We start from the raw sequence: 57,671 nt of genomic DNA on the forward strand, positions 1-57,671 counted from the left end.
TCCCATCGCATCCTCCGGACAAAGTACAAATATTATCTAAAGTGAAATGTTTTGGTGCCCCGGGTGAGTTGTTGCAAGGGGCACTCTTTTTAGTCTACTCCTGAAGCCGGCACCCCCAACCACGTTGCGGCGTTCATCCCACCTGGCGTATGCTCGGATTGCACAAGGCGAGAATTGGCGGGATTTTCCCGGCTTCCTCGTGAGCTTCGCCCCTCCCGGTCTCATCGATAATGGCAACATCACCCTCCAAGCCAAGCGAGTTCTTCATGCAAGCACAATTGCCGCCAAATACCGACACCGTCGCCAACGACCGTGCTGCGCATGAGAAGGCCGAGATGAAGGCGATCACCGAAGCCATCGCTCGCGTCGAAGCCGAGGCCAAGGCCCAGTGCGCGGCTGAATCGCGCGCCGTGGCCGAAGCGCGCGCCCGCGCCCTGGCGGAGGACCGCGCCGCGCTGGAATCGGCTGCCGCCGCGGCCGCGGTGCAGAACGCCGAAGCCGCCGAAGAAGCCATCAAAGTCAACAAGGAGCGCCTGGAAACCCTGCGCGCCGCCGCCTCCGCCAGCGTGGCCCGCCTGGAAGCCGTGAAGCAGGAGACCGCCGAACTGCGCGCGCGCGTCGATGCCGACATCCAGGTGCGCCTGGCCGCCGAGCAGCGCGCGAAAGCCGAAGAAGAAGGCCGCCGCCGCGCCGCCGAACAGGTGGTGGAAGAAGCCAAGTTGACCGAGATGGCGAGCAAGGCCGCCGAAGAACTGGCCGCCCAGGCTGAACAAGCCCGCCTGCAAGCCGTCGAGCGCGCTGCCGCCGTGCAGGCAGCCCACGATGAAGTGGTGGGCGTTGCCTCCGCCGACGCCCGCATGACCACGATTGCGCGCGAACGCGAACGCCAGGCCCATGCCGCGCGCCTGACCGCCGAACAACTGGCCAACACCGAAGCCGAAGCGCTGGAGGCGACCCGCCAGCGCGAGCGCGCCGACCAGGTAGCGCTGGAAGCGGCCTTCAAGCGTGCCGCCGCCGAAGTGCGCGCGCTGGAAGAAGCCCGCGCCCTGGCCCACCTGGAGCAGGAACGCGAACAGATCGCCCTGGCCAAGGCCGAATCCGACCGCAGCGCCGCGCAGTCGCTGCACCTGCGCCTGCAGACCGAAAAAGAAATCCGCGACGCCGCCCTGCATCGCGAGCGGGTCGAAGCCATGGCCGCCAACGCCGCCCAGGCGCGCCGCGATGCCGACCTGCAGATCATCGCCGCCACCGAGCGCCGCGTGGAAACCGACCGTCAATTGCACGCCATCGCCATGGCGCGCGTGGAAGCCGAGCAGCAGGCCGATTTCGAAACCCGTGCCCGCCTGGAGGTGGAAGCCGTGGCCCTGGAGCATGCCAAGCTGCGCGAACAGGCCGAGCAGGCCGCCGCCGAGCAGGCCCGCATCGAGGCCGAAGAACACCAGCGCGCTGCCGCCATCGCCGCCGAGCGCCAGCAACTGTCAGCGCGCTCCGTCACCGTGGCCGCGGAACAGGCGTCGGCCGAAAAGATCGAACGCGATGCCGTGGCGCTGCAACTGGCCGCCGCCGAAGAAGCCAATGCCCTGGCCCAGGAAAAAGCCGCCGCCGCCGTGCGCCTGGCCGATGCCGAGCGTGCCCGTGCAGAAGCGGAGCAGGCGGCGCTGGATGCCATCCATGCCCGCCTGGCGGAAGCCGAGCGTGGCCGCGCCGAGGCCGAACAGGCCGCGCAGGCCGCCATGAGCGAGCGCATCGCCGCCGAAGAGGTGGCGACTGCCGCTGCCAAGGCGCGTGTCGATGCCGAGCGCGCCGGCGCTGTCGAAGCCCGCCGCAAGGCTGCCGCCGATGCCCGCCTGCAGGTGGCGGCGGAACAGGAAGTCGCTGCCGTGCGCGCAATGGCCGAGCAGGTTGAATATGATGCGGCCAACAAGGCTGCCGCCGCCGAAGCTGCTGCCGCTCAGGCGCGCCTGGCCGGTGAACTGGTCAAGGCACAGGCCGAGCGTACCAAGGCCGAGCAGGCTCGCGTGGCGGCCGAAGAGTCGCTGCTCAAGTCCGAACTTGAATTTGTGGCCAAGGAGCGTGAAACCCTGGCGCTGATCGACCAGAAACTGGTGCAGCAGCGTGCGGCCAATGCGGCCGAGGCGCGTGCGGCAAAGGCGATCGAGGTGCGCGTGGAGCTGGAGAAGAAAGCTGCCGCTGCAGCCAAGGCGCGTGCGGACGTCGGGGAGCAGCTGGCGGAAGTTGCGCGCCAGCGCGAGGCGGCGGAGGTGGCCGCCAACGAGGCGGAGTGGGCCAAGCTGGCGGAGCAGAAGACCCTGGTCGATACCGTGCATGCCCATGCCGAGCTGCAGCGCCGTGTAACCGCGACCACTGCGGCGATGGTGGAATCGAAGAAGAAGCTGCTGGAACAGGAGTCCCGCCGCCAGCACGCGGCGCAGAATATGCTGAATGCGATGGAGGATAAGGCGGCGCATCCGGCCGACGAGCATTCGGAAACGATGGCCCGCGACGTGATCGGGCGCCTGAAGGAAACCGCCGGCGCCGTCTGGCGCGGCCGTTAAGCCAGCATCCGCCGCGTCATCGGTATCTGACCCTGCGGGTCAGATACTGGCTTACCGGTTCAAGGCTGAACGCTCACCGACTCAACAAAATACTGCGTATCGCCAAAGCAGGAAGTCGGAATTCCCTTATGCTGCGCATAATGCAGCACCACCCGCTTGCCGGCTGCCGCCGCGATCTGCGACGCGATCACATCATCCTGCACAGTAAATTCAAACTTCTCCGGAATCGCCCCCGGCATCGAGGTCAACAGAATCTCGCCCTCCCAGGTCTTGCAGATCCAGCCGCGCTTGGAAAACTTCTGCAAATACCCGGCGCGTTCCCCTTCCGAATACGAATAGCTCAACGCCAGCCACACATACGCCGCAAACAGCAGCGCCACGGCGGCCAGCAGGCCGCCAACAATCACCAACACACGGCTCATTCAGACTCCTGGGGATGCAGTTTTTTATATTTGAGGGAAGACCACAGCGACACGCCGATAAACGCCACCCCGGACAGGCCGGTGAACCACTCCGGAATGTGATACTTCACGCTGGCGAACATGATCAGGGCCAGGATGCCGATCGCGTAGTGCGCGCCGTGTTCGAGGTAAATGAACTCGTCCAGCGTGCCCTTGTGCACCAGGTAAACCGTCAGCGAACGGACGTACATGGCGCCAATGGCCAGGCCCAGCATGATGATCACGACGTCGCTGGTGATGGCAAAGGCACCGATCACGCCGTCGAAGGAGAACGAGGCATCCAGCACTTCCAGGTAAAGGAAGCCGCCCAGGCTGCCGCCAGCGACAACCTTGCCGGTTTCGTCGTGACCTTCTTTTTCCAGGATGCTGCTGAGCCAACCTACGCCGACGTAGATGGCCGTGCCGATCACGCCGGCATACAGCACGGAAAAACGCTTCGCTTCAGGCACCAGCTGCACGCACAGCACCACGGCCACCAGCGTCAACAGCACGGCCAGGCTTTCGGTGCCGTACTTGCCGACTTTTTCCTCAAACCAGTGGATCCAGTGCACATCCTTTTCTTCATCGAACAGGAAGTTCAGGAACACCAGCAGCAGGAAGGCGCCGCCAAAGGCAGCCACTTCTTCGTGCACGCTCATCAGGTGGCGCGAGTACTCCTGCGGCGTCGTGGTCGCCATATTCCACACCGCGAACATGTCGAGCCCGGTCGCCACCGCCACGATAGCCAGCGGGAACACCAGGCGCATGCCGAACACGGCCACCAGGATGCCGACCGTCAGGAACAGTTTCTGCCAGAAGTCGTTCCAATCCTTCAGTACGGAGGCGTTGACCACCGCATTATCGAAGGAAAGCGAGACTTCCATCACGCCCAGCACGCCGGTGATCCACAGGGCAGTCAGCGCCGCCCCCCAGCCGCCATGGTTGTAGCCCCACCAGCCGGCCAGCCCCATCAGGACGATGGTGACAATAATCGATATTCTGAAATGCTTCATTTTTGCTTGCTATTAATATTGTTAGTGCGCCGATTATAATGGGGGATTGCCCCTTAGGACGCTATAAATGGATCTCGCTTACCTGCTGACGCCTGTTTTGACCTGGATTACTGTCGGTCCGATCAAATTCCTGATTAACAGTATCAAAGCCCGCAAATGGGCCTTCAACCTGGTCGGGAACGGCGGTTTCCCATCCAACCACAGCGCCGTGGTCTCCAGCATGGCCACCCTGATCGCCTTGCGCGAAGGCTTCGGCCACCCGGCCTTCGGCGTCGCGGTGGCGCTGTGCTTCATCGTGATCATCGACGCCAACAGCCTGCGCCAGCACGTCGGCCGCCAGGCAGCGGCCATCAACCAACTGGCCAAGGATGCCACGGACCATAAATGGCTGCGCGAACGGATGGGCCATACCGTGATCGAAATCACCGGCGGCCTGGCCACCGGCATCGCCATGGGCCACCTTGTGTTCGCCCTGTTCCCGCGCGTCTAACAGCCCTCGAATACCACTGGATTGCTACATTAGTGTAGCAATCCAGCTCTGCCGTTCAGTCACCTTTTTTGCGGTTCATCCGCGAATCCTGCAGTCCAGCCCTAAAAACCCGCAGTCTGGCCCCCGGTGAATTGACACTCTCCCCCGGTAAAAGGATACTTTTGCACGCTGCAGAAGTATGCATTCAATATTCAAATAAGCCGTCCACCAAACTGGAGATTCACATGTTGCGTAAAACCCTATTAGCTCTCGCCGTTGCATCCGCGCTGGTCGCTTGCGGCAAGTCCGACAAAGCGCCTGAAGCCGGCAAGGCCAGCGCGTCGGCGACTGCCGACGCGAAAGGCAAGGGCGATGACAAGAAGCTGGCAACGCTGCAGGTTGCATCTGAAGATCTGGTGACGGTGGAAAGCAATGCCCTGTCGTCCGGCCCGGTGGTTACCGGCTCGATCCAGCCTGAGCGCAAGGCCGACCTGCGCGCCGAAGTGGGCGCCGTCGTCATGCAAGTGCTGAAAGAGAATGGCGAAGTGGTCAAGAAAGGCGACTTGCTGGTGCGCCTGGACGATACCTCGCTGCGCGACGCGCTGAACTCGGCCCAGGAAGCGGTGCGCGCCTCGACCCAGTCGATGGACCAGGCCGAACGGGTGCTGGTGCGCCAGAAAACCCTGAAAGCGTCCGGCATGGTGTCTTCGCAGGTGCTGGAAGACGCCGAAGTGCGCCGCAACAATGCCCAGTCCGACCTGTCGGCCGCCAAAGCCCGCCTGGTTGCCGCCAACCAGCAGCTGACCCGCACCCTGGTGCGCGCGCCGTTCGACGGCATCGTCTCCGAGCGTAAAGTCTCGGCCGGCGACACCGCCCAGATCGGCAAGGAACTGGTGAAAGTGGTCGACCCGGCTTCGATGCGCTTCGAAGGCCGCGTTTCCGCCGACTCGGTGGGCGTGGTCAAGGCAGGGCAGGGCGTGGTGTTCGCCATCAACGGCTACCCGGGCCAGAACTTCCTGGGCAAGGTCAAGCGCGTCGACCCGGCCGCCAACCCGGTGACCCGTCAAGTGGAAGTGCTGGTCGATTTCGCCGACAAGAACCTGCCGCGCGTTGCCGGACTGTTCGCCGAAGGCCGCATCGAAGCGGAAACCAGCTCGGCCCTGATGGTGCCGGAATCGGCCCTGGTCAAGCAAGGCGACACCACCTACGTCTGGAAGATCAAGGACAAGGCCCTGGCCAAAGCGCAGCTGCAGATGGGCGCACGCGACGCGCGCAGCGGCAACTGGCAGGTGCAGACCGGCCTGTCGAAAGGCGACATCGTGATGCGCACCCCGGCCTCCGGCTTCCGCGACGGCCAGAAGGTCGACCTGCAGATGAACAAGGCGGTTGCATCCGCCTCGGTGCCGGCCGATGCCGTCAAGGGTAACTAAGGTAATGCTGGGAAACCGGGGAAACTAAACCATGTTCCTTTCCAATTTCAGTATCAAGCGCCCCGTCGCCATGATCGTGCTGATCGTGGCGATGATGGCGATGGGCCTGCTGGCCCTGTCCAAGCTGCGCGTCAACCAGAATCCGGACGTCGAGATTCCGCTGTTGATCGTCAACATCCCGTATCCGGGTGCTTCGCCGGAAACGGTGGAACGCGAGGTGGTCAACCGCCTTGAAAAATCGCTGCAGTCGATCGCCGGCGTGACCGACCTGTACTCGACCTCGCGCGAGGGCAGCGCCACCATCGAAATGCGCTTCACGTTCCAGAAGAACCTGATCGAAGCGTCGGACGAGGTGCGCAACGCCATTGCCGCGGTGCGCTACAAGCTGCCGACCGAGATGCGCGAGCCGATGATCCAGCGTATCGACACCTCGGCCGACCCGATCATGCAGATGTCGCTGTCGTCCAAGACCCAGTCGCACGCCGTGCTGTCGCGTCTTGCGGAAGACAAGCTGGCTGACCGCTACCGCGCGCTCGATGGCGTGGCCGTGGTGAACGTCAACGGCTCGCTGCGGCGCGAACTGTCGGTGCTGCTGCGTGCCGACAAGCTGCGCGAGTTCAACGTCTCGGTGGCCGAGGTGGCCAACGCGGTGCGCATGCAGAACACCAATGCCCCGGTGGGCAAGGTGCGCGGCGACCTGGAAGAGAAGGCGATCCGCCTGGTGGGCCGTATCGAGCGTCCGGAAGAATTCAAGGACATCGTGGTCAAGCGCAATGGCGACCAGCTGATCCGCCTGGGCCAGGTGGCGACCATCGAAGACGGCTTTGCCGAGATCAATAACGTCAGCCTGCGCTCCGGCAAGCCGAACGTCGGCCTGGCCGTGATCCGCGCCCGCGACGCTTCCACCGTGTCGGTGGCCAAGGCGGTGCGCCAGCTGACCGACGATATCAACAAGGAATTCAAGGATGAAGGCCAGGGCACCTCGCTGGAAGTGACCCGCGACGGCGGCGAAGACGCGCAGGATTCCCTGAACAACGTGATCGAGGCGCTGGTGTTTGGCGCCGTGCTGACCATCTTCGTGGTGTACGCCTTCCTGAACTCCTGGCGCTCCACCCTGATCACCGCGCTGTCGCTGCCGACCTCCGTGATCGCGGCCTTCATCGCGGTGTGGCTGTGCGGCTTCACGCTGAACTTCATGACCCTGCTCGGCCTGTCGCTGGCGATCGGCGTGCTGATCGACGATGCGATCGTGGTGCGCGAAAACATCGTGCGCCATATGCAGAACGGCTCCGACCGCCGCAAGGCAGCGCTGGAAGGCACGGCCGAAATCGGCCTGGCCGTGGCAGCGACCACCTTCTCCATCATGGCGGTGTTCATCCCGGTCGCCTTCATGGGCGGCATGCCGGGTGAATGGTTCCGTCCATTCGCGCTGACCGTGACCTGCTCGGTGGCCGTGTCGCTGTTCATCTCCTTCACGCTGGACCCGATGCTGTCGGCCTACTGGGGCGACCCGCCGGACCACCACAACGCGCCGAAGAAGGGTATCGGCAAGGTGCTGGACAAGTTCAACCACTGGTTCGACCACCAGGCCGACCGTTACGGCAAGGTGATCGCCTGGGCGCTGCACCACCGCCGCTGGATGGCCGTGATTGCCGTGGCAACCTTCGTTGGCGCGTTGGCCCTGCAGGGCACGCTGGGCGGCTCAAGCTTCCTGCCGAAGGTGGACTTCGGCACCATCGCGATCGAAGTGCGTACGCCTTCCTCGTCCAGCCTGGAATACACCAGGACCAAGATGGACAAGGCAGCCCAGATCGCCCACACCATCAAGGAAGTCAAGGCCACCAGCACCTACGTCAACCTGTCGGGCGGGCGTATCTGGGTCGACATCGGCAAGCGCAGCGAGCGTAAGCGCGACGCGACCGAAATCGCCATCGAGCTGCGCCAGAAGCTGGCCGGCCTGGTAGGCGGTGAGTTCGTGGTACTGGAAGACATCAACAACGGCGCCCGCAAGCCGGTGCAGATCGACTTCGTCGGCCCGGACTCGCGCAAGCTGATGGAGATCACCAACCAGTACATGGAAAAGCTGCGCCAGGTGAAGGGCGCGGTCGACGTTGGCCTGTCCGAGCAGGATCCGAAGGACGAGCTGCAGATTGAACTGAACCGCGGCCTGGCCAACTCGATGGGCATTTCCGCCGGCGACGCGGCGCAGTCGCTGCGCGTGGCCTTTGCCGGTATCGAAGTGGGCGACTGGGTCGACCCGACCGGCGAAACCCGCGACGTGGCCGTGCGCCTGCATCCGGAAGACCGGGTCAGCCCCGACAATATCGAGCGCCTGCCGATCGCCGTCACCGGCACCAACCAGATGGTGCCGCTCGACCAGATCGCCAAGATCACCATGGGCAAGGGCCCGGCCACCATCCGCCACAAAAACGGCAAGCGCATGGTGTCGGTCTCGGCCAACGTGGAAGGCCGCTCGAACGGTGAAGTGATCGAGGAAGCCCGCAAGCTGGCGGCGCAGATGGACTATCCGCCAGGCTTCGGCATGGACGTGGGCGGCTCCGGCAAGGACCAGGCGGAAGTGTTCGGCGCGATGGGCATTGCCCTGGTGTCGGGCATCGGCCTGATGTACCTGGTGCTGGTGATGCAGTTCGGCTCCTTCACGGCGCCGGGCGCGGTGATGCTGTCCCTGCCGCTGTCGCTGATCGGCGTGGTGGTGGGCCTGCTGCTGACCGGCGGCACGCTGAACCTGATGAGCTTCATCGGGGTCATCATGCTGATGGGCCTGGTCGCCAAGAACGCCATCCTGCTGCTCGACGCCGCGCGCAAGCGTGAGGAAGAGGGCTACGGCCGCGAAGACGCGCTGATGTATGCCGGCCGCATGCGTTTGCGTCCGATCCTGATGACGACCTTCGCGCTGATCGCGGGCATGATGCCGGTGGCGATCGGCATGGGCGAGGGTGGTGAGTTCTACCGTCCGATGGCCGTGGCCATCATCGGCGGCACCATCACCTCGACCCTGCTGACCCTGCTGGTGGTGCCGACTTTCTACGACAGCATCGAGATCACCCGCGACAGCATGGTGGCCAAGTTCAAGCTGCGCGAAGCACGCTGGAACACCGCGGTGGCCTTTGCGCTGACCTTTGTGGAAGCGGTCCTGGCGCTGGTCTTCGTGCGCCTGGTGTACCGCGTGCTCAAAAAACTGTTCGGCCTGGCCACCGGCCGCGGCCGCCAGCCAAACATTGCCTGATGCCTGTTTGGCAGGTGCAAGGAAGGGCCTGCGGGCCCTTTTTTGATACTTCACAAATTAACAAAAAGTTAATCAATGTTTTTATCTAACTTTAGTGTCAAGCGCCCGGTCGCGATGATCGTGCTGATCGTCGCGATGATGGCGATGGGCTTGCTGGCCCTGTCCAAATTGCGCGTGAACCAGAATCCGGATGTCGAAATCCCGATGCTGTTCATTAACATCCCGTATCCCGGCGCGTCGCCGGAAACGGTGGAGCGCGAAGTGGTCAATCGCCTGGAAAAATCGCTACAGTCGATTGCCGGCGTGACCCAGATCGAGTCCGATTCCCGTGAGGGCGTTGCCACCTTCGAGATCGAGTTCTCGTTCGACAAGAACCTGATCGAAGCCTCGGACGAGGTGCGCAATGCCATCGCCTCGGTGCGCTACAAGCTGCCTACCGAGATGCGCGAACCGATGATCCAGCGTATCGACACCAGCCAGGAACCGGTGATGCAGCTGTCGCTGTCTTCCAAGACCCAGTCGCACGCCATGATTTCGCGCGTGGCCGAAGACAAGCTGGCCGACCGCTATCGCGGACTGGATGGCGTGGCGGTGGTCAACGTCAACGGCGCGCTGCGGCGCGAGCTGTCGGTGCTGCTGCGCGCCGACAAGCTGCGCGAATTCAATGTCTCGGTGGCCGAAGTGGCCCAGGCGCTGCGCATGCAGAACACCAATGCGCCGGTCGGCAAGGTGCGCGGCGACCTGGAAGAGAAGGCGATCCGCCTGGTGGGCCGCATCGAGCGTCCGGAAGAATTCAAGGACGTGGTGGTCAAGCGCAGCGGCGACCAACTGGTGCGCCTGGGCCAGTTGGCCACCATTGAAGACGGTTTTGCCGAAATCAATAACGTGAGCCTGCGCTCCAACAAGGATAACGTCGGCCTGAGCATCGTCCGCGCGCGCGACGCTTCGGCCGTTTCGGTGGCCAAGAAGATCCGCGAGCTGACCGAAGAAATCAACAAGGAGCTGGATGCCGAAGGGCTGGGCACCAAGCTGGAGGTGACGCGCGACGGCGGCGAACAGGCGCAGCGCTCCCTGAACAATGTGATCGAAGCGCTGGTGTTCGGCGCCGTGCTGACCATCTTCGTGGTGTACGCCTTCCTGAACTCCTGGCGCTCCACCCTGATCACCGCGCTGTCGCTGCCGACCTCCGTGATCGCGGCCTTCATCGCGGTCTGGCTGTGCGGCTTCACGCTGAACTTCATGACCCTGCTCGGCCTGTCGCTGGCGATCGGCGTGCTGATCGACGATGCGATCGTGGTGCGTGAAAACATCGTGCGCCATATGCAGAACGGCTCCGATCGTCGCAGCGCGGCCTTGAACGGCACGGCGGAAATCGGCCTGGCCGTGGCGGCCACCACCTTCTCGATCATGGCGGTGTTCATCCCGGTCGCCTTCATGTCGGGCATGGCCGGCCAGTGGTTCCGCCCATTTGCGCTGACCGTGACCTGCTCGGTGGCTGTGTCGCTGTTCATTTCCTTCACGCTGGACCCGATGCTGTCGGCCTTCTGGGGCGACCCGCCGGACCACCACAACGCGCCGAAGCAGGGCATCGGCAAGGTGCTGGACAGGTTCAACCACTGGTTCGACCACCAGGCCGACCGTTACGGCAAGGTGATCGCCTGGGCGTTGCACCACCGCCGCTGGATGGGCGTCATCGCCTTTGCCTCCCTGGTCGGCGCCATCGCGCTGCAGGCGACGATGGGCGGCACCAGCTTCCTGCCGAAGCAGGACATCGGCATGATCAAGGTCGAAGTGCGCACCCCGTCTTCATCGAGCCTGGCTTACACCCGCAGCAAGATGTCCAAGGTGTCCGAGCTCGCACTGGGCGTGAAAGACGTGAAGGCCACCAATGTATACGTCAACCTGTCCGGCGGCTCGGTCTATGTCGACATCGGCAAGCGCAGCGAGCGTAAGCGCAATGCGCAGGATATCGGCAGCGAGTTGCGCCAGAAGCTGGCCGGCATGGTGGGCGGTGAATTCACCGTGATCGACGACTTCTCCAACAACGGCCGCAAGCCGGTGCAGATCGACTTCATCGGTCCGGACTCGCGCAAGCTGATGGAGATCACCAACCAGTTCATGGAAAAGCTGCGCCAGGTGCCGGGTGCGGTGGACGTGGGCCTGTCGGAACAGGATCCGAAAGCGGAGTTGCAGATTGAGCTGAACCGCGGCCTGGCCAACTCGATGGGCATTTCCGCCGGTGACGCGGCGCAATCGCTGCGCGTGGCGTTCGCCGGTATCGAGGTGGGCGACTGGGTCGACCCGACCGGCGAAACCCGCGACGTGGCCGTGCGCCTGCATCCGCTGGACCGTCTCAGCCTGGAAAACATCGAGCGCCTGCCGATCAGCGTGCCGGGCACCGGCCAGATGGTGCCGCTGGACCAGATCGCCCGCATTACCATGGGCAAGGGCCCGGCCGCCATCCGCCACCTGAACGGCATGCGCACCATCTCGGTGAGCGCCAACGTGGAAGGCCGCTCGGCCGGCGAAGTGAATAAGGATGCCCAGAAGATCGCCAAGGAAATGAGTTATCCGCCAGGCTTCGGCATGGACGTCGGCGGCGCCGGCAAAGACCAGAACGAAGTGTTCGGCGCGATGGGCATTGCCCTGTTGTCGGGCATCGGCCTGATGTACCTGGTGCTGGTGATGCAGTTCGGCTCGTTTACCGCGCCGGGCGCGGTGATGCTGTCCTTGCCGCTGTCCCTGATCGGCGTGGTGGTCGGCTTGCTGGTCACCGGCAGCACCTTGAACCTGATGTCGCTGATCGGGGTGATCATGCTGATGGGCCTGGTCGCCAAGAATGCCATCCTGCTGCTCGATGCGGCCCGCAAACAGGAAGAAGAGGGCGTCGGCCGCGAGGAAGCGCTGATGAACGCCGGCCGCATGCGCCTGCGCCCGATCCTGATGACGACCTTCGCCCTGATCGCCGGCATGATGCCGGTGGCCATTGGCTGGGGCGACGGCGGCCAGTTCTATGCACCGATGGCGGTGGCGATTATTGGCGGCACCATCACGTCGACCTTGCTGACCTTGCTGGTCGTGCCGACCTTCTACGACAGTATCGAGATCGCCAAGGACCGCATGATCGCCAAGTTCCACCGCCGCGATGAACGCTGGGGCGCCGCACTGGCCTTCATCTTGACGTTCCTCGAGGCAATCCTGGCCCTGGTCTTCGTCCGCTTGGCATTCCGCCTGGTCATGAAGCTGGTCTGGCTTGTAACCGGAAAGCGACAATCGGTCGCTGCCTGATTCAAGCTTTTCCCTGGGAAAAGGGCCTTCGGGCCCTACTTTATTACACTATTTTCAATTAAAAAGCACCGTCGTACGGTTTTGGTGTAGACTGCGGTGCCCTTGCACGTTTCTAGCGACGCAAGGTTAAACATATATCAATAACGAACAGCCGAGACCTACCTTGAACCCAAAATACCTCTCCCTGATGGTTGCTGCAGCCCTGTCGGCTGCTGCAATGAACGCTAACGCATCCGGTTACCGCTTCGGTTCCCAGTCCGTGTCCGGCCAGGGCACTGCGGACTCCAACACCGCTGAAGCCGCCGACGCTTCCACCATTTTCGCCAATCCAGCCGGCCTGTCCCGTCTGGAAGGCACCCAGATTTCCGGCGGCGTCACCGCCGTGGTACCGCACTCGACCTACGACGACCAAGGCTCCCGCCGTTACGCCAACATCGGCGCTACCGGTGGTGCAGCGCACCAGGACGACTATGCCCCAAGCGCGGTGGCCGCTCCTTCCCTGTACGTTTCCCATAAGTTGAACGACCAGTGGGCCGTCGGTTTCGGCACCTTCGTGCCTTACGGCGCGAAGCTGGACTATGACAACAACTGGGCCGGCCGCTACGCGCTGACCAGCATCGACCTGAAGTCGGTCACCCTGAACCCATCCATGTCCTTCAAGCTGAACGAGCAACACTCCTTCGGCTTCGGTATCGATGCCGAGTTCATGAAAGCCAAGCTGGGCCAGGGCGTTGACGTGCCGGGCTCCATCATGTTCCTGAGCGCCAATGCCGCCAACCCAGCAATCGCTGCGCGCCGTGCCGCACTGCTGCAAGCGATCGTTGCCAACGGTGGCAACCCAGCTGCCCTGGCAGCCGCCAAAGACGGCCATGCCACCATGGACGGCAAGGATTGGGGCGTAGGCTTCAACCTGGGCTACATGTTCAACCTGAGCAAGGACACCCGCTTCGGCCTGTCCTACCGTTCGTCGATCCACCACAAGCTGAAAGGCGACGCGGTATGGGACTTCTCCACCGTCACCACCGATGCAAAGGTGAACGCCGTACTGCAAGCTTCCTCGCGCAAGTCCAACTCGCCAGCGCTGGTTGACATCAAGACCCCGGAAACCCTGTCGGCCAGCATCTTCTCCCAAGTTGACGACAAGCTGGCTGTGATGGCTGACCTGACCTGGTCCCGTCATTCCCGCATGGAAGACCTGCACATCCAGTTCGTCGGCACCGGCGAAGGCGACGAAGTGATCCGCCAGCAGTGGAAAAACACCATGCGCGCATCGCTGGGTATGAACTACAAGCTGAACGACGCATGGCTGCTGCGCGCCGGCGTGGCGATTGACGAGTCCCCAGTGGACAAGGCATCCCTGCGCCACCCGGCGCTGCCTGATTCGGACCGCAAGCAGATCTCCTTCGGTGCAAACTGGAAGGTAACCGCCAACTCGTCGATCGACTTGGCATACAGCTACCTGAAGTTCGACGACGCGTCGTCCACCTACCAAAACCAGTGCAGCACCCTGGCTGGTCCAGGCACCTGCACCGGCAACGGCGAAACCACCATCGGCACCTGGCGTACCCACATGTCGCTGATCGGCGTGGCGTACAACTACAAGTTCTAATCCTCCCAGGATGAACCGAGAAGCCGGCGCTAGCGCCGGCTTTTTTATTCCGACCAGGTATCACCGCCGCGAGATCGCGCCTTTGCCGGCGACGACGCATTAGCTGTAATAGCTCGAGCTTGATCTGACACGGAGTGCCAGATGGGGGGGGGCAGTGTTTTGGCCGCATTCGGCCACGAACGGACGTTGGCAAAGCCAGGAAAAATACAAGAATAAGCTGGGAGCGTAGAGGATAAGATGGTGATTAATGTGCAGGTTTGGAATGAACAAACACTGGGCAAGCTCGATATAGAAACAGTGCGAGCACTGTACCAGCCTTACTATCGCTTCCGTGTGCAGCAGGCTAAGTACAATCCACACACGCCATACCCAGAAAGCGGTGTAGCCAGAACTTACTACGTTGTCGCTGGTCGAATGACGGTTCAGGATGGCCCAACGACCTATGTTCTAGAATCTGGGCAGTTCGTTAGCCTGCCAAGGGGAACCTACACGCTGCACCATCCCGATGGCGTCGAGTTTATTAAAGTACTCATGCTGTCAGAGCAGGTTTGGGAACATGAGAAAAATCTATACGAAACGGAATTTCGTCCAAATCTTCAAACGATTGATTATCGGTTGGTCTAGCATGTGTTGGCCTGATCGAGTCAGGTTGCGACAGTGACATCATACCTATCGGACGTGTCCGTGCTACTTGGGGAGTGCCAATATCGATATTGCTCCGTAATGTGGTATCAAGACCAATTAGTTCCTGACATATCAGGAATCTTTTCTGAATGGGCTGCTGGCATCGACTGGACTAGCGCAGTTGACTCTTTGCCGTCCGTTAGGGAACCTACAGCCCAGACCTGATGTCCGCAATGGGGCGACTGCTGCCGGTCATCGGGCACGATCTGCCTGGTCGAGGCTGAGCCAGTGCACATTAGCGCTGCGTTGCATCGCTATCGAAATGGAGCATGTGCTCGACATGCACCTTGATCTCACCATTCAGGCTGGCGAGCTCTGAACGCAACTCGCGCGCTGATTCGTCACCGATGCCTTTGACGGTAATACAGTGCTCGTAGCAGCCAGCGCGACGCGAGATCACCCATTTTTCGATTTGGGCGTTGGAGTTTTTCAGGGTTGATTCCAGTTGGCCGGCAACGGGTTCATTCGTCCCAAGCGAGAGATGGAACGTATGGGTCATGCGGAATTGGTTGCGCCATGCGCTGATGTCGAGGGACGGGGCGTGGGAGGTATGAGTTGTCATGGTTTCTCCTGAGAGCTTGGCCCGATTCGGAGCAAACCATGTCGCGCCCGCTTCGTTGCCGTTAATAGGCCGCATCGCCGTGATGGCTTCCACCTTGCCCGGGAGAGGCAGGTTGGCGTCGGTTAAACCGACTCTTGATGCTGAATAGTTGATAACAAACTCGTTAAACGAATTTCGTTATACAGAACATGTGTTCAATATAGCGGAATTTTTTGAGCTCGGCAACAGGTCATTTGAATGACCGGCCAAGCGTCGACATTTTGTGCGGGTGGCACATGTTTCTCAGATAAGGATGATGCCAGCCACGAATGCCAGCGGCGTGGCACACGCGATCGCGGCGATTTCCAGTAGTCGTTTTCCAGGCCGTGGCTTTGCCATCCTGCGATACCCAATGAGCCCAAGCAGTACGGCGGTGCCCGAAAATGCAGCGGTAACGGCGGCGCAAAAAGAGAGCAGCAAGACTATTCCAGTCCCGCAAACAAAGCCGCCGTTACCGGCTTGCTCTTGCGCCCACTGTGAAAACAGCCAATTCTGGTAAAAAAAGTAGGCAAATGGCATTACGGACGTGGCGGCGAATGCCAGCGACCAGAATCTGAACGACTTTATTTTTACGAGCACGGTGATTTAGGGGGAAACAGGAAGTACCGCGGTCGACCACGGCGAGATGACGCTCCAGCCGAGGCGGGTATAGAGCGCACGTCCATCCTCGGTTGCCACGAGGAGGCGCTCATTGATGCCGGCACTGACGGCGAGGGAGTCCAGGGACTGCATGACGACGCTGCCAAGGCCGCGGCGCCGATGGGATTCTGCTGTTTCGATCTGGTCGAATATGGCGGTCTGGCCGTGCAGCACAATGCGCCCGGAAGCGGCGAGTTCTCCGTTTTCGTGAATCACTTTAACGACGTGCGCGCCGTGCTGGTTTTCGAAAGAGGTCTGATAGCCTTGGGGCATAGGCAGATTGCCCGGTGCTGCTGCAGGTCCCATCATGAGGTAGCCGGGACTTTCAACGTTCCAGCGCGCTGGCAGCGCTTGCCGCAAGACTTCAGGCTCAACGGCTGCTTTGAGGAAAATGAAGGGATCGCGTATGCCGTCGGCGCAGGCTTGTAGCGCGTGTCCTGCATCGAGAAATACGTGGCGCCGCAACTGTTCCGGCTTTCCTACTTCAACCACCAGGCCGCCATCCAGGGGGTGCGGCAAGGGAGCTCCCCGCGACAAACTCCAGCCAGTGAGCCAGCGCTCGATCAATGCATTATCTACAGTCTTCAATCCGCGCTCTCTGTCCTCGCTCAATGTTGCACTCGAGTGTAACAGGGGTAGAAAGGTCTTGCATTTGTAGTGTAGTTACATCGTTGATTGCGCAATGTAGTTGAGTTAACCATAGCTAAGGCGCAGAATCGACTCGCTACCAAGTAGCAAAAATACATAAATCAAGAATAGGGAGACATTCATGAACCTTCGCCGTGCCCTTCGGGTGGCGATGCTGGGCTGCGCTTTGTCGGGTAGTCCGGTCGTCGACGCCGCCATCAATGCCAGCAACCTTGGCGCCGCCTACGACGCCACCAAGTCCAGCATCAACTTCAAGATTTACTCCAGCCGTGCCACTCGTATCGACCTGTATCTGTACAGCGCCGCCACAGGCCAGCAGGAAAAAGTCAGCTTGCCGTTGACCCTCGGCACCGGCGGCATCTGGAGCCGGAACGTCACGAGCAGCCAATTGGCCAGCTACGGCATCACCGGCACGGTCTACTACGGCTATCGTGCCTGGGGGGCAAACTGGCCGTACAACGCTACCTGGACCAAGGGCTCGTCGACGGGCTTCATTACCGACGTCGACGCCAGCGGCAACCGCTTCAACCCCAATAAATTGCTGACCGACCCGTATGCGCTGGAAATCAGCCACGATCCGACCACCGCCACCATGAGCAATGGCACGATCTACGCCAGCGGCGCCCTGTACCGCAGTATCGATAGCGGAAGCAGTGCACCGAAAGGCATCGTGCTACAGGGCGATACCCAGTCGGTCGGCACCAGGCCGACCCGCGCCTTCAAGGACGACATCGTGTACGAAGCCCATGTGCGCGGACTGACCAGGAATGACAGCAGCATCACGGCCGCCTACCGCGGTACCTACAAAGGCGCCGGCCTGAAAGCACCATACCTGGCCAGCCTAGGCGTGACCGCTGTCGAATTCCTGCCGGTGCAGGAGACCCAGAACGACACCAACGATGCCGATCCGAACTCCAACACAGGCGACAACTACTGGGGCTACATGACCCTGAACTACTTCGCGCCCGATCGCCGCTACAGCTACGACAAAACGGCCGGCGGTCCGACGCGCGAGTTCAAGGAAATGGTGAAAGCCTTCCACGACAACGGCATCAAGGTGTATATCGACGTGGTCTACAACCACACGGGCGAGGGCGGTCAGTGGACCGCCAGCGACAAGACCACCTACAACATTTATGGCATGCGCGGGTTGGATAACCCGACCTACTACTCGCTGACCAGCGATCTCCAGAATTCCTGGGACAACACCGGCGTGGGCGGCAACTACAACACCCGCAACACGGTGGCGCAGAACCTGATCGTCGATTCGCTGGCGTATTGGCGCGACAAGCTGGGCGTGGACGGTTTCCGCTACGACCTGGCCTCGGTGCTGGGCAACAGCTGCCAGCATGGCTGCTTCAACTTCGACAAGACGGACAGCGGCAATGCGCTGAACCGCATTGTGGCGGAATTGGCGCCACGCGCGGCGACCGGCGGCAGCGGCGTTGACCATATCGCCGAACCGTGGGCGATCGGCGGCAACTCCTACCAGGTCGGCGGCTTCCCGGCCGGCTGGATGGAGTGGAACGGCATCTACCGCGACGCGATCCGCCAGGACCAGAACAAGATGGGGCAGGTGGCGGTCACGCCGGGCACCCTGGCTACGCGCTTCTCGGGCTCCAGCGATCTGTATGGCGACGATGGGCGCAAGCCATGGCATTCGGTGAACTTCGTCACCGCGCACGATGGCTTCACACTCAAGGACCTGTATAGCTGCAATGCGAAGAACAACAGCCAAGCCTGGCCCTACGGTCCAAGCGACGGCGGCGAAGACAACAACAATAGCTGGGACCAGGGCGGCGTAGCGAGCGACCAGCGCAAGGCAGCGCGCAACGGCATTGCCCTGATGCTGTTGTCGGGCGGCGTGCCGATGATGGTTGGAGGCGACGAATCGCTGCGCAGCATCAACTGCAACAACAATCCCTATAACCTGGACTCCATCGCCACCTGGCAGAACTGGAGCTGGACTTCCGACCAGTCCAACTTCCAGTCCTTCACCAAAGGCCTGACCGCTTTCCGCAAGGCCCATCCTGCGCTACGGCCGGCCAACTTCTATTCATCGACGGACGGCAACGGCAACGTGATGGAGCAACTGCGCTGGTTCAAGCCGGATGGTGCGGTAGCCGATGCGGCCTACTTCAACGACAGCAATAACCACGCGATCGCGTGGCGCATCGACGGTAGCGAATTTGGCGACAGTGCCGCCGCCATCTACGTCGCCTACAACGGCTGGAGTGGCAACGTGAACTTCACGCTGCCGTGGCCGGGTGCAGGCAAGAGCTGGTACCGCGTGACCGACACCTGCACCTGGGCCGAAGGCGCCGGCCAGGTTCGCACGCCGGGCGCGGAAGACTTCATCGGCGGCGAGAACTACGCCTACGGAGTCTGCGGCCGCGGCTTGCTGCTGCTGATTGCGAAATAGAATCAAATGTCCACCTCGGGGTCAGGAACCAGGTGGACATTTTCTTAGCGGCCGGGCTGCTGGCCGGTGGGCGGGGTGGAGGTGCCGGGGACGTTGGCCGGGCTATCGGCGGGAGTCGCGCCGCTGGTCGGGGCTGTCGGCTGGGAGCCCTGCGTGGCGGCGCTGCCGCCACTGGCGCCACTGGTGGAATTGCCGGCACCGGTGGCAGGCGGGCTTGGAAGCGCAGACTCCGGTGCTGGCGCCGTGCCGGTGCCGCCGGTATCCGGCGTGGTCTTGGTTCCGAGGCCCGTCGGCGGATTGGCAGGGCTTTCGGCGTTATGTTTGCTGCAGGCCGGCAGTGCGGCTGCAAGCAGGGCGCCCAGCATCAGGGCGCCCGCGCGGTGAAGGATCGGCATGGCTTGGCCTCCGCGTCAATAAGTTGGGCGGCGGTCGCGCTGCATATCCTTCTGGTCGGTCTTGTCAGGCACGTTGGCGGGCAGCTGGCCGGCGCCGGTAGTGCCTTGCGTACCGCTGTTGCCGCTGGTGCCTGGCGTGGTGCCGGTGGCTGGCGGTGTCGTGGTGTCTGGCGGCGGCATCACCGTGTCGGAGGGCGGCGTGGTTGGCGCGACAGGTGCGGGTTCGGGAGTGGCCGGTGGCGGCGTAGGGGCCGTGGTTTCCGGTGCTGTTACCGGCGCCGGCACAGTGTCCTCCGCGCGGTTTTTACAGCCGGCGATGCCGGCGGCAAGGGCTGCGCCCAGCAACAGGGCGCCTGCTTTGCTCATGGTGTTCATTTTGAAATCCTTTCATTGGGCAGCCAGCACTCGCAACAATGCCGGTACTTCAGCTGCAATTTCACGCGCCAGATAGCCCAGCGGGCCGCAACGCAGCGCAAGTTGTTCGCCGGCCGCCGCATGCAGCACTACGCCCCAGGCCGCAGCCTGTTCCAGCGAAGCGCCGCGCGCCAACAGTCCGGCGATGATGCCGGCCAGGGTGTCCCCTGATCCGGAGATGGCCAGGCCGGCATTGCCGCCCTGGTGTTGCCACAGCTTGCCGTCCGGCGTCGCCAGCACCGTAGTCGCGCCTTTCAGTGCAACCACCGCATTCCAGCGCTCGGCGGCGGCTTGTGCCGCGCCCTGCGGTTCCTGTTCGATATTGCTGCGCACGCCGCCTGTCAGGCGCGCCAGTTCGCCGGCATGGGGTGTCAGCAGCACAGGCGTGGAAAAACGGAAGTGCTCCCAATCGACTGCTTCGTCCAGCAAATGCGGTTCGCCACGCGGGTGGACCGTACACATGGCGGTGGCATCGAGCACGATGGGGATCTCGCTGAAGCGCTGCAGCAGCTGTTGTACCAGTTCCACGCAACTGCTTTCATCCTCCATGCCGGGGCCGACCAGCAAGGCATCGGCCTTGCCTGCCAGCTCGGCGAGGCGGCGCGTGCTGTCGGCCTGGAATCCGTGGCCCGGCGTTTCGCCGAGGCTGATGACCCGTGCTTCGGGGATGGCTGCGCCGACATGCGGCGCTACGCTGGCCGCGGTGGCGATAGTCAGTTTGCCAGCGCCGGCGCGCAAGGCTGCTTCGGCGGCCAGGATGGCGGCGCCCGGCATTTCCGCCGACCCGGCCACCACCAGCACGTGGCCGCGCGCTTCCTTGTCGCCGTCGAAGCCGGGTTGCGGCAATGGCCAGTCGCGTAGCAGGGCGGGATTCAGTTCGATCGGGGCGTGGCTCATGGTTTTGGCGCGGCCGGGATGTCCGGCTTGTCGGTGACGGGAGTACCGCTTTCTTTCAGCGGCGCGACGAAGTTTTCCAGTTCCAGGACCAGCTTGCCGCGTTTGCCCGCTTGCGGGTCGAACTGGTAGGAGGTGACGCCGCAGTTGGGCACATCGGCGGCGCGGTCGATGGCGAGGATGGTTTCTTCGTCCATCCGCTCGACCAGGTAGCGGAAGCAGTTCACGATGACCTGGTGGCCGATGATCAGCACGCGCTCTCGGCGGTACTCGCGGGTGATGGTGTCGAGTACGCTGCGCAGGCGCAGGATCACGTCGCACCAGCTTTCGCCGCCCGGTGGGCGGAAGTAGAACTTGCCGACGTGTTTGCGCTGCGCCGCCAGGTCGGGGTATTTATCCGCGATGCCCAGCGGCGTGAGGCGGTCGGTGATGCCGAATTCTTTTTCGCGCAGGCGTTCGTCGGAGACCACCGCCAGCATGTCTTCAGGGCCGAGGCACTGCAGCACGGCTTGCGCTGTGGCCTGCGCGCGCAGGTAAGGCGAGTACAGCACGACATTGGGCTGCTGTCCGGCTGGCAGGGCCGCGAACCACTGTGCCAGCGCGTCGGCCTGGCGCAAGCCAAGTTCGGAAAGGGGGACATCGACATCGCGCTCGGCAATGTCGATTAGCAACTCATTGGCAGCCGTGGCGGCGTCGCGCGCCACGTTGCCGGCGCTCTGGCCGTGCCGCACGAGCCAGATCTTTTGCGGCCATTTTTGCTCCATCGCATACCTTTCGGTGGATAGCCAAAAGCTTATGGTAAGCGAAAGCGATGGCGGGGCGGCACACAATCCCCTCCAGCAAGTTCAATGGCCGAGCCCGTGTCCCACCGTGGGGTCAGACCCCACGGTGGGACACGGGCTCGGCTGGTGCGGCTTGCTATGGGTTCCAGCCGGCGCCGTTGTTGTAGGCGGCGAAGACCAGGGTGCGGTTGGCGAATCCGGCGGCGACGTCGGCGGCACTGAGCTGGTAGCCGCCGACGCGCGTGCCCAGGTTGAGTGGATTGCCGAGCAGGTCCGTGCTGCCGAATTCGCGCCAGCCGTTGGAGGCGTTGGGCATGGCCGGGTTGGGCGCGGGTTGGCCGTTGACGCCGGCGCTGGCCCAGCCGATGGAGGCAATGTGGCTATCCATCTGGCAGTTGATGAAGGCGATGTTGTCCCATACGCTTGCGTTGCCGGAACTGCGGGCCAGGTAAGTGGCGCCGGCCGGTATCTCTCCGTGTGCGGGGCCAGGGCCTGGGCCGTGCGTCAGGCGGCTGTTGAGGAAGACGTAGCCTTTGTCGCCGGCATTCGGTACGCGGGCCTGCAGGATGTAGCCTCCGCTGCTGGCGCTGGTCGTGTCGCCGACCGAGCGGATTTCGCTCTCTTCAAACAGTGCGGCACGGCTGCCGCCCCAGATGAAGTCGACATTTCCGGCCACCAGCGTGCGGTAGAACCAGGACCAGCCTTTCAGGTTCAAGGTGTCCTGCTCGCTGTAGAAGGCGGCGTCGCGCGCAATCAGGCGGCCGTTGTCGTTGTTGAAGTAGAGCGTTTCCGCTTGCGCCGAGATGTTGGCGGCGCGCAGGGTGGTGTTGCGCAGGGTGAGGGTGTCGAGCACCAGCATATCGGAGGCTTCCACCAGCATGACGGAGCGTCCGCCGGCCGCAGTGGCGCTGGTGGCAGGAGCCTGGCTGGCGCCGGTGCCGGGGTTGAGGGTGTCGTAGTTGGTGTATTGGATTACCGTGCCGTCACGGCTTTCACCGCGCAGGGTCACATTGTCCTTGCCGCGCAGGTAGAGCAGTTCGTTGTAACTGCCATTGCGGATGGTGACAGTGGCTGGCGCGGCCCTGTCCACGTTTTGCATCAGGAAGTTCAGCGCGCCTTGAACGGTGGCGAAGTCGCTACCGGCATCTGCACCGACCACGAGATCCGGCCCGGACGGTGCGGCGGCCTTGGTCGTGAAGGACCAGTTACCGAGCTTGCCGATGCCGACGAATGGCGTTCCGCCCAGCGTCGTGCCGTTGAACACGCCGTTCGCCATCGCGACATAGTATTCGGTGCCGTAGGCCAGCTTGCCGTTGTGCGGCTTGATTGTCACGACATTGCCGTTGATGGTGATCGGGTTGGTATTCACCTTGCGCACTGCAGCTTGGCCTGGATAGCCCAGTTCATCGCTCTCGCCCGAAAGCCTGATCACATCTACCAGCGCGTCGTCCATCTTGCGGAAGATGCGGATAGTGCCGCTGTTGCCCAATGTCGGGGTGCTGTCGAACACCAGCCGCAGTCCGGCATCGATATGTGTCTCGCCTTGCGCTGCAGAGGGCGATGCCCGGTCGGTGAGCGTATAGGTCTGGGTAGGTTGCACGAATTGCGCGCCGATGGTGGCGCTGATCAAGCGCATCAGCGTTGGATCGCTCTCGCTGGTCACGCGTACCGTGGCGTTGCCTGCACCGACAGGCGTCAGCACGAGCGTATTGCCACTGACGCCAACCGCCAGCACCGCGGGATTGCTGGAGCTGGCGGTAAAACCATCTGCCGTGCCATCCGGCTTGACGGCAGTGACAGCCAACTGCAACGGTGCATCGCCCGCTTCGGCGGTGTAGTTCGTGGTGGCGGGATTCAGCGTCAGCTGCGAAGGCTTCAAGTTTGGGTCGCCAATCCGCACGTCGTCGATCTGGAACGACTTGTTGGCGGTGTAGAGGCCAACCAGCCCACGTGCGCTGAAAGCGCTGTCGGTAACGGAGCCAAGCGATTCACCATCGAGGTAGACCGTCAGCGTGCTGCCGATCATCTCAAAGCGCACGGTGTAGAACACCGAATCCATGTTGATTGGCTTGCGCACCTGCTTCGGCCGGGATAGTGCGCCGTTCAGCATCTTGGCGATTTCGACCTGGGTGCTGGTGTTTGCGTTCTGCACGTTCAGGCCAGCGCCGTACCAGTTGGCGGCGTTGATGTAGCGCGTAATCAGGTAGAGCTGCTTGTTGCCGGTGGTACTGTTGGTCTGCGGCTTGATGCGCGCTTCGACGAAGTAATCTCCGCTGGGTACATTGGCCATGGCGGCAGGCTTCAATAGGGCCAGCACGCCGCCGGTTGTGGCTGCTGTGTACTGCATCAGCATGTTCGTTGCGCCGACCGCTTCGGCCTTGACGCTGAAGCTGCCGTTCGGGCCGGCCACCGGCAGCAGGTCCCAGTTGGCCGAGGTGCCGGACTGGAAGTCGTCGCAGAAATACAGGCCGCTAGGCGGGCAGGTCAGGGTAAGGATCGGCGTGCCGCTGGTGTCGCCCGTGCCGCTGATGCTGGTGGACAGCTTGCCTGCGCCGGCCTGGGCCAGGGCGTTGGCTTTCACCAGGGAGGTAGGGCGCACGCTGTATGCGTAGGGCGGCGTCCACGTCACGTTGTTGTTGATGGTGCAGGCGCCCAGCAAGGTTCCATTCAACAGCGAACCGCTGTCCTTGAACGTACCGGTGGCTGCCCCGCCCGGATTGATCACGACGTTGCTGCAACCCTGTGCGCCTGTGATCTCGAAAACATTTGAATGCGACAGGATTTTCGAGTTGTAGCCGGCGCCTATGCTGTACAGGTTCGCGTACACGGCGGCGTCGCGGCTACCGGTGAAGTAGTTGTTGAACAGGTGGACCTGGCCATAGCGCACGCGCGGTGCGCGGCTCGACACATTGCGGAATACGTTGTTGCTGAAGGTGACGCGCAGTTTGCCTTCGTCGCCCGTGGCACCATCGCCCGATCCGATAAGATTGTTCTTGTGGTGCTCGCCGAACACGTTATACGAAACGGTCACGTAGTCGGATGCATTGGTGATGTCGACTGCACCGTCGTGGCACTGTTTGAGCTGGCCGTTTTCGGTCGGCAGCAAGTTGTCCGTCATCGGCGTATCGGTGAAGGTGTTGTGGTCGATCCAGATATGGTCGGAGCCGGATACGCCGATCGCATCGTAGGCAGAATTCCACGCACCGTTGGCGCCATCGGTCGGATCCCACACCGGTCCTACGTCGCACGGCGCAACGATCTTCAGGTTACGGATGATGATTTGCGAAACGCCGACCAACTGGATATGACCGTTGACGATGCCGGCGCCGGCTGCCGCGCCGATCAGCGTCGTATTGCTTTTCAGACGAATGGCACCGCGAATGGCCTGGTCGCCCGTGTTCGCATAAGGTACGCCTTCGGTCATGTCGATAGTGCCGTTGACCTTGATGATCTTGGGATTGCTGCCGCCGTTATTGATCGCGTTGAGCAACTGGAAGCGATTGGCAACGCTGTAGATTTGGGAAACAACGGCGGCGGAACCGCCAGAAGTACCACCTGCCTGGCTTGCCCAGCCATCGGCCGGGGCGGCAAGGCGCGCCGGGTCGTCGGCTGCCCGCGCGGGCAGGCATAGCGCCGCAAGCAGGGCGAGCGCAATCCTGAAACCTTTGAGTTCCATATGATTCTCCTTGAAGGGAAGGGGGAGCTGCCTTAGCTGCGGCGTGTACGGCGGCGGCCTGCCGCCAGTGCTGCAAAACCGCCCAGCATCAGTGCCGCGCTGCCTGGTTCCGGTACGGCGGCAGCATCCAGTTGGGCGGTCAAGCTGGCAAATTCGGCCCAGCTGGTGCCAGTCAGGTCGATGTCGATCGACTTGCCGTTGGCGCCCAGCGACAGCACCGGCAGCCCGCCGATGCCGCTGCCATCGAGCAGCTTGAAGGCTGTCAGCGGTGCGGCCAGGGTATCGCCGAAATCGAAGTGGAACTGGTAGGTGCCGGGTGCGATGGCGCTGTTTGCGATTACGGTCAATAAGCCGCTGGCATCGAAGTCGAAGCCGAACATCGCATCGGCGCTGAGGAATTCGACACCGGTCCCGGATGGATCGAGGGCGGTAGTGTTCGAACCCGGTTCAAGCTGGAACAGGTGGTCAAGGCCGACGATGGCGTCGGCCGAACCGTTGTAGGTGGCGGTGATGACGGCATCCTGCAAGGGTAGCGGTGCTGCGTGTGCAATTCCGGTGGCGAGTACGGCAGCCACCAATGTCTCCATTATGGTTTTTTTCATTGTGCGCTCCGGTGGGGCTGAATAGGCGTGCCTGATCGGCCCGTCAATCTTATATTGGTCTGACCAATATTTCAATTAATCAGACCAAATATGATGCGGTCAGGCCACATTGCCTGTGGGAATGCACTAGGAGTGCCTAGGTAGAGAAGTGAGCAAAACTACCGGCGTCTAAGCAAGTAGCTGCCCACGAAACGAATGCTAAAACTAATCACTCAACAGATTTATCGACGTTTGAACGTCGGGCGAAAAGCTCGCGAATTTGTTGGGCTGCGAAGTTTCGATGAGTACGCGGCCACACTTTGCGCATTCATACACGTCGCGTTGGTAGTCGATGTATTTGGAATGAATGTGATCATGCAGAATATGGCCGTGGGGTAGGTTCAGCGAAACGTAGTCTGGACCATATCCCTTTTTATTAACCAGGCGCCGACGGCTTCACGCTGCGCTGCTTCGACAAAGCTTTGTGTTTCTTCGATCAACCAATCGAAGAACGGATCACGGTCGACGTCGCGCAGAAGAGACGCTTTGTAGGGAAGTGAGTCTGTCTGGTCGCGGATCGTATGTCCGCAGGTGCACCCTATCTTTGCCATGGCTATTGATTCGATCCGTCGGATTTAGCTGAAGAGATCTTTATAGTTGACCAATCAAGGGCCAAAAGACCAAGTGAGATCGCGATACCCTCATTTAGTAGCATGCAATACTCCGTCCCGCCCGGGGCGTACCCATGGGATGTCCAGTTAAGGGATACTAGATTGCCCCAAGGGTAGTTGGTGATTGCAATCTGCTTTTCGATGTCTTCCCGTGTGCGATATTCGGTCAGTGCGGACTGAACGAAATGGTCGACAATCTCGGAATCTGTCAGTGCCGTCGGCAGCAGAGGACGGATTACATGCCGTCTTTTTTCGGTCGGTCCACCATTCAGGCCTGTGACCGTTGCCCATCCATCAGCCTGTTCAATCTTGATCAAATGACGCACACCGATCCAGTCATTGCATAGCCAGTCGTAGTCGGAACCGTCGCGGGGAACGGATACCAGCGCCGGTTCGAAGCTGAGTTCAAAAGCGCCGATAGTTATCGTGTGCATACTGTTGGAGTGCGGCGATCCGCTTGCGTGTCTCGCGTTTGAAAAAGAACACCACCAAGGGAGTCACTAACCACGATAGCCAGCGCGGCTTGGTGGTGATGTCGTACGAGAATAGCACCTGTCGAACTCATAGCGGATCAGCATATTCTATGCGGCGCCTTGGGAATCGACCTGCAATTCCTGGTCGCTGGCGAATGCCGCCATATTGGTCTCGCCCATCACGCGGCTGGTGACGGTGCCGGCGGCGATCGAGCCGCTGACGTTCAGCGCGGTACGGCCCATGTCGATCAGCGGTTCGATCGAAATCAGCAGGCCCGCCAATGCCACCGGCAGGTTCATGGAAGACAGTACGATCAGCGCAGCGAACGTCGCGCCGCCGCCCACGCCAGCCACGCCGACGGAGCCGATGGTGATGATGGCCAGTAGCGGCACCAGGAACGATGCGGTGAACGGATCGATGCCGACTGTCGGTGCAATCATCACTGCCAGCATGGCCGGGTAAATGCCCGCGCAGCCGTTCTGGCCGATGGTGGCGCCGAACGAGGCGGCGAAGTTGGCGATGCCTTCCGGCGTGCCCAGGTGCTGGGTCTGGGTTTGCACGCTCATTGGAATAGAGCCTGCGCTGGTACGGGAAGTGAAGGCGAAAGTCAGCACCGGCAGGATCTTCTTGGTGTAGCGCAGCGGATTCAGGCCGCTGGCGCTGACCATGGCCAGGTGCACGCCGAACATCAGCAGCAGGGCGCAGTAGGAGGCCACCACAAAGCCGATCAGGTTCAGGATGTCGGCGTAGCTGGAGCTGGACACCACTTGCGCCATCAGCGCGAATACGCCGTAGGGCGTCAGGCGCAGCACCAGCGTCACCATGCGCATCACGATGGTGTGGGCCACGTGCACGGCGTGATCGAAAGAGGTGAAGTGTTCCGGTTTCTTTTCCGCGATGCCGATGGCGGCAACGCCGACGAACACTGCGAACACCACCACCGCAATGGTCGAAGTCTTGCGTGCGCCCGTCATGTCGAGGAATGGATTGCTCGGAATGAAGGACAGCAGCATATTCGGCAGCGAAATCGATTGCGCGTCGGCCAGCTTGCCTTCCAGATAGGCGCCGCGCGCCAGTTCCGCCGCATTCGAAGCCAGGCCCGCCGCGCTCAATCCGAACAGCTTGGCCATCAGGATGCCGATCGCCGCCGCCACGGTGGTCGTCAGCATCAGGGTGCCGATGGTGAGGGCGCTGATCTTGCCCAGCGAGCTGGCATTGCGCAGCTTGAGGATGGCTGAAACGATGGACACCATAATCAGCGGCATCACGATCATTTGCAGCAGCTTGACGTAGCCGCTGCCGACGATATCGAGGTACTGGCCGGTCACTTTGACTACTTCGCTGCCGGCGCCATACAACACCTGAAGTCCGGCGCCGAGCAGCACGCCCAGCCCCAAGGCGCTGAACACCCGCACGGTAAAGCTGGCATGGCGTTTCTGCTGCACGACGAGGAAGGCCAGCACGATGGCCGCGACGGCCAGGTTGAGGATCACTTGCAGGTTCATGGAGGGGCGGCGGCTTAAATTTTGGAATCGACAGATTCTAATTGAATTGGTGTAGTCTTGCCTATTTGCAGGACCGTGGTTGCAAGGTCGCTACGAAAGGAATAGCTATGTCGAAGCAATCGATGAAGGTTGGCACCCGGCTGGCGCTGGGCTTTGGCTTGGTGCTGGCGCTGATGGCCGGTGTGTCGGGGCTCGGCATCTACAACATGCATCGCATCCACGGACAGCTCGAGAAGATCGTGCAGCTCAATGTAGCGAAACTGACCTATGTGCAGGATATGTCGGAAGCGGTGCACATCGTCGCCCGCGTAACGCGCACCTTGGCGCTGTTGTCGGACGATACGGCCATGCGGCGCGAGCTGCCTAAGATCCAGGCGGCGCGGGCGCAGTACGACAAGGCCCAGGCGGCACTGGAAGCCCTGCCAGGCTCGGAGGAAGGGAAAGCGATCCGCGCCCGCATCCGCGCATTGCAGCAGGAAGCCCGCCCGCTGACCGACCAGTTGCTGGAACTGTCCCTGCAGCACAAGGACGAGGAAGCGATGGCCCTGCTGATGCAGAAGGCCGGTCCCGCCACCCAGCGCTGGCAGGACGTGATGGACGAAGACGTGCAGCTTCAGCGCCAACACAATGCCAGGGATGCAGCGGCGGCGGCCGAAGCCTATGCCGCTGCCCGCACCATGATGCTGGCAATGAGCGTCGTGGCGCTGGTGGCAGGCGTGGTTGCCGCTACGCTGATTGCGCGCCGCCTGCTTGGGCAGTTGGGCGGCGAGCCCGATGTGGCAGCCGAAATCGCCGGCCGCATCGCTGCCGGGGACCTGACCGTGCAGGTGGAAACCCGCCACGACGACGAGGCGAGCATGATGAAGGCCATGAGCGTGATGCGCGACAGCCTGCTGCGCATCGTGTCCGAAGTGCGGCAGGGGACGGAGACCATCAATACCGCCGCCACCCAGATCGCAGCCGGCAATCTTGACTTGTCCTCGCGCACCGAGCAGCAAGCCAGCGCGCTGGAGGAAACCGCTTCTTCGATGGAGGAGCTGACCAGCGCCGTGCGTGAAAACGGCAGCAACGCGCGCCAGGCCAACGAGCTGGCCGCGGCGGCTAGCGCGGTGGCGCAGCAGGGCGGTGCTGTGGTGGGGCAGGTGGTGCAGACGATGGGCTCGATCAGCGATTCTTCGCGCAAGATCTCGGACATCATCGGTGTCATCGACGGTATCGCTTTCCAGACCAATATCCTGGCCCTGAACGCGGCGGTGGAGGCTGCGCGCGCCGGTGAGCAGGGGCGCGGCTTTGCCGTTGTCGCCACCGAAGTGCGCCAGCTCGCCCAGCGTTCGGCGGCTGCCGCCAAGGAAATCAAGGACTTGATCGTCAATTCGGTGCAACAGGTGGACCAGGGCAGCGCCCTGGTGACCCGCGCCGGCAATACCATGGATGAAGTGGTGGCCTCCGTGCAGCGGGTGTCGCAGATCATGCAGCAAATCACGGCTGCCGGCGACGAACAAAGCGCCGGCATCGAGCAGATCAACCGGGCGGTGACGGAGATGGATACGGTGACGCAGCAGAACGCCGCGCTGGTGGAGGAAGCGGCATCAGCGGCGGATGCGCTGAAGCAGCAGGCCGCCCACCTGGACACCTTGGTGGGCGTGTTCAAGCTGCATCACGATGTGGCCAGGCGTACCGCGAACAACAGGATACCGACGAAGCAGCTCGCTGCAATCAGTCCGCCTGCGATCACGTAGCCGGGGCGCAGGGCGCCGACGTCGCGTTCAAAGTCGCTGCGCCGGCGCAGTCCGATGAAGGACCAGGCGACGGCCAGCATGGTTTCGCCGAAGCTGCGGGGTTTGGTGTCGTCCATGTCGTTTCCTTTCGAGGTTGGGCCTATTGTGCTCCGGCCCCGCCCCGAAAAACAGGCGCAGAAGCGCCCGGAAACGACCGTATCAGTTGGCCCGCAGCCGGCTCAGTGCCTTGAGGAGCTTGTTGCGCCGGCCGCCGGCCCAATCCAGGCGCAGCAGGTCGGCGTCGCCCAGCGACTCCAGGCTGGCCACCGCCTCGTCGCTGCCGCCATCCCCTTCGTCCTGCATTTCCTCGTACAGCTCGGGGTAGGCCTGGATGCGCAGCATGACTTCGTCCGCCACTTCGTCGTCCACCAGGGCGTCGCCCCAGGCGACCAGGCGTCCGGCCAGCTCATATAGCGGGGCATGGCGCTCCGGTGACTTGGCTTGCTGCGCTAGCTGCTCGAAGCTGGCCAAGGCCTCCTGCAACTGGCGGGTGCAGGCCGAAACGTGGCAGGCATAGGTGGCGAATTCACGCGCCAGCGGACCGCCTTCGGCCATCTTGCGCCAGCTTGCCAGCATGGCGTCTCCGCCCAGCACCGGGCCGGCGCCGGGTACTTGCCAGGCCTGGGGCGCCGCCAACTGGCGCATCTGCACTTCGGCGCGTGCCACGCACACTTGCAGGTCTTCCAGCCGGCGCGCGTAGGCGTTGTTGGCGCGCGATTCGCGCAGCTTATCCAGCAGGTGTATGGGGAGGGATTCCCGGCCGCGCCATCGGCCGATGACCGGCGGGGCGGCGGCACGCGGCGCGGATGCCGGTGCCAGCAGGTGGTTCATGGCGCGTGTGCCGCGGCTGCGCAGCAGCCAGGCGTCGCCAGGTTTGAACTGTAGTAATGAGTCCATCGCAACCTCCCTCGGGCTTTGAAGGAATTCTGAACCTTTTATCAAGACCTCGCAAGCATCAGTCGGCGCCGACAATGCGGTTGCGCCCGGCGCGCTTGGCCTGGTACAGGGCATCGTCACCGCGTTTCAGCACGTCTTCACAGGAGCCATCCCCCGCGCGGAAGCCGGCCAGCCCTCCGCTGATGGTGACGGCGTCGCCAATACTGCCCAAGGCTTGCAGGGTTTCCGCGATGCGCTGGCGCAGGCGCTCGGCGATCGGGGCTGCCTGTTCGCGGGTGGTGTGTGGCATCAGGACCACGAATTCGTCGCCGCCCAGGCGAGCCGGCGCATCGGTGGTGCGCAATTCGCGCCGGCACACGTCGGCGGTGGTCTTGATCACCTCATCGCCGGCCAGGTGCCCATGTTCGTCGTTGACGCGCTTGAAGTGGTCGATATCGAAGATCAGCGCGGCCATCGGCGTGCCGTAGCGCTCGAAGGTATCGAAATGCTCGGCCAGCACGCTCATGAGCTTGCGACGGTTCAGCAGGCCGGACAGGGAGTCCACCTCACTCAGCATGCGCAGCTGGACTTCCATCTCCTTGCGCGCGGTGATGTTGCTGGCGACCCACAGTGCCGCGTCTTCACCGTCGACCTGGAAGTCCAGCGCCTGGATGCGGCCTTCGAACCAGAGGCGGTAGCTGGGGCCGCAACTTGGCAGGTCTTTGATGTCGCCGGGCACCAGGCTGTATTCGACGATATGCAGGGCGCGCCAGGCCAGGGCGGTTTCGATCTCTTTCAGGAACCAGCTCGCCTTGTCCGGTGTCAGCACGTCATGCACCGTTTTGCCGATCAGGTGCGAGCCGTCGTGGTAGTAGCGCACGTCGATGCCGCCGAAAATGGCAATGTAACGGCCGCTGCGCGTCAGGATGAACGCAGGGTCGGGCAGGGCATTCAACAGTGCCGACAGTTGATTGCCGGAAAATAGTGTTTCATCGCGCATGTTCACGACAGTAGCGAGAGCCGGGCAATAACGCAAAAATTGTTAATAGGTAATTATTTCTTTGTAACTTTTTATTTATTCGTGTAACGATGTTGCCCACGTGAGTTGGCCGCTGGCTGCCTCGTTCAGTTGGGCGACCAAGGCTGGCGCGGCACTTTGCGGGACGCGAAAGGCCAGCGTGACGCATTGGTCGTGGCCGACGTCCAGCAGCGTGGCGCCGGCAGCAGCCAGTTCGCGGCGCAGCAAGCCTTCGAACGCATAGGGCAGGCTGCAACGCAGCTCCGTGTAGCGTACGATGGCGACTTTTTCGACATTCAGCAAGGCTTGCGCCACGGCATCGGTGTAAGCTCGCACCAAGCCCCCGGCACCCAGCTTGATGCCACCGTAATAACGCACCACGGCCGCCAGCACGCCTTCCAGGTCCTGGTGGCGCAGCACGTCAAGCATCGGGCGGCCGGCGGTGCCGCCCGGCTCACCGTCATCGACCGCCGCCGACTGGCCGCCAGCCAGCAGGGCCCAGCAGACGTGGGCCGCGTCGGGATGCTCGGCGCGTAGCCGGGCCACGATGGCTTGCGCCGCGGCACGGTCGGCCACCGGCTGGACAAAGCCGAGGAAACGGCTTTTCTTTACAACTAAATCGCTAGTCGCGAGAGATATAATGGTTTGTGGCATGGGGCCAACATGATACAGGTTTGCTGACTGTTAACGTCCGGCTTCCCTTACAATGCTGTTGCAATTTCTTCAACTAGGTGTTCGTGGCGAACTTCGTGGCGACTTATCGGATCAAAACCCTTGGCGTACAGAGCGGCTTCCTGCAGGAGCGGGTCGAGGCACGCCTGATGCTTTTGTTCCGCCGCCCGCTGGAAGCGGTACGCCCCATCATCCTCGGCAATGGCGCGATCGTTAAGAAAGGCGTCGACTGGGATATGGCCGAGCGCTTCCGCGATGCCTTGATCACCTGCGGCATCCGCTGCGAAGTCGAAGAGGAGAAGGCGCCGGCCGCGCGCGCTTCCCTGGCTGAATATGCGGTGCAACTGCAGGGGCACCTGGAGCTGCTGGACCCGGGCCGGCGCTGGACTTTCCTGGCGGATGAGGGCGAACTGTTTGGCGTGCCCGGCCCGGAATCACCATATCCCTTGGAACTGCTGGTGCCGCTGGAAAGCATGTACCAGGACTGGCTTGGCGCATCGCTGGCCGCCAGCGAAGACCTGCTGCGCCACACCGCCGGCATGGTCCTGATGGGCAATACGCCGGGCATGGTGGAGGAGGCCGTGCGCCACCTGCTGCCGATCGTGCGCAACAGCGCGGAGCGCGGGCAAGCCATGCTGGCAGCGGCCCGTGGCTACTCGCCGCTGCTGTATCGGCCGATCTGCGAAGGGCTGGAAATGGGCTTGGCCTTCCATCGCGGCACCGTTGTGCACCGTGTGGCGCGCGCCCACCTGGAAGCCTGGGACATGACGGAAGATGCTGCCTTCGAGGCCGCCTTCGCCAACCTGCGCGCGCGCTCCACCGCGCCGCTGCTGCCATCGCCCCAGGGCGTATTCGGCGGCGGTTGGGACGATGGCTACGATTCGTCGCGCATGCTGTTGCCGGAACTGATCGAGGCTGCCGTCCCGGAAGGCCGCCCGGTGGCCATGGTGCCGACGCGGGGCATGCTGATGGTGTGCAGCGACAAGAACGAAGTGGCGATGGACGCGATGCTGAAGGCGGCGATTTCCGCCATGCGCGAAGAAAAGATGGTCATGCCGCGCTTGCTGCGCCTGGTGGACGGCCGCTGGCAGATCTTCGTGCCGCCAAGCCTGACGCGGCGCCTGAACAGCCTGGCCAAGTATGTGGAAGGCAATGACTACCGCCTGCAGAAGGAACTGCTGAAAGCGCACGAATGGGCCAGCGGCCGCAATCGCTGCGTGGTCACCTACCTGGTCGGCAAGCTTGGTCCGGAACAGGTCCGTACCAGCGCCTGCACCTGGACGCGCGACATGCCAAGCCTGCTGCCGAAGACCGACCTGCTGTATTTCGCCGATCCCGCCAGCATCGAACCGCCGATTACCGTGACCTGGGAAGCGGCGATGCCGATCGTGGGCGCGCTGATGCAGCGTACCGACGATTACCCGCCGCGCTATTACGTAGAGGGCTTCCCGAACGAGGTGCAGCTGGCGCAACTGGCCGATATCGCCGCCGCCGCGCGGCGCGAAGCAAAAGCCAAGGCCTTGGCCGCGGCCCAGGCTGCGCAAGCCGCCCTGGCTGCGCAGAACAGCCGTCCCGTGCTGGACTCCAAGCGCATGCAGACCGTCGCTGCGGTGCTGAACCGTCCTGTCGGCGAGGTACTGCGCACCGCTCTTGGCCGCAAGGCCGGCGCCAAGCCTGCGCATGCTCGATAACAATGCCCTGGTGGCTGCGGCCACTCCCGTGCTCCTCGTCATGATCGCGGCCGAAGCCTGGCTGGCGCACCGCCGCAGGATCAAGGCCTATTCACTGGCGGACAGCATGACCAGCATGGCTTGCGGCATCTGGACCGTGACGTTGGAAGTCTTCACCAAATCCGCCATGCTGCTGGCCTATGGCTGGGTGTTCAGCCACTTGTCGTGGTGGGAATCCGCGCCCGGGGCGGTGTGGACCTGGGCCTGGTCGTTCGTGGCCTTTGATTTTGTCTATTATTGGGCGCACCGCTGGTCGCACGAAATCAACCTCCTGTGGGCGGTGCATTCGCCGCACCACCAGAGCGAGGAATTCAATCTCACCACCGCGTTGCGGCAGGGCGCTTTCCAGGATGCGTTCCATGCGCCGTTGTTCATGGTGCTGGCGCTGCTCGGCTGCCCGCCGGGCGTGTTCATCATCCAGCTCACCCTGAGCAAGTTCTATCAGTTCTGGATTCATACCCGCCTGATAGGCCGCGTGCCGTTGATCGAAGGGATCCTGAATACGCCGAGTGCGCACCGGGTGCACCACGCCGTCAACGATGTCTACCTGGACCGAAACTACGCCGGCACGCTGATGATCTGGGACCGTTTGTTCGGTACCTACATCGAAGAAGGCGAGGAGTGCGTGTACGGCGTGCGCAAGGGCGGGCCGGGCTGGAACGCGGTGTGGGCGCAATTCGCGTGGCCGGCGGTCATGTGGCACGACGCCGTGCGCACGGCACGTTGGCGCGACAAGCTTTCCTTGTGGTTCCGCCACACAGGTTGGCGTCCCGCTGACGTTGCCGCCGCCGACCCGTGGCCGGCTTTCACGCTGCCTGCGGGCCGCCTGTACAGCGCTACCCGCGCGACGGCCGGCGGCACGCGCTGGACCACCGCCGCGCTGCTGGCGTTTGTTGCCGCCGTGGTGATGCAGAACCAGCTGATCGCCCATGCTGCCCTGCTGTCGCTGCCGGCCAGGCTGGCGCTGGTCGCTGCCGTTACTGCGGCGCTGTTGCTGGTGGCGTACTGCCTTCAGCCAGCCGCTCCTTGTGCCGCCAGCGCACCAGCCAGAACACCGGCAGGCTGACCGCGCCCAGCGCGACGCCCCACCAGAATGCCTCCTTGCCCATGCCGTAAAAGGCCCAGAGCGAAAAGATGCAGGTCATCACCGCGCTGAACGCCAGCATGGCGCCGCGCTGGCGCAGCTTGAACACGGCAGCACCGCCGACCAGGTAGAGCGGCATGCTGGCGGCGGTCACCACCAGCGTCAGGAAGGTGAAGGCTTCGGCCATCGAGCGGCTGTAGTTCATCGCGATCATCACGCTGGCCAGCATGCCCACCAGCAGCAGCGACCAGGCCGGTGCACCGTGGCGGTTGGCCGATTTCAGCGTGGCGGGGAAAATGCCGTGGCGGGCCATGGAGGCCGTCACTTCGCCTGCCAGCATGGTCCAGCCATTCAGCGCGCCCAGGCCGCTGAAGATGACGGCCATCGCCAGCCAATGACCGCTGCCGGCATCCCAGTAGCGGCGGAACAGGTCGACGAAGGGGGCGTTGGACGCGGCCAGCTGCGCCGGCGGCAGGAGCAGCATCGGAATCGTGCAGACCAGCACATACACGATTGCCGCCACCAGGGTGCCGGCAATCGTGGCACGCGGAATGGTGCGCTCAGGCTGGTCCACCTTGGTGGCCGGCAGCGAGGCGCATTCCACGCCCAGCATCGCGAACAGGGCGATCGTGCCTGCGGCGGCCGTGCCATCCAGCGTGAACGGAGTGGGTGGCAGGTGCGCCGTGTAAGCCGCGCTGTCGCTGCCGAAAATCCAGGCGCCGAGCAGTACGATGGCGCCCATCGGCAGCAGCTTGAGTGCCGCCGATACCAGTTGCACCCGGCCCGAGGCCAGCGCCCCGCGCAGGCTGACCAGCACGAAGAACCAGATGATGCCCATGGCCGTCAGCGGCGGCAGGGCGGGATGGGAGGACAGCGCCGGCACCAGCGTCGTCAGGTAGCCGACGATGCCGATCGCCAGCGCCGCATTGGTGACCCAGATCGACACCCAATAGCACCACATGGTGAAGAAGGCGACGCCATTGCCGAAGGCGCGCCGGCAGTAGCCATAAGGCCCGTCTTCATCGGGCATGGCGCGAGCCAGCCGGGCAAAGACGTGGGCAATGAACAGGCAGCCAATCACGGTGATGGCCCAACCCGCAAAAGCGTTCTTGCCGAATGGCGCCAATGCGGCGGGCAGCATGAAGATGCCCATGCCGATCATGTTCCCCACGATCAGGGAGGTGCACATCCAGAAGCCGAGCGGCTTGCCTTTACTGGTAGCGTGCATAGGCGGCTCGCAGCAGGTTCTGGAAATGCCACACGCCGCTTTCGCGCTGCGGGTTCAAGCGCCCGGCGCTGTACGAGCCGGACGCCAGCCCTTGCTGGACGTGCTCGCAGATGCTGATGTCTTCCGCCTGGATCTCGTCGCTGAAGGCTTGCTCGGCCTGCACGCGCGCCTGGACTTGCGGGTCGTCGGTGTAGTAATAGTCGAACTCCACGATGCATTGCCGGTGGCCGGCAGGCAGGATGCGGTTGGTCTGCAGCCGGCCCGGCGTGATGTTCAGCATGATGTTGGGGTAGACGAAGTAATACCAGGCATTGCCGTCGCCGTAGATGCCGTCGTTGTTGCGCAGCGGTGAATGCTGCAGCGAATGCCATTGCGCCAGTTCGGTGTCGTACACACGGTAATCCAGCACCTTCGACAGGCCGGGATGAACGAAGGGCAGGTGATAGCCCTCGAGGAAGTTGTCTATATAAACCTTCCAATTGCATTCGAGCTTGTAGGTATCGCGCTTGGCAAAGCGCATGTGCGACAAGTCGGTGGGTGCAATGCGCTCGCTGATGCCGGCGAAAACCTGCTCGAACGGCGGCGCGGCTGTACCCAGGGCCACGAACACCAGGCCTTGCCACTCGCGCACCTGGACGCGGGGAAGGCGGATCTGCGACTTGTCGAAACCGGCTGCGCCTTGCATTTCGGTGGCCGCACGCAAGCTGCCATCAAGCTCGTAAGTCCAGCCGTGGTATTTGCAGTGCAGCGCCCGCGCACCCTTGCCATTGCAGGTCGCAAGCGGCCCGGCGCGGTGGCGGCAGACGTTGAAGAAAGCCTGCAGGCTGCCGTCAGGCTGGCGTATGATGACTATCGGTTTTCCGGCAATGTTGACCACCACATGGTCGCCCGTTGCACCCAGCTCCCCGGTGTGCGCCGCCAGTTGCCAGGTCGAGCCGAAGACTTCCCGCTGTTCGAATTCCAGCCATTGCTGGTCGGTGTAGAAGCTGGCGTGCAGCGTATGCGCGCGATCCAGCGGCTCGAGTCGGCAATGCTCCTGCAGGGTCATCTTGTGCTCCGCGGCGCGAAAGATTTACTGTCTCATAAATTGCAGCGCACTGGAAGAAAGAGGTTGCGAAAATGGAGGAACGTCTGTTCTTTGAGGGCTTGCAAGCCTTGGCCGCTGCCGCTTTCCCGAAGCATTGCAGCAATTGCGGGCGGGTTTTCGCCACGGCGCAAGACTTCATGCAGCAAACCGATTCGGTACGCAAAAACATCACTGGCCTCAAGCAAAGCTTCGATGACGACAGCGTGGCGATCGTGGAAGCCTACCGCAATTGCCTGTGCGGCTCCACGCTGATGGACTTCTTCAGCGACCGGCGTGATATTTCCGAAGCCGGCGCGCGGCGCCGTGAACTGTTCGAAAAGCTGCTGCCGCACCTGCAGGAGAAGGGCATGACGCTGGTTACAGCGCGCGACCATCTGCTGGCGCTTTTGCGCGGCCAGGAGAAATCCGTTAATATAGGTAGGTAGCCTACCTAATTACCTGGGTCGATGCCAAAAAAACATGAACCAAGCCTGTCGCCGCGCGTGCTCGCCGCCAGCGAGGAGTTGCGCCTGACGCTGAAAAAGCTGGTGCGCGAAATGCGCCGCGACGCCAGCGAAAACGGCGGCGATATCCCACTGGTGCAGTACATGCTGCTGTCCATCATCCAGGAGCAGCCGGGCATCGGGGTGGCCGAACTGGCGCGCATGGAAAACGTGCGCGCCGCCACTATGAGCGGCCATGTCAAGGCGATGGAGGAGGCGGGGCTGGTGGAGCGCAGCGCGCCCGATCCGCAAGACCGGCGCCGCTCCGGCCTGCAGGCCACGACGCTCGGCGCCGAACGCATCGAAGCCCTGCGCGACAAGCGCCGCGACTGGATGGCGCAACGCATCGCGCGCCTGACTCCCGCCCAATTGTCGGCACTGGAAGCTGCCATCGAACCCTTGAATCTCATCGGAACGCCATGAGGGAAACTCCTGTCACCGAGCGCGAAATCCGCGCCGTCTACCTGGCCATGATGGCCGTGCTGGGCCTCAGTGCGCTGGACCAGAGCATTGTCGCTACCGCCTTGCCGCGCATCGTGGCGGACCTGGGCGGCATGGCCCACTTGTCGTGGGTGGTCACGGCCTATGTACTGGCTTCCACCGCGACCATGCCGCTGTACGGCAAGCTGGCCGACCAGTACGGCCGCCGGCCGATGATCTTCGCCGCCATGGGCGCCTTCCTGCTTGGCTCCGTGTTGTGCGGCATGGCGCAGGACATGACGCAGCTGATCGTGTTCCGCGCGCTGCAAGGCGTGGGCGCGGGCGGCTTCCTGCCGCTGGCGCAGATTATCATCGCCGACATCATTCCTCCGGCGGAGCGCGGCAAGCGCATGGGCATGGTGCCGGTGGTGTATGCCGCCACCAGCCTGCTCGGCCCCGTGCTGGGCGGCCTGATTACCGATGCGCTGTCCTGGCACTGGACCTTCTACGTCAACTTGCCGGTCGGCGCCGTGGCCTTCTACGCCATCGCGCGGGCACTGCGCAAGGAGACGGTGCACCACGCGCACCGCGTGGATTACCTCGGCTCAGTGCTGATGACCGGTTCGATCACCTCGGCACTGCTGGTGCTGGCGCTGGGCGGCACCGAATGGGCCTGGGATTCGCTGCAGGTGCAGGCATGCAGCGTGCTGGCCGTGGTATCGGGTACTTGGCTGGCCATTCACGTGCGCAAAGTGCCGGAACCGGTGCTGCCACCGGATTTGTTCGGCAACCGCGTATTCAATATCGCCAGCGTGGTGATGGCGCTGACGTTCATGGGCCTGATGGGCGCCACCGTGTTCTTCCCGCTGTTTTTCCAGGTGGTGATGGGCAGTAGTCCTGCCAGCTCGGGCCTGCTCACGGTGGCAATGATGATCGGCCTGGTAGGCTCCTCGATGCTGAGCGGCCGCAGGCTGGCGCGCACCGGCAAGTACAAGGGCGTGCAATTGGGCGGGCTGGTTGCCGCGTTGGTGGCCTTCACGACGCTGGCGCTTGGCATGGAAGCCGGGTGGGGCTACTGGATCATTGAACCGGCGATCTTCCTGCTTGGCGCCGGCTTGGGACTGGTCATGCCGAACATGACCATCGCGGTGCAGAACGCCTTGCCGCTGCCACGCCGTGGCGTGGGAACGGCGATGCTGACTTTCTTCCGCTCGCTGGGGGGCTTGCTGGGCGTGACTGGATCGGGCGCGCTGCTGGCGCGTTCGCTGCACATCCACGGCGTGAAAGCCGTGGCGGCAGTGGGGCCTGGCGTCAGCGTGCTGCCATCGACGGTGGCTGTATACCGCCACGCGATCGCAGGCATCTTCGGCGCAGGCGCAGTGCTGGTGCTGCTAGGCCTGATCGTGCTGCTGTTCCTGCCGGAGATCCCGCTGGCAGGCCACAAGACCGATCAATCCGCATAGAAGGTGCCGAGAATTGCCAGCGTCCAGTAAACGGCGCCCGCAATGCACCAGGCGATATTGGCCCCCGTGAACGAAGCGTTGCCGTTGCCGCACGGCATTGACTCTATCTGGACCTGTTTCAGGGTTCTCACACCTTCACGAGTTGCATAAATCCGACATCAACCTGGATAGATCGGCGCGTCGGCCTGTTCTCCGGCCACGGTCATCCACGGCCGGATGCGCCAATTCAACACCAGGCCACTCCTCACATACGGGTCGGCCTTGACGAATTCCTCGACCACGGCGGGCGAGTCGGTCTTGAACCACAGCAGTGCGCTGTCGACCGGGTCGGCCAGCACGCCGCCCAGCTGGAATTCGTCACGTTCGTGCGAGGCCCAAGCCAGTTTCAGGTGCGCGTCGCGGAACTCGGCGCGGCGTTCAAGGTAGTCTGCGGCATATTCGTACATGAGGATGTAGTGCATGGCGATCTCGCGCAAGGGGACAGGGAAGCCAGTATGACTCATACGTTTTCGGAATATCAATACTGAAAGACGCAATACTTTGATATTGCAGGCCCTGCGTAACATTGGCTCACCAAACCAAAATAACGGAGACAATATGCGTAAGACTGTATTGGCGGCGCTGATCGCAGAAATGCTGCTGCCGCTGGGTGCCTATGCTCAAACGGCCGACGAGGCGATCGATCCTTCGGCCAAGGTGGTGGTGAGCGGCGTCCGCGCTTCCCTCGCTTCCTCGCTTGCGACCAAGCGTTTGCAGGAAGGTGTAGTAGATGCCGTATCAGCCGAAGACGCCGGCAAATTCCCGGATACGAATATCGCGGAATCGCTGCAACGCGTCACCGGCGTGCAGATCCAGCGCAACAACGGGGAAGGGCGTTACATTTCCGTGCGTGGCCTGGGCCCCGAATTCAATAATGTGCTGGTCAACGGCCGCACCATGACCAGCGATACCGGCGGCCGCGATTTCTCGTTCGACCTGCTGTCGTCCGACCTGATTTCGAAAGCCATCGTCTACAAGACTTCCATGCCCTTCCTGCCGGAAGGCGGCATCGGTTCGACTGTCGATATCCAGACTGCCCGCCCGCTGTCCGGCAAGGCCGGCCACTCGGGCGTGGTCAATGTGTTCGACTCCTATGATTCGAACTCGAAGAAGAATACGCCCAACGTCAGCGGCATGTACTCCTTCGCCAATGAGAACAAGACCTTCGGCGTGACTGGCTCCCTGTCCTACACCGACCGCGCATCGAAGCAGAACAAGGCCATCAACGACGCCTGGAACCTGCGCGACGTCTACATGATCGATGGCGACCTGAATTCCCAGGGCCTGACCATGGCCAATGTCAGCAGCAAGAAGCTGCTGATGCCGCAAAGCTTCGGCTACCAGCAGGAGAACGAAACCCGCAAGCGCCTGGTCAGCAACCTCACCGTGCAGTACAACCCTTCGGCGGATTGGAAGTTGACCGCCGATGCGCTGTATTCGCGCCTTAACCAGCGCAATGACGTGATTGCGATCAGCGACTGGAACAATCCGGTGCAACTGGGCGTGAAATATGATTCGAACAACCAGGTCACCAGCTTCATGCGTCCCGGCGCAAATTTTTTCGCCAATAATCCGGCCCTGGTCGGCGACGGCACCGGCATCCTGACCGACGCCAACTCGAACGACATGATCGTGAAGGGCGGCGACCGCCTGTCGATCACCAAGGCTTTCGGCCTGAACGCGAAATGGAACGCATCGCCGGAGTGGAAGCTGGAGGGCGATGTCTCGAATTCGCGCACCACCACCAAAACCCCGGACCAGTGGATCGTGGCGGGCATGGTGCCGAACAACGGCGATACGCTGACCTTCGGCAGCATTCCGAGCCTGTCCTTTGGCGATGGCATCACCGACCCGAATGCGGTGCGGGCGCACGCGGTGTCCAACAAGGACGTGCGCTTTGCCGATGAATTGAGCGAGGCCCGCATGAATGCGTCGTGGGCGCATGAGATCGGCGCCTTCAAGGGCCTCGACACCGGTGTCTCGCATTCCCAGCGCAAGGTCGGACGCAACCAATGGGAAAGCGATTCATGGAACGCGTTCAGCGGCTACCATGTCGCGCTGCCGTCGTCGCTGTTCACGGTGAAATCGCTGGACAACGCTTTTCCCGGTGCGCCGGCGAGCTACCTGAGCTTCGATCCGTATGCGTACATGAACTACCTGAACCAGCCATCCGTGCTGGCCCTGTCGAACGATCCGGCGCTGTACCTGGACAAGACCAGGTTCCCGAACGGCCCGATGGCGATCGATTACACCAAACCGAACTTCTGGAGCGTCAAGGAAAAGGTCTCGAGCATCTTCCTCGACTCGAAGTGGGAAGGCGAACGCTGGTCGGCCAATGCCGGTGTGCGTGTGGTGCACGTGAATTCGACCTCCACCGGCATCAGCCGCGTGCTGCTGTCGGCTACCAAGAGTCCGAACGACACCACCTACATCCTGAATTACGGCCCGGCGGTCGAAACTGCGGTCTCGAACAGCTATAACAGCGTGCTGCCATCCGGTAACCTGAAGTTCGACCTGAGCGACGATATGGTGCTGCGCCTGGCGGCCTCCAAGACCGAGACCCGGCCAACCCTGAACCAGATGGGCGTGGACAATTGGTACGGCGGACGCTTCGGCGACGTGCAGACCGGCGGCGGCAATCCTTACCTGAAGCCGATGGAGTCGAAAAACCTGGATCTGTCGTATGAGTGGTATCTGTCCAAGACCAACTTCCTGGGCGCGGCCGTCTTCCAGAAGAAGGTGTCGAATTTCCTGGAAAAGCGGCTGGAAGACATTACCATTCCGCAGTATTCGGAAGTGGTGCACGACACGCGTATCCGCAACGGCCAGAAGGGCAAGATCAAGGGCATCGAGCTGGCCGGCCAGTACGCCTTCGACAACGGCATCGCCTGGTTGCGCGGCTTTGGCGTCGCTGCCAACTACACCTTCGTCGACGCTACCGCCAGCCGCGACGACGCGGCGGCGCTGGATTGCGGATACCCGGGTTTGTCGAAGCAGTCGTACAACGCCTCGCTGTTCTATGAGAACGAGACCTTCTCGGCGCGCGTAAGCTACAACTGGCGCAACAAGTTCGCCGTCGATTGCGGCGGCGGCAGCACCCAGCCACGCACCCGCGCGGCGTACGGCCAGTACGACCTGAGCCTGCGCTACAACCTCACGCCGAAGATCGCGCTGTACCTGGATGGCATCAATTTGAACAATGCGCGCATGCACGAATATGCCAACAACGAAAGCCAGTTCCTGACGCTGGAAGACGTGGGGCGCCGGGTCAATGCCGGCTTGCGTTTCGCCTTCTAAGCCAGCAGGGGAGCGATATCGTCAAGGTGGGCGGCTTCGAAAGTGGGCAGTGCTTCCGTGTCGTTGGCTAATCGGCCGGGATTGAACCAGCAGCTTTCGATGCCGAACCGGTTGGCGCCAAGGATGTCGGCGTCCAGCCGGTCGCCCACGATAACGGTGTCGTCCTTGTTGAAGGAGCGCGCCATCTTTGCGGCGTACTCAAAGAAGCGGCTGTCAGGCTTGGCGAAACCGCATGCTTCGGAGGTGGCGGTAAAGGAGATATAGTCGCCCAGGCCGGAGCTGGCAATGCGGCGGTCCTGGATATGGGCCACGCCGTTGGTGATGATGCCGACTTCGCCCGCCGCGGCGAGCGTTTCGCACAGGCGCTTGGCGCCATCGACCAGCACCACGGTTGCGGACAGCGATTCGAGATAGCGGTGGCTCGCCTGCTGCGGGTCGATCTCCAGCCCGTTCGCCGCGAAGGTCTTGCGGAACCGTTCTACTTTCAGGAATTCCTTGGCGACCGTGCCGGCTTCAAAGGCCCGCCACAATGCGATGTTGATGACTTGATATTGCTGGAACAGGTCGTCGACACTGTCCTTGTAGCCCAGTTCGCGCAACACGCGTTCGAAAGAGAGCTTCTCGGAGGCGCGGAAGTCGAGCAGGGTGTCGTCGAGGTCGAACAGGAACAGGGAATGCTTCATAGTGCGCAAAATAAAATAGCCAGCCCGAAGGCTGGCTATTCTATCTTTTTCTGGTAGGCCGTGCGGGGCTCGAACCTGCGACCAACGGATTAAAAGTCCGCTGCTCTACCAACTGAGCTAACGACCCGAAGGGCCCGAATTATATAGACCTCCGATCGTTTCGGCAAGTGCCCGGGCCAAGCGTATAATCGCCACCGGAAGGAAACGATCATGACTTACGAACAATACCTCGACGAAGTGACTACGCTCATCTTCGAAAAATACAACCTGAAAGACAGCCTCGCCGTCAAACTGGTCATGGACGCACAGGACGCGGAGTTCTTCGTGCGCCATGACGATGACAAGAAGCTGCGCAACGTCGACCAGGCCCACAAAGACGCCAAGACGATTTACGAGGCCCACGCGGCCCACGCGGCTAAGAGCCAGCGCCGTTAAGATGGAAATGGACCGCGATTTGCTGGCGCAGCAGCTGGCGGCCGGCATCCGTCATTTTGTGCAATGCAGTTTTGACGACGCCGACTTGTCCCGCCTTGACCTGCAGGACTGCGTGTTCGAGCGCTGCACTTTCAACGAAACGATCCTGTATGCCTGCAAACTGGCGCGCAGCAGTTGGCAGCGTTGCCGCGGCATGTCGGCGGACTTCGAATCGGCCGACCTGGTCGACGCGCATTTCCAGGGTTGCGACCTGAATAACAGCAAGTGGCGCCGGACCAAGCTGGCATCGGCCAGTTTCCGCAGTTGCAAATTGACCGGCGCGGCCTTCGAAGAGGTGTCGCATCTCGGCGCCGTTTTTGACGAGTGCCTGCTGGTTGGCGCGGACATGCGCGGTTTCTCGTTCCGCAAGGCGACCTTGAACCAGCTCGACTTCTCGGACGCCGACCTGTCCGGCTGCGATTTCCGCGAGGCTGTGCTGGAAGGCTGCAGCTTGCGCGATGCGGTGCTCAAGCTGACACGCTTTGAGGCCGCCGACCTGCGCGGGGCTGACCTCGGCGGCCTCAAGCTGACCGATGTGCGCGCCTTCAAAGGTGCCGTGATTTCCCATGCCCAGGCCGCGGCAATCCTGGGTGAAATGGGACTTCTCGTCGCCTGATTCCTTTAATGGCGGGCCTGTTGCATGGCCAGCTTTTCCTCTGCCTGCGCCAGTACGTTCGCAATGCGCCGTGCATTGCGGTCGCGCCAGCCCGGTTCCAGTGCCACCCGCGCTTGCAGCTCGCGGCATTGGTTCAGCAGGGCCCATGCTTGCAGCCGCGCGGCGCCAATGTGCCGGTGGTCGGCATGCGCGCAGGCGGCAACCGCCTTGCGCAACTGCGACAAGGCACTCTTGAGTGCCTGGCCTCCACGTTCGGGCCACAGCAGCGTGTAGACGGTGATCGAAACCGCCAGGCCAAGCAGGATCCCGACCAGGCGGTCGCGGATTTCCGTCACGTCGGTGACCGGGCCGAAACTGCCCAATTGCGCCAGGGCGAAGGCAAACATCATCTGCACCCCGATGTAATTGAAACGCGGCGATCCCACGGCGATCCATGCGCCAAGCGCGATGATGGGCAGGGACATGGCCAACAGGCCGACGATGCTGTCGAGGTGCGGCACGATGAAAACGGTTGCCACCAGCGCTGCCAGGCTGCCCAGGCAGCAGCCCAGCAGGCGGGTGATGCCTTTGTGGGTGGTCGCACCCAGGCTTGGCAAGGCGAGGATGATGCAGGTCTGCATTGCGGTATGGATGCCTGGCCACTGCAGGCCTGTGTAAATGATGTAGGTGGAGATCGCAGCCAGCACCGCTTTGAAGGCGAACTTCAGGTGGACGATGCGCAGTGGATTGCCTGTGGCGGCGGCAGGCGCAAGCGGCTGTGCGGCAGTTGCGACGTCGCTCGTGGCGGCAGCGTCGGCATCCACCTCGGCCGCGGCGCAAAGAGCCCGCGCCATCTCACGCAAGATTGCGCCATGCGCTAGCGGCGCCGGGCATTGCGGCACAACGTCCGCAAGCTTGAACGCCGTGTCGTGCCCAAGGCACACTCTCAGCGATTTGCACGCTTCGCGAATCGCCATCATCTGCCGGCGCTCCTCTTTCGACAACTCGAACGGCGCCAGGCGGGCCAACTGTGCAGCCGCTGCGTGCAGGCGGCTCACGGCCGCAGCGCGCGCCGCGGTGCGTTCCTTGCCGCCCAGGGAGGCAAACGCCAGTTGCCGCTGCAGGGCGAGCACGCCGCGGCCGACCCGCCCGCTGTGAAAGGCCGGCGCGGCAACGCCGGCAATCCGCGCATCGAGCTGGTGCTCGACCTCGTCGAGCTGGCGGCCATATTCCTCCACCAGCAGTTTGACCGGCAGCGCCGGCCGGAACAGGCGTTGGATGATCATCGTCACCACGATGGGGTAGGTGGTCGCCACGCCCACCCACAGCAGCGCGCGCGTCATCACTTCCGGATCGTTGTAGATGTCGGCCATGCTTTGGCCGTACACCACGATCAGCGCCACCAGGAAACCGATGCCGCCAAACCTGCTGGCCCTCATGAAGTACATGCCGCAGAATGCGACCAGGGCGGCCCCGAGAATGCGCAGCATCGGCGCGTCAATGAAGAACTTGAGCAGCAGGATGGATGCAAGCACCGAAAGGATGCTGCCGATGATCAGCACCATGCCGCTCATGCGGGTCAGCACCGTATTCTCCTGCGCCGTGAAGAACACCATGATCAGCGACAGCGAGAGCGAAGGAACCTGCAAAGCCATCGAGCAGACGATCACCACCGTGCAGCTGGCGAGCAGGCGCCACACGGCATCCATGCGGCCTGGGAAGGGCGCCAGCTCATTGCGAATACGCGCTGTCAGGGATTCCATGACGTTCACTTGGCGTTCAGCATGGCCACGGCGGAGGCCCCGATGCGGAAAGCGGCGTCGGGTTGTTCGATCAGGATGCGCACCGGGAAACGCTGCGCCACCCGCACCCAGTTGAGGGAACGCGGTACGCGCGGCAGGCCGGCCACTTCGCTGCCGCCATCGTCGGGAAACACGCCGTAGCCGATGGATTCGACGGTGCCGTTGTAACGCCTGGAGGTGTCGCCAAGCAGGTAGACCTGGGCGTGGCGGCCGGCCTTGATGTTGGCCAGGTCGGTCTCGCGGAAATTGGCCACTACATACCAGCGGCTGGAGCTGGCCAGCGTAAACACCGGATGCCCGGCGGCGGCAAACTGGCCTGCCGAGGTTTTCAGGTTCAGCACAATGCCATCGCCGGGCGCGCGCACCTCGGTATAGGACAGGTTCAGGCGCGCCAGTGCGATCTCCGACTTCACCACTTCGCGCTTGGCGACCAGGGCGTCGACACCGCTGATGGATGCCTCGGCGCGGCGCGCATCGAGCAGGGCTGCGCTGAGCTGGGATTGTGCGCTGCGCTTGGCGGTACGGGCTTGCTCGATGCGCTCGGCCGAAACAAAGCCTTTGGTGAGCAGGGGTTCCAGCCGCGCCAGCGAGTCGCCCGCCTGTTCGGAGGCGGCCTTGGCATGTTCGACGTTCGCCTGGGCCGCCGCTGCGGCAAATTTCTGGGCGTCGACCGTGCGTTGGGTCAGCTTGATCTCACTGTCGAGAGCTTTCAGGCTGGCTTCGGCCTTGGCCAGGGTTTCTTCAAACGGCTGGGGATCGATGCGGAACAGCAGGTCGCCTTTCTTGACGCGCTGGTTGTCCGCCACCGGCAGTTCCACGATCCGTCCGTTCACTTCCGGCGCTACGTTGATCGTGTCGGCGTATACGTAGGCGTCGTCGGTGCGCGGCGCCTGGTCGATGGAGCGCACGACATACATGGCGAGGCCGATGGCTGCCAGTGTCAGCGCCAGCACGATGGCGGTCCAGCGGCGGGAGCTTTTGGTTTTCTTCATGACGTCACCTTAATGTTGGAAAAATGCGAGCCAGGCCGACAGGGGGAGCACGGTGGCGAGGGCGGGGTAGCCAAGTGCCAGCAGATGCGCCGGCGCGCCGGCCAGCCAGCCGCGCGCGGTCATCACGGCGTGGGACAGGAAGCACAGCACCGTGGCGCCGGCAATGCAGAATAGCCAGTCGGGGAAATAGGCTCCCAGCACATTGATCGAAGGTTCCACATTTATTCCTTAATGTAAGATTGCCTAGGCAATAATTCGGGCAAACAAAGAGCTACTTCCCGGCCGACATCTTCAGGAGCAGGGACTCGAAGGCTTGAAGTTCCTGCGCACTGAAGTTGCCGAAGTATTGGTCGATCACGATGCCCGACGCGTCCAGCAAACTCGGGAAAATGCGGCGGCCTTCATCGCTCAGTTCCAGATGCACGATGCGGCGGTTGTCGATGGCCGGCGCTTTCTGGATCATGCCTTTCTGCTCCAGGCGGTTCAGCATGCGCGTCATCGCGCCGGGGCTGTACGACAGCTCCTTGCAGATCTGCGCCGCGATCGTGGCGCGGCCGCTGTGCAGGGTGGACAGCACCACGTACTGCGCCGCCGTGATGTCGAAAGGCGCGAGCCTGGTGTCCAGCTCTTCTTCCATTGCCTTCTGGGTCCGGCTGATCAGGCGGGCAACGCGGCGAGGGTCGGCATGTTTATTCACAAATGAACTATACGTTGCCTAGGCAATGATTGTCAAGTTTCCCGCGCACGCTTGCGCGATTCACAAGCATGTCATTTTCGCTACCTACAATCCGCCACGTTTTTAACTTACATAGCGGAGCAACGATGAAAAAAGCAGTAGGCGGAGCGATAGCGGCAGCGGTATTGGCGGCATGTGGCGGGAGCGGGCAGGCGCCGCTCCCCACCTTGGATGGCAAGCCAACCCTGGTGGTCGCACACCGCGGCGCCAGCGGCTACCTGCCGGAAGAAACGGTGGAGGCCTATGCCAAGGCCATCGAGATGGGCGCCGATGCCATCGAGCCGGACGTGATCTCGACCAAGGACGGCGTGCTGATTGCCCGCCATGACCCAAACCTGGCCTTCAGCACCGACGTGGCGCAGCACCCCGAATTCGCATCCCGCAAACGCAAACTGAGCGTGGACGGCGAACTGCAGGACGGCTGGTTCGCCAGCGACTTCACGCTGGCGGAGATCAAGACACTGGGCGGCATTTCGACCGACGCGGAACGCCCGCAGCAATACAACGGCCAATACAAGATCGCGACCATCCAGGAAGTGATCGACATGATCAAGAAGAGTGGCCGCAATATCGCCATCTACCCTGAAACGAAGAACCCGACTTTCCATCGCCAGCAAGGCGTGCCGCTGGAAGACAAGCTGCTGGCAATGCTGGCCGCCGCCGGCTGGGCAGAGCGCGAATCGCCGGTCTTCATCCAGTCCTTCGAACCGGGCAGCCTGAAATACATGCGCAGCAAAGGTTCCAAGCTGAAGATGGTGCAACTGATCGATGCCAATGACGTGGACCTGAAGACCGGCGCGCTGACTTACGCCGCACCGTACGACAAGCCATTCGACTGGACCCAGGCCGGCGACAAGCGCCTGTTCAGCAATATGGTGACCCCGGCCGGACTGGCCGAGATCAAGACATATGCCGACGGCATCGGGCCATGGAAGCGCTACATCGTCAGCGTGAAAGGTGCGGTGGACATCAACGGCGACGGCAAGGTGAACGACGCCGATACCGCCACCATGGAACCGAGCTCGCTGGTGGCGGACGCACACAAGGCCGGCCTGTTCGTGCATCCGTACACCTTCCGCAACGAGAAGCGCCGCCTGGCCAGCAATTACAAGGGCGATCCTGCGCTGGAGTACAAGCAGTTCTTCGCCCTCGGCGTCGACGGTGTATTCACCGACTTCGCCGACACGGCGCTGGCGGCGCGCGCGGAATACCTGAAGGAAGTCAAGCGCTGACTCAGAACTTGTGGTGGTACTCCGCGGCGAAGCGCACCTGGCGTTCAGGTGCGCGGCCCAGTACCTGTCCATAGTAAGGACTGACGGTGTTGGCGCCCGCGTTGTAGACCGGCTGGGTCGCCAGCGTGGTCTGGCGGTTCAGCAGGTTGAACACGTCCGCTTTCAACGCCAGGCCCTTGAACATGCGCGGCATATAGGTGGCATTCAGTGCGATGCGGACGTCGGTCGGCATCCTGCCCGCCGAGCCGCGTGGGGCCGGTTTGTCGCCGCAGTAGAACACGGCGGCGCCGTAACCGGCGGCCGGGTTGGTGCCGGTCGGATTGAGTGCAGCGGGCAGGTTGCCGATACAGGATTTCGGCGCGCCGGTGACGATGTTGACGTTGCCGCCCACCGTCCATTCCTGGTCGAGCTGGTAGTAGCCGAAGGCTTTCAGCACATGGGTATGGTCATTCGGCAGCGGCCCGCTGGCGTAGTCCATCAGCTCGGGGAAGTCGAAGGAAGTGGTGGCGGCGATGTCGGCCTGGCCGATATCGGACATCACCTGGCCCTCCATATTGCCCCGGGTGCGCGACAACGTGTAATTCAGCTTGCCGTACCAGCCGTTGCGCATCGGGTGCTCGATGAAGAAGTCCAGCGCGGTGTACACGCGGCGTACTTTCGGCAGGCCGATGTCCTCGGCCGTCAATGGAATCGAAACCAGCTTGCCATCGCCGGCCAGGTCGAGCGTCAAGGTGTTGTCGCGGCCCGGGTTGATCAGCAGGCATGGCATGTCGTATTTGCTGGTGTCGACGTTATTGCGCTTGCCCCAGGCGCGCAGCGGGCGCGAATCGCACCAGTCTTCGATGGTATTGCGCAGCGTGCGGTAGGTGACTTTGCTGCCGACTGTGTACTCCGATGTCAGTGCCGCCTCGAAGCCTAGCGCGAGTTCGTCCTGGTAGGTGGCGCCCAGCTTGCTGGAGGCGACCTGGCGCGGATCCTTGGGCGTGCCCCATTCGTTGCCGGTGGAAACCTGGGGGGAAATTTCGGTCAGCCCGGTCGGCACGCCGGTTTTCGGATCGACCCCGGTATAGGTGTAGTAGTGGTCGATGTGAACCGGGTTGCCGGCCAGGCGCAGCGCCACGCTGGTCGGGATTTGCAGGTGGTAGCGGCCAAGATTGGCAAAGGCCTTCAACGTGCTGTCGCCGCGCACGTCCCAGGACGCGCCAATACGCGGGGCCAGCATGTGGCGTTGCGCCGCGTAGGCCTGGCCCAGGCTGTTCTTGTTGGTGAACTGTTCATTGCGCAAGCCCAGGTCGAGCAGCACCGTGTCTGTGACCTGCCAGCGATCCTGGATGTATTGCGCCGACTGGTCGGTCTTCGGCGAGGCCGAGTCGCTTTGATGGTACTCGTTCACATAGTAGCCTTGCAGGCCGTAGCCGCCGCCCGAGGCAGGGGACCTGCCGCCCGGAACCTCCTTGTTCGGATCGCCGCGGAAGTAGGTCCAGCTACCGCCGCCGGCCATCTCCGAGCCATTGATCGACGAAACGTTATTGCGGTCGATACCTGCGCGCAGGGCGTGGGTGCCCAGCCTGTACTCGACATCCAGCCGCAGCGTGGACTGCTTGTCTTCGGCATTCGGCACCTGGATGGTGCCGCCGATGGTCTGCGGGTTGGTGTACACCAGCCCCGGCACCTGCGCGTTGATCGGTGCGTTGATCTGGTACACGCCGGGCATATAGCCTTCACGCGATTGCGGGTAGGTCGACTTGAAGCGGCCCGCCAGCGCGGTGACCGTCAGGTTGTCGGTCAGGAAGCCGGTGTACTTCAGGATCGAGTCGTTGGTCTTGGCGCCGTCGCCGGTGGTGCCGCCGGCGCGCACCTCGTTGCGCTGCAAGGTGGCGTAGTCGAAGCCATAGTTCTGTTGCGTCTTCTTGTTCTCGTCGTGGATCTGGGTGAACTCAAGGCGATGATCGTCGCTGATGTTGTAGTCGAGTTTAAGCAGGTAGCGCGGCGTGCGCTGTTCGCGCTCGGTCCAGCCGTTGGTCTTGTTGAGCGAGTCGGAATCCTTGCTGATGTAGCCGGTGCTGAAGCGGTCCTGCTCGATATTGGCGAACATGAACAGCTTGTCCTTGACCAGCGGGCCGCCGACGTAGGCGCTGCCGAAGACGTCGGTGGCGTCGTTGCTGCGGCGGTAGGTGAGCAGCTTGCCATCGGTCTTCGGGTTCTGGCCGGTGTTCGGGTAGTAGGTGTTTTCCGGTTTGGCGCGCAGCCAGTCCGGCGTGTACTGCAGCACCGCGCCGGCTTCCCATTTGTTGGTACCGCTCTTGGTGGTGATGTTCACCACGCCGCCGGTGGAACGCCCGAACTCCGCGCTGTAGCCGCCTTGCAGGATCTGGGCCTGGGCGATGGCGAAGAAGGGCAGGGTGGTGGAGCCGATCTGGCGATAGACATTGGTGACCGGGAAGCCGTTGATGAAGTAGGCGTTCTCGGTCACGCCGGCACCGCCGAAGCTGTCGCCGCCGATGCGCGTGTTGCCGCGCGCGGTGCCCGGGGCAAGCTGGATGATGCCGGACAGGCTTTGCGAGATCGGCAGCGCGGTCAGTTGGCGTGCGGTGAATACCGCGCCGTTGTTGGTGTTGCTGACGTCGATGGTCGGCCGGCGGCTGCTGACCGTTACGGCCTGGATGGTTTCGAAGGACGCTTCCACACCCTGGCCGATCAGCGCTTCCACTTCCAGCACGCGTTCGACGACGCCATCCCGCACCAGCATCACCTTGTAGACGCCGGGCGGCATGGAGCTGGCGTTATAGCGGCCGTTGGCATCGACGGTGATGGTGCGGCGCGCGCCGGTGGCGACGTTCTCCAGCACCACCACGACCACCGCGGTGCCGCTTGCGTTGGCGACCTGGCCGAAAATGCTGCCGGTGGCATTCGATTGTGCAAGGACTGGCCCAGCGAAAGCCATTGCAAGGGCGTGTGCGACAAGCGTCATCCGCACACGGCGGGAAGTGTTCTTCATTGCGTCTCCTGTTGTGGTTATGATTCGGCCGCGCAAGCGCGGCCGATGGAGACATGCTAGGTAGGATGACGATGGCGAACAATTGAATGTTTACGCGCCATCTATGCCCAAAACGGTATATCTAGTCGGGAAGCGTGACGAGCAGGGGCGCCTTGCCGTCCCAGGCCTGGTCGAGCAAGGTCTTGCCATCAAGGCGCACCAGCACGCGCTGGCCGCGCGGCGTGCGCGTGGTGACGATATCGATGCCGTCGCCTTCTGTGCTTGCGCCGAACGCGCGCATATGGCGCAGCGCCATGCGCGGCCAGCCTTTCGGCAGGCGAGGCGCGATGGTGAAGCTGCGCAGGCTGGCCGCTTCAATGCCGAACAAGCCTTCCGTCACCACTCGCGCATATAGCCCGCTTTCCGCGGAGAGGTGGCGCTGCTGGCCTTCCGGCCACGCTTCCACGGCATACGGCACGTGGTCGCCCAGCAGGCGGCGGCCGGAATAGTAGCGCAGGTAGGGCATGGTGCGTTCCAGTTCGCCGGCTTTCAGCAGGCCGCGCAGCGCGTACAGCGTGGCGCGATCCCAGAAGGTCTTGTCGCCGGCTTCGGTCAGCACGCCGTTCTCGCTCCAGAGTTGCGGCGACAGCAGCGCATCGACTGTGCCGCGCTGGCGTTCATTGATGCCCAGCGCCAGCGGCAGCGCGATCCAGGCGCGCAGCTTTTCGTTGCCGTCGTAGTAGCGATAGGTGTCAAAGCCGCCCATGCGCGCGCCGAAGTAGCGCTCGATGGCGCTGCGCTGCGATTCCGCTTCCTGCCGCAGCGCCGTGGCGCGCTGCGCATCGCCCAGCGAAGCCGCCAGCCTTGCCGCGCCTTGCAGGCCGCCATAGGCCAGCACATTGGTCGACAGGTTGGCTTTGCCGGCCGGGAAGCGGCCTTCCAGTTCGTCGCTGTCCGAATGCACGATGCCTTGTTCATCGCGCTTGCGGCGGGTGAATTCCAGGCACCAGTCGATCAGCGGCAGCAACTGGCGTGCGGTTCCGCTGTCGCCTTGCGCCAGAGCGAACTGGCTGGCGCCGTAAGAGATCATGGCGCAGTCGCCGCGGTCGCCGGCGCCGTTCCAGTAGCTGCGTCCTTCGGCGATGATGGAGGAGGGAATCGGTTTGTAGTCCGCGTTCATGTGGCGCGCGAACATGCCAAAGCTGGTGAGCGCGCTTTGCACGCCGGCGCTGTCGCCCAGGTAGGGGAAGAACGGGTTGACGTATTCCGCCTGGTCGTTGGCCCAGACGGCAGCGTAGTAGCGCGTGCCGCCGGGCCCGTGCAGCAAGCCGCCGCGCGTGGCGAAGATGCTTTCCGCCGCGCGCACTTTCGAGAAGGCGAACATCGCGTCGATCACCGGCTCCGGCGTTTCCAGCACCAAGTTGGCGCGCCATTGCGCGACCTTGCGGGCGCGTTCCTGCAAGGCTTCACCGCCGTCCACGTACACCATCTCGTTTTGCAGGCGGCCGCTGATGATCACGTCCACGTGCATGCTGGCGCCGGGCGCCAGCTCGCCCTCGCGGGCAGGGGAGCGCACCTCAAGCACATAGGCGCCGTGGGTGCCGCGTTCGGCCGGCGTGGTCTCGCTGCGTTCCAATGCGCTGAAGCTGTAGCGCCGCGTGGCCTGGCCCGTGTTGACCAGCTCCAGCCGCTCCACCAGCGCCGGCTCGCTGGGCGACGGCGTCAGGGTGCGCGTCAACACCAGGCCAGGCGCCAGTTGCGAGCGTAACGCGAGGCGGCCGTCGAAACGTACTTGTTGCAGGCGCTCGGCGCCGGCGGGCTGGCCGTCGAGCGCGATGGCCGGCGACGCTTCCGCACCGAATTTGCGGATCAGGCTGGCGTGCGTGTCGTCGGGAATGGTGCGCAGCATGGGCCAAACCACGGTACGCGCCAGCAGCAGCGAGCCGTCGGCCTGGCTGCCGTAGTCGATCACGGCCGAAACCTGGCGGCCGCTCATTTCAAGCTGGTCGCGGTGGACGTCTTTCACCTGCCAGCGAATGGCATCGCCGTCAAGCTGCCAGCGCTGAGTGAAAGCCGGCGGCGCTGCGTGCGCCAGCCCGGCGGCGATCAATGCCGCTGCCAGGATGGCCGCACCAGGGCGTAATATGCGTTGCATCTGTATCTCCTTATTTTGTCTTGCGGATGATCGCCGCCCAGCCGCCGCCCGGCGCCAGCCGCATCGTCAGCCGGCTGCCGCGCGTGACGCCCGCGCTGCTTTTTTGTACGTCGGTGGCGAAGACGCCGGCATTCGGACCGTCTTCCATGCTCTCCAACTGGTAGGTGCCATCGCCCAGGAAGGACAGGTCCAGCTCCAGGTCGCGGCCGTCGGCGCCGGTCATGGCGCCCACATACCAGGTGTCGCCGCGGCGGCGGGCCATCGCCACGTAGCGGCCAAGCTGGGCGTGCAGCACGCGGCTTTCGTCCCACTCCACCGGCACCTGGCGGATGAAATCCAGGGAGGATGGGTTGGCGCGGTATTGCGAAGGGCTGTCGGCCAGCATTTGCAGCGGGCTTTCGTAGATCATGTACATCGCCAGTTGGTGCGCACGCGTACCCTGGCTCATGGGGCGATCGAAGCTGGCGACGAAGTCCTTGCGATGGGCATTGCTCATGGCGCCGGGCGTGTAATCGATCGGCCCGGCGAACATGCGGATGAAGGGCAGGGTGACGTCGTGCTCGGGCGTCTGCTTGTCGCTCCACTTGTTGTTTTCCAACCCTTTCACGCCTTCGAAAGTCAGCACGTTGGGCCAGGTGCGTTGCAGACCGCTGGGCTTGAAACTGCCGTGGAAGTCCACCAGCAGGCGCCGCGCGGCAGCCTCGCGCGCAACGCGCTCGTAGTAGTTCACCATCCACTGGTCGGAACGCTGCATGAAGTCGACCTTGATGCCTGCCGCGCCCCAGCGCGCGAACTGGTCGAGCGCCGCTGTCATCTGGGTGTCCAGCGTTTTCCACGACACCCACAGGATGATGCCGACGCCACGCTGCCTGGCGTACGCCATCAGCTCCGGCATATCGATTTCCGGCTTGACAGCCAGCAGGTCGCCCAGCTTGTACCAGCCTTCATCCATGATGATGTATTCGAGTCTGTTATCGGCTGCGAAGTCGATGTAGTGGCGATAGGTGCGGGTGTCGAGGCCGGACTTGAACGGCACGCCATACAGCTTGTTGCCGTTGTACCAGTCCCACGCGACCTTGCCCGGCTTGATCCAGCTGGTTTCCTTCAGCTCCTGCGGTTCGGCCAGCAGGTAAGGCATCTGGTTCAGCAGCAGGCCGCCGGCGTTGGCGGAGATGCCCAGGATGCGCCATGGGAAGGCGCGCTTGCCGTCGGTGCGCGCGATGTAGCCCGCCTCCTGCGTGACCGGCACGTTGCGGTCGTCGCGCGCGGTATCGGCCAGCGCTACTTTCGGGAAGACGGCGCGCAGGCCGGCCGTTTCGCCGTGCAGGTAAAGGCCGGGATAATCGCGCAGGCCGGATTCGGTGAACACCAGGTGCACGCCGCCGTTCTGCACCAGGGCCGGTACGCCGACCAGCTTGCCGGCGGCATCGCTTACGGCCAGCGCCTGGTAGTAATGCTCGTTATGCGACTGCATCGACTTCTCCTGCGGCCAGTACAGGGTGTCCTGCGGCCGCAGGTTGATGCCGGCCTGTTCGTTCTCCACCGTTACCTGGCCGGGCAGGGTAGTGCGGAAGCGGTAGGCAACGCCTTCATCATAGGCACGCACTTCCAGTGCATAGCCGCCGGCGAAGTCCAGCTGCAGGACGTTGTAATGGTCGCGTACCTCGCGGGACTTCTGCGCCACCACCGGCCGCACGGTGTGGTCGACGCTGCGGCGTTGCTGGCCGGTCAGCCGAGGCTTCTCGCCGAGCGTGCCGATGCCGGCCAGGGTCATGCCGATCGGCGTGGGCAGTACCAGGTCGGTGCCGCGATGGCTGACGGCGAAAGACAGGCGCTCCCTGGTGTCGATCGTAACGCGCAACTGGCGGTCGGGGGAACTGAGTTCGAGCTGGCGTGCGGCGTGGCCGGCCAGCGGCGCGATCAGCAGCAGCGCGCCGGCCAGGCGGCGCGCAAGGGACGTATGATTCAAGGCAGGTCTCCGGATATAGGTGTGCCGCTCCATGCTATGGGCATGCGCGGGACCGATCCAATGACTTTTTACGCGAGAGCTATGTCGTAGAGGTTATATGCCTGGGGGATCGGTTCCGGCTCCGGTTCCGGCTCCGGCTTCGGCTGAGGCGCCGAGGCCTCGCGCCGAATCGCCTGCAACAGCAATTCGGCTCCCGGAGCGAGCACGCTGTCGCGCCTGCGGATGATGCCGAAAGGGTCCATGCGGCAGTCCAGTTCCAGCGGCAGGATCGCCAGCAGGCCCAGTTCCTGGTAGCGCCGCGCCACGTCCTCCGACATGACATTCAGCGCATCGCTCATTTGCAGTATGCTGGTGATCAGCACAATCTCGCTGGTGTCGACGATATCGCCGGGCGGCTCCAGGCCGGCATTGTGGAACAACTGGTCAAAGCGCTGGCGCAGGATGC

Annotated in this window: 48 protein-coding genes, 1 tRNA gene and 1 riboswitch (2 of these 50 only partly in view); of the genes, 18 read left to right on the forward strand and 31 right to left on the reverse strand. The window is 62.9% G+C overall.

The features are described 5' to 3' along the window. Positions 1-6, reverse strand: partial view of a YidB family protein gene (locus tag BM269_RS24095; protein ID WP_090443334.1) — the start only. 411 nt of this gene lie to the left of the window's left edge; only the first 6 of its 417 coding nucleotides appear in the window; it begins with the start codon at positions 4-6; its stop codon lies off the left edge, out of view. A gap of 260 nt (positions 7-266) precedes the next feature. Here BM269_RS24095 and BM269_RS24100 point away from each other — a divergent pair, with 260 nt between their 5' ends. Continuing rightward, positions 267-2,555, forward strand: coding sequence for a coiled-coil domain-containing protein (locus BM269_RS24100; RefSeq protein ID WP_090443336.1), 2,289 nt, complete (start codon positions 267-269; stop codon positions 2,553-2,555). Positions 2,556-2,614: 59 nt separating this feature from the next. Here BM269_RS24100 and BM269_RS24105 read toward each other — a convergent pair whose 3' ends face one another. Together BM269_RS24105 and BM269_RS24110 are read right to left on the reverse strand one after the other, a co-directional pair. Continuing rightward, positions 2,615-2,977: a hypothetical protein gene (locus tag BM269_RS24105; RefSeq protein ID WP_090443339.1), complete on the reverse strand. Its 363-nt coding sequence runs from the start codon at positions 2,975-2,977 to the stop codon at positions 2,615-2,617. Next, entirely contained in the window at positions 2,974-4,008 is a 1,035-nt protein-coding gene (locus BM269_RS24110) for a DUF475 domain-containing protein (RefSeq protein WP_090443342.1), read from the reverse strand. The genes BM269_RS24105 and BM269_RS24110 overlap by 4 nt, the downstream gene beginning before the upstream one ends. Before the next feature lie 67 nt (positions 4,009-4,075). Between BM269_RS24110 and BM269_RS24115 the strand changes: the two genes are divergently transcribed. The 6 genes from BM269_RS24115 to BM269_RS24140 all read left to right on the forward strand — a co-directional run bounded on the left by BM269_RS24115 (position 4,076) and on the right by BM269_RS24140 (position 14,675). Next, a complete protein-coding gene (locus BM269_RS24115) occupies positions 4,076-4,498 on the forward strand; it encodes a divergent PAP2 family protein (protein ID WP_090443345.1) in 423 nt (140 codons plus the stop codon). 224 nt (positions 4,499-4,722) lie between these two features. Further along, positions 4,723-5,907, forward strand: coding sequence for an efflux RND transporter periplasmic adaptor subunit (locus BM269_RS24120; protein WP_090443348.1), 1,185 nt, complete (start codon positions 4,723-4,725; stop codon positions 5,905-5,907). A 31-nt stretch (positions 5,908-5,938) separates the two neighbouring features. Further along, positions 5,939-9,154: an efflux RND transporter permease subunit gene (locus BM269_RS24125; RefSeq protein ID WP_090443351.1), complete on the forward strand. Its 3,216-nt coding sequence runs from the start codon at positions 5,939-5,941 to the stop codon at positions 9,152-9,154. Between the two features lie 75 nt (positions 9,155-9,229). Continuing rightward, positions 9,230-12,442 (forward strand): efflux RND transporter permease subunit, encoded by a 3,213-nt coding sequence (locus BM269_RS24130; RefSeq protein WP_090443353.1) that lies wholly within the window; start codon positions 9,230-9,232, stop codon positions 12,440-12,442. Between the two features lie 163 nt (positions 12,443-12,605). Then, entirely contained in the window at positions 12,606-14,051 is a 1,446-nt protein-coding gene (locus BM269_RS24135; RefSeq protein ID WP_090443356.1) for an OmpP1/FadL family transporter, read from the forward strand. 237 nt (positions 14,052-14,288) lie between these two features. Then, positions 14,289-14,675 carry a hypothetical protein gene (locus BM269_RS24140; RefSeq protein WP_090443359.1) on the forward strand — a complete coding sequence of 129 codons (387 nt, stop codon included), beginning with the start codon at positions 14,289-14,291 and terminating at the stop codon, positions 14,673-14,675. 295 nt (positions 14,676-14,970) lie between these two features. Here BM269_RS24140 and BM269_RS24145 read toward each other — a convergent pair whose 3' ends face one another. The 3 genes from BM269_RS24145 to BM269_RS24155 form a co-directional block, all read right to left on the reverse strand. Next, the gene (locus BM269_RS24145) at positions 14,971-15,297 is read right to left on the reverse strand and encodes a hypothetical protein (protein WP_090443362.1); all 327 of its coding nucleotides are present in this window, start codon (positions 15,295-15,297) and stop codon (positions 14,971-14,973) included. Between the two features lie 41 nt (positions 15,298-15,338). Beyond that, positions 15,339-15,443: riboswitch (SAM-I-IV-variant riboswitch) on the reverse strand. Between the two features lie 136 nt (positions 15,444-15,579). Continuing rightward, positions 15,580-15,855 (reverse strand): hypothetical protein, encoded by a 276-nt coding sequence (locus BM269_RS24150; protein ID WP_090443365.1) that lies wholly within the window; start codon positions 15,853-15,855, stop codon positions 15,580-15,582. A 66-nt stretch (positions 15,856-15,921) separates the two neighbouring features. Continuing rightward, positions 15,922-16,563, reverse strand: a complete 642-nt coding sequence (locus BM269_RS24155; protein WP_090443545.1) for a GNAT family N-acetyltransferase — start codon at positions 16,561-16,563, stop codon at positions 15,922-15,924. A 181-nt stretch (positions 16,564-16,744) separates the two neighbouring features. Between BM269_RS24155 and BM269_RS24160 the strand changes: the two genes are divergently transcribed. Continuing rightward, on the forward strand, positions 16,745-19,045 hold the full coding sequence (locus tag BM269_RS24160; RefSeq protein ID WP_090443368.1) for an isoamylase: 2,301 nt from the start codon (positions 16,745-16,747) through the stop codon (positions 19,043-19,045). Positions 19,046-19,089: 44 nt separating this feature from the next. Here the strand turns inward: BM269_RS24160 and BM269_RS24165 are convergent, their stop codons facing one another. From BM269_RS24165 to BM269_RS24210, 8 genes are all read right to left on the reverse strand, one after another. Further along, the gene (locus BM269_RS24165; RefSeq protein WP_090443371.1) at positions 19,090-19,440 is read right to left on the reverse strand and encodes a hypothetical protein; all 351 of its coding nucleotides are present in this window, start codon (positions 19,438-19,440) and stop codon (positions 19,090-19,092) included. 15 nt (positions 19,441-19,455) lie between these two features. Continuing rightward, positions 19,456-19,815, reverse strand: coding sequence for a hypothetical protein (locus BM269_RS24170; protein ID WP_090443373.1), 360 nt, complete (start codon positions 19,813-19,815; stop codon positions 19,456-19,458). Between the two features lie 12 nt (positions 19,816-19,827). Further along, positions 19,828-20,751 (reverse strand): NAD(P)H-hydrate dehydratase, encoded by a 924-nt coding sequence (locus BM269_RS24175; RefSeq protein ID WP_090443376.1) that lies wholly within the window; start codon positions 20,749-20,751, stop codon positions 19,828-19,830. Further along, entirely contained in the window at positions 20,748-21,512 is a 765-nt protein-coding gene (locus tag BM269_RS24180) for a histidine phosphatase family protein (protein ID WP_090443379.1), read from the reverse strand. The genes BM269_RS24175 and BM269_RS24180 overlap by 4 nt, the downstream gene beginning before the upstream one ends. A 154-nt stretch (positions 21,513-21,666) precedes the next feature. Next, entirely contained in the window at positions 21,667-25,206 is a 3,540-nt protein-coding gene (locus tag BM269_RS24185; protein WP_090443381.1) for a pectinesterase family protein, read from the reverse strand. 32 nt (positions 25,207-25,238) lie between these two features. Then, positions 25,239-25,808 (reverse strand): PEP-CTERM sorting domain-containing protein, encoded by a 570-nt coding sequence (locus BM269_RS24190; protein ID WP_139232854.1) that lies wholly within the window; start codon positions 25,806-25,808, stop codon positions 25,239-25,241. Between the two features lie 592 nt (positions 25,809-26,400). Continuing rightward, positions 26,401-26,892 (reverse strand): hypothetical protein, encoded by a 492-nt coding sequence (locus BM269_RS24205; protein ID WP_090443393.1) that lies wholly within the window; start codon positions 26,890-26,892, stop codon positions 26,401-26,403. Positions 26,893-27,039: 147 nt separating this feature from the next. Further along, positions 27,040-28,437, reverse strand: coding sequence for an L-cystine transporter (locus BM269_RS24210; RefSeq protein ID WP_090443396.1), 1,398 nt, complete (start codon positions 28,435-28,437; stop codon positions 27,040-27,042). Between the two features lie 107 nt (positions 28,438-28,544). Between BM269_RS24210 and BM269_RS24215 the strand changes: the two genes are divergently transcribed. After that, positions 28,545-30,176, forward strand: a complete 1,632-nt coding sequence (locus tag BM269_RS24215) for a methyl-accepting chemotaxis protein (protein WP_090443399.1) — start codon at positions 28,545-28,547, stop codon at positions 30,174-30,176. Here BM269_RS24215 and BM269_RS24220 read toward each other — a convergent pair. The 4 genes from BM269_RS24220 to BM269_RS24235 all read right to left on the reverse strand — a co-directional run bounded on the left by BM269_RS24220 (position 30,095) and on the right by BM269_RS24235 (position 32,763). After that, entirely contained in the window at positions 30,095-30,292 is a 198-nt protein-coding gene (locus tag BM269_RS24220) for a DUF2970 domain-containing protein (RefSeq protein WP_090443402.1), read from the reverse strand. The two genes, BM269_RS24215 and BM269_RS24220, sit on opposite strands and share 82 nt — an antisense overlap. Positions 30,293-30,374: 82 nt before the next feature. Beyond that, on the reverse strand, positions 30,375-31,112 hold the full coding sequence (locus BM269_RS24225; RefSeq protein WP_090443405.1) for a hypothetical protein: 738 nt from the start codon (positions 31,110-31,112) through the stop codon (positions 30,375-30,377). A gap of 58 nt (positions 31,113-31,170) precedes the next feature. Next, on the reverse strand, positions 31,171-32,091 hold the full coding sequence (locus tag BM269_RS24230) for a GGDEF domain-containing protein (protein ID WP_090443407.1): 921 nt from the start codon (positions 32,089-32,091) through the stop codon (positions 31,171-31,173). Positions 32,092-32,166: 75 nt separating this feature from the next. Continuing rightward, complete coding sequence (locus tag BM269_RS24235; protein ID WP_090443410.1) at positions 32,167-32,763, reverse strand: IMPACT family protein; 597 nt, start codon at positions 32,761-32,763, stop codon at positions 32,167-32,169. Between the two features lie 95 nt (positions 32,764-32,858). Between BM269_RS24235 and BM269_RS24240 the strand changes: the two genes are divergently transcribed. Together BM269_RS24240 and BM269_RS24245 are read left to right on the forward strand one after the other, a co-directional pair. After that, the gene (locus BM269_RS24240; protein ID WP_139232855.1) at positions 32,859-34,472 is read left to right on the forward strand and encodes a DUF1444 domain-containing protein; all 1,614 of its coding nucleotides are present in this window, start codon (positions 32,859-32,861) and stop codon (positions 34,470-34,472) included. Continuing rightward, entirely contained in the window at positions 34,462-35,577 is a 1,116-nt protein-coding gene (locus tag BM269_RS24245) for a sterol desaturase family protein (RefSeq protein WP_139232856.1), read from the forward strand. Before BM269_RS24240 ends, BM269_RS24245 begins: the two co-directional genes overlap by 11 nt. Here BM269_RS24245 and BM269_RS24250 read toward each other — a convergent pair. Then, entirely contained in the window at positions 35,489-36,823 is a 1,335-nt protein-coding gene (locus BM269_RS24250; protein WP_090443419.1) for an APC family permease, read from the reverse strand. The genes BM269_RS24245 and BM269_RS24250 overlap by 89 nt on opposite strands. Beyond that, the gene (locus tag BM269_RS24255; protein WP_090443421.1) at positions 36,807-37,871 is read right to left on the reverse strand and encodes an aromatic ring-hydroxylating oxygenase subunit alpha; all 1,065 of its coding nucleotides are present in this window, start codon (positions 37,869-37,871) and stop codon (positions 36,807-36,809) included. The genes BM269_RS24250 and BM269_RS24255 overlap by 17 nt, the downstream gene beginning before the upstream one ends. Before the next feature lie 71 nt (positions 37,872-37,942). On the opposite strand from BM269_RS24255, the gene BM269_RS24260 reads away from it, so the two are divergent. From BM269_RS24260 to BM269_RS24270, 3 genes are read left to right on the forward strand one after another with little or no spacing between them, the layout of a single operon-like run. Next, on the forward strand, positions 37,943-38,335 hold the full coding sequence (locus BM269_RS24260; RefSeq protein WP_090443423.1) for a hypothetical protein: 393 nt from the start codon (positions 37,943-37,945) through the stop codon (positions 38,333-38,335). A 21-nt stretch (positions 38,336-38,356) separates the two neighbouring features. Further along, entirely contained in the window at positions 38,357-38,815 is a 459-nt protein-coding gene (locus BM269_RS24265; protein WP_090443426.1) for a MarR family winged helix-turn-helix transcriptional regulator, read from the forward strand. Then, positions 38,812-40,275, forward strand: a complete 1,464-nt coding sequence (locus BM269_RS24270) for an MDR family MFS transporter (RefSeq protein WP_229204781.1) — start codon at positions 38,812-38,814, stop codon at positions 40,273-40,275. The genes BM269_RS24265 and BM269_RS24270 overlap by 4 nt, the downstream gene beginning before the upstream one ends. A gap of 158 nt (positions 40,276-40,433) precedes the next feature. On the opposite strand, the gene BM269_RS24275 is transcribed toward BM269_RS24270, so the two are convergent. Then, positions 40,434-40,736 (reverse strand): YciI-like protein, encoded by a 303-nt coding sequence (locus tag BM269_RS24275; protein WP_090443551.1) that lies wholly within the window; start codon positions 40,734-40,736, stop codon positions 40,434-40,436. 136 nt (positions 40,737-40,872) lie between these two features. Between BM269_RS24275 and BM269_RS24280 the strand changes: the two genes are divergently transcribed. Next, a complete protein-coding gene (locus BM269_RS24280) occupies positions 40,873-43,611 on the forward strand; it encodes a TonB-dependent receptor (RefSeq protein ID WP_090443429.1) in 2,739 nt (912 codons plus the stop codon). Here BM269_RS24280 and BM269_RS24285 read toward each other — a convergent pair. Beyond that, the gene (locus BM269_RS24285; protein WP_090443433.1) at positions 43,608-44,294 is read right to left on the reverse strand and encodes a YjjG family noncanonical pyrimidine nucleotidase; all 687 of its coding nucleotides are present in this window, start codon (positions 44,292-44,294) and stop codon (positions 43,608-43,610) included. The two genes, BM269_RS24280 and BM269_RS24285, sit on opposite strands and share 4 nt — an antisense overlap. A 51-nt stretch (positions 44,295-44,345) precedes the next feature. Beyond that, a tRNA-Lys gene (locus BM269_RS24290) sits at positions 44,346-44,421 on the reverse strand. Between the two features lie 83 nt (positions 44,422-44,504). On the opposite strand from BM269_RS24290, the gene BM269_RS24295 reads away from it, so the two are divergent. Then, positions 44,505-44,729, forward strand: coding sequence for a hypothetical protein (locus BM269_RS24295; RefSeq protein WP_090443436.1), 225 nt, complete (start codon positions 44,505-44,507; stop codon positions 44,727-44,729). Between the two features lies 1 nt (position 44,730). Next, positions 44,731-45,384, forward strand: a complete 654-nt coding sequence (locus BM269_RS24300) for a pentapeptide repeat-containing protein (protein WP_090443439.1) — start codon at positions 44,731-44,733, stop codon at positions 45,382-45,384. A 5-nt stretch (positions 45,385-45,389) separates the two neighbouring features. Here BM269_RS24300 and BM269_RS24305 read toward each other — a convergent pair whose 3' ends face one another. The 4 genes from BM269_RS24305 to BM269_RS24320 are packed head-to-tail and all read right to left on the reverse strand — an operon-like array spanning position 45,390 to position 48,854. Then, positions 45,390-47,126, reverse strand: a complete 1,737-nt coding sequence (locus BM269_RS24305; protein WP_139232857.1) for an FUSC family protein — start codon at positions 47,124-47,126, stop codon at positions 45,390-45,392. A 5-nt stretch (positions 47,127-47,131) separates the two neighbouring features. Beyond that, positions 47,132-48,157, reverse strand: coding sequence for a multidrug transporter subunit MdtN (gene mdtN / locus BM269_RS24310; protein ID WP_090443445.1), 1,026 nt, complete (start codon positions 48,155-48,157; stop codon positions 47,132-47,134). A 9-nt stretch (positions 48,158-48,166) separates the two neighbouring features. Further along, the gene (locus tag BM269_RS24315; RefSeq protein WP_229204782.1) at positions 48,167-48,376 is read right to left on the reverse strand and encodes a YtcA family lipoprotein; all 210 of its coding nucleotides are present in this window, start codon (positions 48,374-48,376) and stop codon (positions 48,167-48,169) included. 52 nt (positions 48,377-48,428) lie between these two features. Then, the gene (locus tag BM269_RS24320; RefSeq protein ID WP_090443451.1) at positions 48,429-48,854 is read right to left on the reverse strand and encodes a MarR family winged helix-turn-helix transcriptional regulator; all 426 of its coding nucleotides are present in this window, start codon (positions 48,852-48,854) and stop codon (positions 48,429-48,431) included. 125 nt (positions 48,855-48,979) lie between these two features. On the opposite strand from BM269_RS24320, the gene BM269_RS24325 reads away from it, so the two are divergent. Beyond that, positions 48,980-50,125 (forward strand): glycerophosphodiester phosphodiesterase, encoded by a 1,146-nt coding sequence (locus BM269_RS24325; protein WP_090443454.1) that lies wholly within the window; start codon positions 48,980-48,982, stop codon positions 50,123-50,125. Position 50,126: 1 nt separating this feature from the next. On the opposite strand, the gene BM269_RS24330 is transcribed toward BM269_RS24325, so the two are convergent. The 4 genes from BM269_RS24330 to BM269_RS24345 all read right to left on the reverse strand — a co-directional run. Then, positions 50,127-53,123 (reverse strand): TonB-dependent receptor, encoded by a 2,997-nt coding sequence (locus tag BM269_RS24330; protein WP_090443457.1) that lies wholly within the window; start codon positions 53,121-53,123, stop codon positions 50,127-50,129. 121 nt (positions 53,124-53,244) lie between these two features. After that, positions 53,245-55,257: a glucosidase family protein gene (locus BM269_RS24335; RefSeq protein ID WP_090443460.1), complete on the reverse strand. Its 2,013-nt coding sequence runs from the start codon at positions 55,255-55,257 to the stop codon at positions 53,245-53,247. Positions 55,258-55,267: 10 nt separating this feature from the next. Further along, positions 55,268-57,226: a glycoside hydrolase family 97 protein gene (locus tag BM269_RS24340; protein ID WP_211482745.1), complete on the reverse strand. Its 1,959-nt coding sequence runs from the start codon at positions 57,224-57,226 to the stop codon at positions 55,268-55,270. A gap of 68 nt (positions 57,227-57,294) precedes the next feature. Continuing rightward, positions 57,295-57,671: the 3' portion of a LysR family transcriptional regulator gene (locus tag BM269_RS24345; protein WP_090443553.1), read on the reverse strand. It continues 637 nt past the right edge of the window; the window shows 377 of its 1,014 coding nt (coding positions 638-1,014); its start codon lies beyond the right edge, outside the window; its stop codon occupies positions 57,295-57,297.

Origin of the sequence: Duganella sp. CF458 (assembly GCF_900113115.1) — a bacterium.
In the GTDB taxonomy this organism is placed as follows: domain Bacteria; phylum Pseudomonadota; class Gammaproteobacteria; order Burkholderiales; family Burkholderiaceae_D; genus Rugamonas.

Bases quoted from the DNA above. Each gene is read 5' to 3' on its own strand.
- BM269_RS24100 (WP_090443336.1), top strand. From the start codon at position 267: ATGCAAGCACAATTGCCGCCAAATACCGACACCGTCGCCAACGACCGT.
- BM269_RS24105 (WP_090443339.1), bottom strand. From the start codon at position 2,977: ATGAGCCGTGTGTTGGTGATTGTTGGCGGCCTGCTGGCCGCCGTGGCG.
- BM269_RS24110 (WP_090443342.1), bottom strand. From the start codon at position 4,008: ATGAAGCATTTCAGAATATCGATTATTGTCACCATCGTCCTGATGGGG.
- BM269_RS24115 (WP_090443345.1), top strand. From the start codon at position 4,076: ATGGATCTCGCTTACCTGCTGACGCCTGTTTTGACCTGGATTACTGTC.
- BM269_RS24120 (WP_090443348.1), top strand. From the start codon at position 4,723: ATGTTGCGTAAAACCCTATTAGCTCTCGCCGTTGCATCCGCGCTGGTC.
- BM269_RS24125 (WP_090443351.1), top strand. From the start codon at position 5,939: ATGTTCCTTTCCAATTTCAGTATCAAGCGCCCCGTCGCCATGATCGTG.
- BM269_RS24130 (WP_090443353.1), top strand. From the start codon at position 9,230: ATGTTTTTATCTAACTTTAGTGTCAAGCGCCCGGTCGCGATGATCGTG.
- BM269_RS24140 (WP_090443359.1), top strand. From the start codon at position 14,289: ATGGTGATTAATGTGCAGGTTTGGAATGAACAAACACTGGGCAAGCTC.
- BM269_RS24145 (WP_090443362.1), bottom strand. From the start codon at position 15,297: ATGACAACTCATACCTCCCACGCCCCGTCCCTCGACATCAGCGCATGG.
- BM269_RS24150 (WP_090443365.1), bottom strand. From the start codon at position 15,855: ATGCCATTTGCCTACTTTTTTTACCAGAATTGGCTGTTTTCACAGTGG.
- BM269_RS24160 (WP_090443368.1), top strand. From the start codon at position 16,745: ATGAACCTTCGCCGTGCCCTTCGGGTGGCGATGCTGGGCTGCGCTTTG.
- BM269_RS24165 (WP_090443371.1), bottom strand. From the start codon at position 19,440: ATGCCGATCCTTCACCGCGCGGGCGCCCTGATGCTGGGCGCCCTGCTT.
- BM269_RS24170 (WP_090443373.1), bottom strand. From the start codon at position 19,815: ATGAACACCATGAGCAAAGCAGGCGCCCTGTTGCTGGGCGCAGCCCTT.
- BM269_RS24175 (WP_090443376.1), bottom strand. From the start codon at position 20,751: ATGAGCCACGCCCCGATCGAACTGAATCCCGCCCTGCTACGCGACTGG.
- BM269_RS24180 (WP_090443379.1), bottom strand. From the start codon at position 21,512: ATGGAGCAAAAATGGCCGCAAAAGATCTGGCTCGTGCGGCACGGCCAG.
- BM269_RS24185 (WP_090443381.1), bottom strand. From the start codon at position 25,206: ATGGAACTCAAAGGTTTCAGGATTGCGCTCGCCCTGCTTGCGGCGCTA.
- BM269_RS24190 (WP_139232854.1), bottom strand. From the start codon at position 25,808: ATGAAAAAAACCATAATGGAGACATTGGTGGCTGCCGTACTCGCCACC.
- BM269_RS24205 (WP_090443393.1), bottom strand. From the start codon at position 26,892: ATGCACACGATAACTATCGGCGCTTTTGAACTCAGCTTCGAACCGGCG.
- BM269_RS24210 (WP_090443396.1), bottom strand. From the start codon at position 28,437: ATGAACCTGCAAGTGATCCTCAACCTGGCCGTCGCGGCCATCGTGCTG.
- BM269_RS24215 (WP_090443399.1), top strand. From the start codon at position 28,545: ATGTCGAAGCAATCGATGAAGGTTGGCACCCGGCTGGCGCTGGGCTTT.
- BM269_RS24220 (WP_090443402.1), bottom strand. From the start codon at position 30,292: ATGGACGACACCAAACCCCGCAGCTTCGGCGAAACCATGCTGGCCGTC.
- BM269_RS24225 (WP_090443405.1), bottom strand. From the start codon at position 31,112: ATGGACTCATTACTACAGTTCAAACCTGGCGACGCCTGGCTGCTGCGC.
- BM269_RS24230 (WP_090443407.1), bottom strand. From the start codon at position 32,091: ATGCGCGATGAAACACTATTTTCCGGCAATCAACTGTCGGCACTGTTG.
- BM269_RS24235 (WP_090443410.1), bottom strand. From the start codon at position 32,763: ATGCCACAAACCATTATATCTCTCGCGACTAGCGATTTAGTTGTAAAG.
- BM269_RS24245 (WP_139232856.1), top strand. From the start codon at position 34,462: ATGCTCGATAACAATGCCCTGGTGGCTGCGGCCACTCCCGTGCTCCTC.
- BM269_RS24250 (WP_090443419.1), bottom strand. From the start codon at position 36,823: ATGCACGCTACCAGTAAAGGCAAGCCGCTCGGCTTCTGGATGTGCACC.
- BM269_RS24255 (WP_090443421.1), bottom strand. From the start codon at position 37,871: ATGACCCTGCAGGAGCATTGCCGACTCGAGCCGCTGGATCGCGCGCAT.
- BM269_RS24260 (WP_090443423.1), top strand. From the start codon at position 37,943: ATGGAGGAACGTCTGTTCTTTGAGGGCTTGCAAGCCTTGGCCGCTGCC.
- BM269_RS24265 (WP_090443426.1), top strand. From the start codon at position 38,357: ATGCCAAAAAAACATGAACCAAGCCTGTCGCCGCGCGTGCTCGCCGCC.
- BM269_RS24270 (WP_229204781.1), top strand. From the start codon at position 38,812: ATGAGGGAAACTCCTGTCACCGAGCGCGAAATCCGCGCCGTCTACCTG.
- BM269_RS24275 (WP_090443551.1), bottom strand. From the start codon at position 40,736: ATGCACTACATCCTCATGTACGAATATGCCGCAGACTACCTTGAACGC.
- BM269_RS24280 (WP_090443429.1), top strand. From the start codon at position 40,873: ATGCGTAAGACTGTATTGGCGGCGCTGATCGCAGAAATGCTGCTGCCG.
- BM269_RS24285 (WP_090443433.1), bottom strand. From the start codon at position 44,294: ATGAAGCATTCCCTGTTCCTGTTCGACCTCGACGACACCCTGCTCGAC.
- BM269_RS24295 (WP_090443436.1), top strand. From the start codon at position 44,505: ATGACTTACGAACAATACCTCGACGAAGTGACTACGCTCATCTTCGAA.
- BM269_RS24300 (WP_090443439.1), top strand. From the start codon at position 44,731: ATGGAAATGGACCGCGATTTGCTGGCGCAGCAGCTGGCGGCCGGCATC.
- BM269_RS24305 (WP_139232857.1), bottom strand. From the start codon at position 47,126: ATGGAATCCCTGACAGCGCGTATTCGCAATGAGCTGGCGCCCTTCCCA.
- mdtN (WP_090443445.1), bottom strand. From the start codon at position 48,157: ATGAAGAAAACCAAAAGCTCCCGCCGCTGGACCGCCATCGTGCTGGCG.
- BM269_RS24325 (WP_090443454.1), top strand. From the start codon at position 48,980: ATGAAAAAAGCAGTAGGCGGAGCGATAGCGGCAGCGGTATTGGCGGCA.
- BM269_RS24330 (WP_090443457.1), bottom strand. From the start codon at position 53,123: ATGAAGAACACTTCCCGCCGTGTGCGGATGACGCTTGTCGCACACGCC.
- BM269_RS24335 (WP_090443460.1), bottom strand. From the start codon at position 55,257: ATGCAACGCATATTACGCCCTGGTGCGGCCATCCTGGCAGCGGCATTG.